Genomic DNA, 57399 nt, shown 5'->3' with positions numbered 1-57399 from the left:
AGCCGTCTTCCGCACCGGCGGCCACCTCGTCCAGTGCGCGAGCCCGGCCGAGCTCCTGGCCCGCCCCGCGGACGACTTCGTCGCGGACTTCCTGGGCGCCGAGCGCGGCCTGAAGCTGCTCTCCCTGACGGGGCTCGCGGACGTCCCGCAGGCCCCGGCCCCCGAGGGCGGCGCCTGGACGCTGCGACTCGACGGGGCGGGAGCGCCGGTCTCGTGGCGGCACAAGGACGGCGACGCGGCGGACGTCCCCGTGCGACCGCTGCGCGACACGGACTCGCTGCTTTCGGCCCTGAACGAGTCGATAGCCGCCCCGAGCGGCCTGGTGGCCCGGGTCGACGCGGAGGGCACCCTCACCGGCGTGACGTCGCGGGACGACATCCATGAGCACGCGGGCACGGCACACGCACAGGGCCGGGAGAGCAGCGCCCCCGAAGGGGCGCGGGGAACTGCGCGAGCAGCCCAGGACGGCGGTCCCGACGGAAAACCCACGGAAACGACCCCTGCCCCCGCTACCGCAAAGCGCACAGCGTGACCGTCGACTGGTCGTGGATAGCCGACCATACCGACGACCTCACCACCCTCACCCTCTCCCACCTCCAGGCCGCCCTCACCGCCGTACTCCTCGGCCTCCTCATCTCGCTCCCCCTGGCCGTCCTCGCCCACCGCGTGCGCCCCTTGCGCGGAATGCTCCTCGGCCTGTCGAACGTCCTGTTCACCATCCCCTCCATCGCGATCTTCGTGCTGCTCCTGCCGGTCAGCGGGCTCACCCGCACCACCACCGTCATCGGCCTGACGATCTACACGCTCGTCGTGCTCCTGCGGAACACCGTCGAGGGTCTGGACTCCGTCCCGGCGAAGACGAAGGAAGCCGCGAAGGCCATGGGCACCCGCCCCCTGCGCACCCTCCTGACCGTCGAACTCCCCCTCGCGCTCCCGGTGATCATGGCGGGCGTACGGATCGCGACGGTCATGGCGATCTCCCTCGTCTCCGTGGCGACCTACATCGGCGACGGCGGCCTCGGCCAGCTCTTCACGGACGGGTTCCAGCGCAACTTCCCCACCCCCGTCATCGTCGGCGTCGTCCTGACCCTGCTCCTCGCGCTGGTCGCGGACGCACTCCTCGTCACCCTCCAGTACGTCCTGACCCCCTGGACCCGCCGCAAGAGGAGCGCGTGACATGTACGAACTCTTCAAGGACCTCGGCGCCTGGCTGGTCAGCGGCGAGCAGTGGGCCGGGCCCGACGGCATCGGACACCGCCTCGCCGAGCACCTCCAGTACTCGCTGCTCGCGACCCTGATCGCCGCCGCGATCGCGCTGCCGATCGGGCTGCTCATCGGGCACACCGGGCGCGGCGCGTTCCTCGCCATCAACCTCTCCAGCTTCGGGCGCGCGCTGCCCACGGTCGGCCTCGTCGTGCTGGTCTTCCTGGCGAGCGGCCTGTCCATGTGGCCCGTCTACATCGCCCTCGTGGCGCTCGCCGTCCCCTCCATCGTCACCAACACCTACGCGGGGATGACCGCCGTCGATCCCGAGGTGCGGGACGCCGCGCGCGGCCAGGGCATGCGCTGGCACCAGGTCCTCTTCCAGGTCGAACTGCCCCTCGCCATGCCCCTGATCATGACCGGCCTCCGGCTCGCGCTGATCCAGGTCGTCGCGACGGCCACCATCGCCGCGTACGTCTCCTTCGGCGGGCTGGGCCGGTACGTCTTCGACGGGCTCGCCCAGCGTGACCTCGTGCAGGTGCTCGGCGGTGCCGTGCTCGTCGCGGTCGTCGCCGTCGTCCTCGACCTCGCGCTCTCCGCACTGCAGCGCGCCCTCTTCCTCCCCCATCGCCTTAAGGGCATGGGTGGTACCCCCACCCGCCCCGCCAAGTCGGCCTAGGAGCACCCCAGATCGCCCCCATGAACCGCAGGACCCTCCTCGGCGGACTCTTCGCCGCCGCGTCCGTCCCCGCGCTCGCCGCGTGCAGCGGCGGCATCACCTCCCTCGACGGGGGAGGCGCCGGCGGCGGAGGCGGTGGCTCCAGCAAGGACGGCGTCACCATCGGCACCGCCAACTTCACCGAGAACCAGGTACTCGGCTACCTCTACGCCGCCGCGCTTCAGGCGGAAGGCATCAAGACGACCGTCCGCCCCAACCTCGGCACCCGCGAGATCCTCATCCCCGCGCTCAAGGGCGGGGACATCGACCTGCTGCCCGAGTACCAGGGCGCCCTCCTGCACTACCTCGACACCAAGGCGAAGGCCACCGAGGAGGGCGAGATGCAGAACGCCCTCGCCATGGTCCTGCCGCGCGGCCTGCAGATCCTGCCCTACGGCAAGGCCGAGGACTCCGACGCCTTCGCCGTCACCCGGGAGACCGCCGACAAGTACGGCCTCAAGACCCTCGCGGACCTCGCGAAGCACAACGGCAAGCTCGTCATCGGCGCCGCGCCCGAGGTCAAGAAGCGCACGGTGGGCTCGGTGGGCCTCAAGGACGTGTACGGCGTCGAGTTCAAGGAGTTCAAGTCGCTGGACTCCTCGGGGCCGCTGGTCAAGGGCGCCCTGAAGAAGGGCGACGTCGACGTGGCGAACCTCTTCACCACCGACACGGACATCGTCGCCGAGAAGTGGGTCGTGCTCACCGACCCCAAGAACCTGATCCCCGGCCAGCACGTCGTCCCGCTCATCGCCGACCGCAAGGCCGACTCGACGGTCCGCAAGGCGCTCGCGCGCCTGGGCAACGCGCTGACGACCAAGGAACTCACCGAGCTCAACCGCCTGGTGGACAAGGACAAGAAGGACCCCGAGGACGTCGCGAACGACTGGGCGGCGCGGCACGGGATCAAGAAGAAGTAGCCCACCAGCAGCGCAACGGCCTACCAGCAGCAGGGAGTTCACCGGATCATGGCAGACACTCTCGTGGAGCGGCGCTCCATCGACGTCGTCCCCGACGACGAACGGCACGGCACCGCGTTCAGCCAGTTCACCCTCTGGCTCGGCGCCAACCTCCAGATCACCGCGGTCGTCACCGGCGCGCTCGCCGTCGTCTTCGGCGGCGACGTGGTGTGGTCGGTGGTCGGCCTGCTGCTCGGCAATCTGCTCGGCGGGGCGGTGATGGCCCTGCACTCGGCGCAGGGCCCGAAGCTGGGCCTGCCGCAGATGATCCAGTCGCGCGCCCAGTTCGGGGTGCGGGGAGCCGTCGTACCGCTCCTCCTGGTCATCCTCATGTACGTCGGCTTCTTCGCGAGCGGCAGCGTCCTGGCCGGACAGGCCACGGCTCAGCTCACGCACACGAACGACACCACCGGCATCATCGTCTTCGCGGTGGTCACGGCCGTGGTGGCGGCGGTCGGCTACCGCGTGATCCACGTCCTCGGCCGGGTGGCGAGCGTGATCTGCGCGCTCGCCTTCGTCTACCTGGGCATCCGCCTCCTGGACCGCGTGGACCTCTCGGCGCTCCTGAACGACGCGCACTTCGACCTGCCGATGTTCCTGCTCGCGGTGTCCCTCTCGGCGTCCTGGCAGCTCGCCTTCGGCCCGTACGTCGCGGACTACTCGCGCTATCTGCCGCGTACGACGTCGGGGCGGGCCACCTTCTGGTGGACGCTTTCGGGGTCGGCGCTCGGCTCGCAGTGGTCGATGACGTTCGGCGTGCTCGTGGCGGCGAGCGCGGGCGAGGCGTTCCTCGCCAACCAGGTCGGATACGTGGTCGGCCTGGGCGGCACGGGCCTGATCGCGTCGTTCCTGTACTTCGTGATCGCGCTGGGCAAGCTGACCATCAACGTGCTCAACACCTACGGCGGCTTCATGTCGATGGTGACCAGCATCAGCGGATTCCGCGGCCAGAAGACGCTGTCACCGCGCGGCAGGACGGCGTACATCGCGCTGATCATGGTCGCGGGCACGGTGGTGGCGCTGCTCGGCAAGGACAGCTTCCTGACGTCCTTCAAAGACTTCCTTCTCTTCCTCCTGACGTTCTTCACGCCGTGGTCCGCGATCAACCTGGTCGACTACTACCTGATCTCCAAGGAGCGCTACGACATCCCGGCGCTCTCGGACCCGCACGGCCGCTACGGTGCGTGGCGCTGGGACGCGCTGACGGTCTACGGAATCGGCCTGCTCGCTCAACTCCCCTTCCTGGTCACGCACTTCTACACGGGCCCCCTGGTGGAGCCGCTGGGCGGCGCGGACATCTCGTGGATCGTGGGCCTCGTGGTCCCGGCGGTCCTGTACTGGCTGCTCGCCCGCCGCGACACGTCGCACATCCCCGCGGAAAGGGGGGATAGCCCCACTGTCAGGGCCTCGTCCGCTGCGTAACGTAAAAGACTATGGAAGCCCGAGACGCCGAACTGAAGAAGGAACTCGACGCCTCTTTGCACGCGCGCAAAGAGCTGGGCGAAGAGTATGAGTCCGCGCTGGTCGACTCGTTCCTCGAGAAGGTCGAGCAGCGCCTGGACGGCACCATCGACCGGCGGATGCGCCGGCACATGGCCGAGCAGCAGATGGTCGTCGCCCGCGGGTCCCGCGCGCCGAACAGCCCCGTGGACTCCTGGGGCGAGCGCTTCGGGTTCGGCATCGTCTCGCTGATCCTCGCGGTCCCCCTCTCGGCGATCGGCGTGGTCAACGCGGACCTGCCGGGCCTGTTCGTCACCTGGGGCGGCATCGTCGGCGTGAACGCGGTGCATTCGATGCGGGGCATGAACTTCGGCCGCGGCAAGAACCGCGACCGGAAGTCGGAGTGGGACGACTGAGAAGCCGGGGCCGCCGGCAGCGTTCCCGTATACGAAGTTCGTGCGCGGGGACCGCCGCACCCCCGGTTTCCCAGGGGGCGGGACGACGGCGGTCCCCGCGAGGGACCTGGGCCGGGTCAGGACCGGGCCCACGTCCGGGCGTTCAGAGGTCCGGGAGCCGCTCCGGAGTTCCTGTACGCCGACAACCACCAATGTGCCGCAGGCGTGTTAAGCGGGTGCTGCGCGGACGTGTCGCGCTCGTACCACTTCCGCGAAGTTCGTCCCACGGCTCCACGGCACGCCGCCGCGGCTACTGGCCCTGCTGCTCCGCGAGGAAGGCCAGCAGGTCCTGACGGCTCACCACACCGGTCGGCTTGCCCTCGACCAGGACGATCGCCGCGTCGGCCCTGCCGAGCACCGACATCAGGTCGGCGACCGGTTCGCCGGAACCGACCTGCGGCAGCGGGTCCGACATGTGCTTCTCCAGCGGGTCGCCGAGCGAGGCGCGCTGCGCGAACAGGGCGTCCAGGAGCTCGCGTTCGACGACGGAACCGATGACCTCCGCGGCCATCACGTCCGGGTGGCCCGCGCCCGGCTTGACGATGGGCATCTGCGAGACGCCGTACTCCCGCAGTACCTCGATGGCCTCGCCGACCGTCTCCTCCGGGTGCATGTGGACGAGTGAGGGCAGCTCGCCACCCTCCTTGCGGCGCAGTACGTCACCGACGCGAGGCGCGTCGCCCGCCTGCTCCAGGAATCCGTAGTCGTTCATCCACTCGTCGCTGAAGATCTTGCTCATGTAGCCGCGCCCGGAGTCGGGCAGCAGCACGACCACGACGTCGTCGGGTCCGAGCCGCTCCGCGACGCGCAGCGCGGCCACGACGGCCATCCCGCAGGAGCCGCCGACGAGCAGCCCCTCCTCCTTCGCGAGCCGCCGCGTCATCTGGAAGGAGTCCTTGTCGGACACGGCGATGATCTCGTCGGTCACGTTCCGGTCGTACGCCGTCGGCCAGAAGTCCTCGCCGACTCCCTCGACGAGGTAGGGGCGCCCGGAGCCCCCGGAGTACACGGACCCCTCGGGGTCGGCGCCGACGATCGTCACGCCCCCCTCGGAGATCTCCTTCAGGTACCCGCCCGTCCCGGAGATGGTGCCGCCGGTCCCGATGCCCGCCACGAAATGGGTGATCTTCCCTTCCGTCTGCTCCCACAGCTCAGGGCCGGTGGAGTGGTAGTGGGAGAGGGGATTGTTCGGGTTGCTGTACTGGTCGGGCTTCCAGGCGCCGGGCGTCTCGCGCACGAGGCGGTCGGAGACGTTGTAGTACGAGTCCGGGTGCTCGGGGTCGACCGCGGTGGGGCAGACGACCACGTCGGCGCCGTACGCCCGCAGGACGTTGATCTTGTCGAGCGACACCTTGTCCGGGCACACGAAGATGCACTTGTAGCCCTTCTGCTGGGCCACGATGGCGAGGCCCACCCCGGTGTTGCCGGAGGTGGGCTCGACGATGGTGCCGCCGGGCTTCAGCTCTCCGCTCTGCTCGGCCGCCTCGATCATGCGCAGCGCGATGCGGTCCTTCACGGAACCGCCGGGATTGAAGTACTCGACCTTGGCCAGGACGGTCGCCTGAATGCCCGTGGTCACGTTGTTGAGCCTCACCAGCGGGGTGTTGCCGACGAGACTGATCATCGAGTCGTGGAATTGCACCGTTGTCTCCGGGCTGCGATGTAGTGCGACGAATGGGTGTCGTCAGCCTAAGGGTCCCGTTCAGTCGTTCACCTCCGCTTGCGATTGGCCGACCGTCCTTACGGGGCAATGAGTTGATGTAGGGCGGTACGAGGAGGTGGCTGCAGGGCATGTCGAGGGCGAGGGTGGCGCGGCGGATCGCGGCGGGCGCGGCTTACGGCGGCGGAGGTATCGGGCTGCTCGGAGCGGCGGCCCTGGGAGTGGTCCTCGCGGAGGTCCAGCTGGCGAAGCGGTCCGTCGGGAACAGCGGGGAGCATCCGGCTCCACCGCGGGCGGACGGGCGGTACGGCTGGGGTTACGCGGACCGGCAGGACGGGGCGGAGCCCCTGCGGTTCGCGATGCTCGGCGATTCGACGGCGGCGGGGCAGGGTGTGTACCGGGCCAGGCAGACTCCCGCCGCGCTGCTCGCGGCGGGGCTCGCCGCGGTGGCGGAGCGGCCGGTGGAGCTGCGGAACGTGGCGCTGCCGGGGGCCCAGTCGGACGACCTCGACCGCCAGGTGACGCTGCTCCTCTCCGACCTCTCGTCCTGGGCGCCGGACGTCTGCGTCGTGATGATCGGCGCGAACGACGTGACGCACCGGATGCCGGCGACGCGGTCCGTACGCCTTCTGTCGGCGGCGGTACGGAGGCTGCGGACGGCGGGCGCGGAGGTGGTGGTCGGGACCTGCCCCGATCTGGGGACGGTGGAGAACGTCTACCAGCCCCTGCGGTGGATGGCCCGCCGGGTCTCGCGCCAGCTTGCCGCCGCGCAGACGATCGGGGTGGTGGAGCAGGGTGGCCGCACGGTCTCGCTCGGGGATCTGCTCGGCCCCGAGTTCCTGGCGAACCCCCGGGAGCTGTTCGGTCCCGACAACTACCACCCCTCCGCGGAGGGGTACGCGACCGCGGCGATGGCGGTGTTGCCGACGCTGTGCGCCGCGCTGGGCCTGTGGCCGGAGGAGGAGCGCCCCGACGTGTCGCGGCGCGAAGGCTTCCTGCCGGTGGCGCGGGCTGCCGCGCAGGCCGCGTCGGAGGGGGGCACGGAGGTGGCGGCCGCGATGCCCACGGGTCCGCGAGGCCCCTGGGCCCTCATCAAACGCCGGCGCCGCCGCCGAATCCACCACACCCCGGACCCGTCTCCGCTGCCGCAGTAGCCCTGCGGGGGTGGCGGGCGGGGCCCCGGCCCGCCACCGGGCCGGTGGGGCGCTGCGGGCCGCCGCACACTGTCCCGCCGCTTCGCGGCGGGCAGGGTGCCCACCCCGCATGGGGACACCCGGCGGCGCACCAGTCCCCCAAGGCGACCCCGCCAGGCTGAGCAAGCGCTTAGAAAAATGCGGTCCGCATCACAGTCCCCGGCCGATGACCTATGGCAATACGTGCAGGTAACTTCCCAAGGAGTCCTGCCCCCTCGCCCCAGGAGTTCCGTGATGCCCGAAGCCGTGATCGTCTCCGCCGCCCGCACCCCGATCGGCCGCGCCTTCAAGGGCTCCCTGAAGGACCTGCGCCCCGACGACCTGACCGCCACCATCATCGAGGCCGCCCTCGCCAAGGTCCCCGAGCTCGACCCGAAGCTCATCGACGACCTGATGCTCGGCTGTGGTCTGCCGGGTGGCGAGCAGGGGCACAACCTCGGCCGCATCGTCGCCGTACAGATGGGCATGGACCACCTGCCGGGCTGCACCATCACCCGGTACTGCTCCTCCTCCCTGCAGACCTCCCGCATGGCCCTGCACGCCATCAAGGCCGGGGAGGGCGACGTCTTCATCTCCGCCGGTGTGGAGATGGTGTCGCGGAGCGTGAAGGGGTCCAGCGACGGGCTGCCGGACACGCACAACCCCCTCTTCGCCGACGCCGAGGCCCGTACCGAGGCCGTGTCCAAGACCGAGGGCTCCACCTGGCACGACCCCCGCGAGGACGGCCTGATCCCGGACGCCTACATCGCGATGGGGCAGACCGCCGAGAACCTGGCCCGCGCCAAGGGCGTCACCCGCAAGGACATGGACGAGTTCGGCGTCCGCTCCCAGAACCTCGCCGAGGAAGCCATCAAGAACGGCTTCTGGGAGCGGGAGATCACCCCGGTGACCACCCCTGACGGCACCGTCGTCAGCAAGGACGACGGCCCCCGCGCCGGCGTCACCCTCGAAGGCGTCGAGGGCCTCAAGCCCGTCTTCCGCCCCGACGGCCTCGTCACCGCGGGCAACTGCTGCCCGCTCAACGACGGCGCCGCCGCCCTCGTGATCATGAGCGACACCAAGGCCCGCGAGCTCGGCCTGACCCCGCTGGCCCGCATCGTCTCCACCGGCGTCACCGGTCTCTCCCCCGAGATCATGGGCCTCGGCCCGGTCGAGGCGTCGAAGCAGGCCCTCAAGCGCGCCGGTCTCACCGTCGACGACATCGACCTCTTCGAGATCAACGAGGCCTTCGCCGCCCAGGTGATCCCCTCCTACCGCGACCTGAACATCCCGCTCGACAAGCTGAACGTGAACGGCGGCGCCATCGCCGTGGGCCACCCCTTCGGCATGACCGGCGCCCGCATCACCGGCACCCTCATCAACAGCCTCCAGTTCCACGACAAGCAGTTCGGTCTGGAGACGATGTGCGTCGGCGGCGGCCAGGGCATGGCCATGGTCATCGAGCGCCTCAGCTGACCCTCTGACCCCCGCGAATCCCTCACGTCTCCATTGATTCGTGACTCAATCTCCCCCAGGATGTGACCTATCTCCTGGGGGAGATGCATATGCCCAGCTCAGAGCCCATCTGTGGATAAACACCGGGCCGAAAGACCTGTCCATTTCGTGACGTAATGCACTGACAGGTGGATCGTGCAGGCTTCAAGCTGATGTAGGAAGTCGGGGGTCGACTTGAAACCGGGAGTACGTCAGTGAGCGCTCTGCCTATTGCCTTGCTGCTCTCCACGGCCGCTGCCACGGCCGTGGGTGCCGCCGCCCTGCACGCCGTGCACGGGCTGCGGAAGCAGCTTGCCGAAATCACCGCCCTGCGCACCGAGCTGGCCCAGAGCCACTCGGCGACCGCGCACGCCACCGTGCCCGCCGCCCGCACCACCGCGGACACCGACGAGATACGCACGGCCGTCGCCGAGGCCCTCGCCGAGGAGCGGGAGCGCGAGCTGGCCGAGGCGCGGGCCTTCTGGGCCGCCCAGGAAGCCCGTGACGCCTCGGACGCGCCCTCCCTGCTGAGCGGCCTGCCCGGCCTCTCCGACATGGCCGACGAGCTGTTCCTGCCCCGCCAGGCGGACCTCGCCGGCCTGGAGTCGGACAGCCTGGAGCCGGTCATCGAGCCGTACGGGGACCCGGTCGACGAGTTCGCGGGCGACTCCCCCGAGCTGGCCGCGGCCCGCCGCCGCCACCCCTCGCACCCGGACTTCGTGCCGGTCCAGTCGCCCGTCAACGGCGACCACGAGCGCACCGTCGCCTGTCTTGAGGAACTGGCCGACGCCCGCACGGCGCTCGCCGACGTCCGCCCGGGCCCGCTCGGCACGCTGGACGTCTACGTCTTCGCCGACGGCACCACGCTCTGCATGACGCCGGGCCACCGCGAGACCGCGGAGCTGCTCGCCGACGCCCTGCGCGACGGCCACACCCCGGTCCTGCTCGGCGGCTCCGGAGTCTCCGGCGCCTACGCGCTGACCTTCGAGTGCGGCACCGAGAACGTCTACATCCTCGCCGACCGCGTCATCGCGTCGGTCTGAGCCCCGGTCCCGCCGAAGCGGCCCCGGCCATCCGCCGGGGTCGGCCCACACCCCGTCACACCCCGGCGCGCTTCTGCGCCTTCTCCACGAGCGTCAGCGCCTCCGCGAGCTGACCCTCGTCGTCGAGCACAAGGGCCAAATCCCGCCCCGCCACCGTGATCTGGTCGGCCGCCGCGAACATCCCGGCGTCCGGCATCTCCCGCGGCTCCGCGTCCGGCACCTCGATCCGCTGCGCCCACGCCGCCAGTTCCCTGGCCAGAGCGAGCGCCTCGGCCGCCGCCCCCCGCTGCAGGCGGCTCTGCGGGGCGGCCCGCAAGCGGTCGGCGAATTGGTCCACTGCGGCCGTCAAAGGCGTCGTATCAAGCACCCGGCGACCTTATGCGCCCGGGCGGGACTGTTGCCAACGCCCGAACGCTCAGGCACGGTGGCGTGAAGGACGGAACACATCGCGACGCGTCCGGAGGCGCCGATGTCACAAGTCTTCTCCGAGGAGACCCACCGCAACCTGATCGCCCGAATCCCCCACTGCACCGGTCGTGAGATCTCCGACTGGATCCGCGCCGTGGACGAAGGCCCTTCTCTCTTCCGCTTCGAGGAGAAGGTCAGCTGGCTCCGCGCGGAGCACAACCTGGCTTATGGGCACGCCAAGGCAATCATTCACGAGTACGACTTGCGCCGGGCCGCGCGCAAGCTGCGCTGACTCCCTCTGTCCCCCTCACACCCAACTCACGCACAACGGCGAAGGGCCCCGCGGAACGTGCGTTCCGCGAGGCCCTCCGTTGAGTCGGGCGCGTCAGTCGTTGCCCTGCAGGATGGCGATCAGACGCAGGAACTCGAGGTAGATCCAGACGAGCGTCATCGTCAGACCGAACGCCGCGAGCCAGGCCTCTTCCTTCGGCGCGCCGTACGCGATGCCGTCCTCGACCTGCTTGAAGTCCAGGGCCAGGAAGCACGCGCCGAGCAGGATGCCGACGATGCCGAAGACGATGCCGAGGCCGCCGCTGCGGAAGCCGAGGCCGTCACCGCCGCCGAAGACCATGAACAGCAGGTTCACGGCGGTAAGCAGCAGGAAGCCCATCGCCGCGGCCATCACGAAGCCGTAGAAGCGACGGTTGACGCGGATCCAGCCCGCCTTGTAGGCGATCAGGACACCGGCGAAGACGGCCATCGTGCCGAGCACGGCCTGCATGGCCGCGCCGTCCGCGATGCGGTTGTCGACGACGCTGGAGACGACACCCAGGAAGACACCCTCCAGGGCGGCGTACGCCAGGATCAGCGCGGGCGAAGCCTTGCGCTTGAAGGCCTGCACCAGGCCGAGCACCATCGCGACGAGGCCTGCGCCGATCGCGATGCCGTACGACTTGCTGATGTTGGCGTCGTCCACCGGCAGCAGGGCCCAGGCGAGCGCCGCCGTGACCAGGAGCGTGCCGAGCGTGGTGGCCGTACGCAGGACGACGTCGTCCATCGTCATGCGGCCTGCGGTGGTTACGGGCGCCTGGGGGGCGCCGTGCTGCAGGTCCTGCTGGGCGTACGGGTTGGTCGCGTACGGATTGGTGGGCGCCTGCTGACCGGCACCCGCGTACGGGTTGCCCTGCTGGGTCTGCGTACCGACGGCGGGTCCCCCGGCCTGCGGCTGCGTGCCGAAGCCCGCGTAGCCGTTGTCGCGGCTGAACCCCCGTCGCGAGAAGACCGGGTTACTGCTCCTCATTTCACTCCTCCATGGCCACCGTGTGTGGCTTTGGCTCAAGAGTAATGCGTAGGCAAAAGGAAGACCCTAGTGCTTGGGGAGGATCTTTCCCTCCTTGTGACCAAGAACGTTCGGCCCAGTGCTCTCTGTTCCCGGTGCGGCGGGCGATACTCCCTCGTCGGCCGGGGTGCGGCGGCTGCGCCGGACGAGTGGCACCAGCGAGATCGCGACGGCTCCGAGTACGGCGGCCACCGCGAAGGTGGTGAATCCGAGGGACGCGTTTCCGCCCGAGACGACGGCGCCTCCCAGCCACGGCCCGACGACCGCGCCGGTGCGCCCGACGCCGGTGATCCAGCCGAGCCCGGTGGCGCGCTGGGCGGGGGTGTAGACGGACGGGGCCGAGGCGTAGACCATCACCTGCGCCGAGAAGAGCCAGATGCCGGTGACGAAGACGATCACGTAAGCGACACCGAGCGGCAGCTCCGCCTTGAGCAGGAACGCGCCGCAGGCGGTGAGCAGGAACCAGATCGCGGAGATCCGCACGGCGCCGAACCTGTCCGCCATCCGCCCCGCGACCAGCATGCCGACGATGCCGCCCGCGTTGATCACCATGAGAAAGGTGACGGAGGAGGAGAGGGAGTAGCCGGAGGCGCGCATCAGCTCGGGGAGCCAGGTGGAGACCCCGTAGACCAGGAGCAGACCGGCGAAGGAAGCCAGCCACAGGAGCGGGGTCGCGAAGCGCTGCCCGGGGGCGAAGAGCGAGGCGACGGCGGCGAAGCGGCCCTTGGCGCCCGCCTCGGGGGCTTCGGCGAGCGTCGGGGACGGCAGCAGGTACCGGGCGGCGACGGCCTCGGCCTCGCTCGTGCGCCCCTTGGCGAGCAGCACGCCGGGCGATTCGGGCAGCCACTTCAGCACGAGGGGGATGGCGACGGCCGCGGGGATGACGCCAGCCCAGAAGACGACGCGCCAGCCGTGGTCGGGCCCGAGCCAGAGCCCGAGGCCCGTGGCCGCCATGCCGCCCGCGTGGTACGAGGTCATCATCAGGCCGGTGGCGAGCGCGGCCCTGCGCGGCGGCGCGAACTCGGCGACGATCGCGAGGCTGATCGGCATCAGACCGCCGAGCCCGAGCCCGGCGATGAACCGGCCGCCTCCGAAGACGGCGGCGGTGGGCGCGAGCGCGCAGACCGCGGAGCCCAGGGAGAACAGCGCGACGCTGCCCGTGACCATCGGCTTGCGGCCGATCCAGTCGGTGAGCGTGCCGCAGCCGAGTGCGCCGATCAGCATGCCGAAGGTGGTCCAGGAGCCGATGGTGCCGGCGGTCGACGTGGTGAAGCCGAAGTCCTTGTCATCGATGAGGTGCGGCATCACGGCGCCGTAGATGTTGACGTCCATGCCGTCGAAGAAGACGACGAGCCAGCACAGGGCTATGACGGGGGCGACGGATCTGAAGGTCCGCTGGGGCGCGGCACCTCGGGGAGCGGTCACGGGGCTCTCACTTCTTTGTGGAGTGGGGACTACCAGGGGGACGGGGGTGCGGGCTCAGTCGAGCGGGAAGCCCGTGTAGCTCTCGGCGAGGTCCGCCTCGGCCGGACGCGCGGTGGTGACGCGGTCGAGGCGGGCGAGCTGGATGCGGTCGTCGAAGGGGGTGGCTTCGGGAGCGCGGTGCAGCATCGTGGTCATGTCGTACGAGAAGCGTTCGGCCTGCCAGACGCGGCGCAGGCAGGTCGCGGAGTACGCCTCCAGGCGGGCGTCGGAGCCGGTCTCGCGGTACTCGACGAGCGCGCGGGCGAAGGTGACGACGTCGCCGACGGCGAGGTTGAGGCCCTTGGCGCCGGTCGGCGGGACGATGTGGGCGGCGTCCCCGGCGAGGAAGACGCGTCCGTGCCGCATGGGCTCGTGGACGTGACTGCGCATGGGCGTGACGGACTTGGCGGTGATGGGCCCGCGCTTGAGGGTCCACTGCGGGTCGTCGGTCTCCAGGCGGCGGTCCAGCTCGTCCCAGATCTCCTCGTCGCCCCAGTCCGCGGCGTCGGTACCTGCCGGGACCTGGAGGTAGGCACGGGTGACGGTGGGCGAGCGCATGGACAGGAGGGCGAAGCCGCGGTCGTGGCGGGCGTAGACCAGTTCGTCGTGCGAGGGCGGTACGTCGGCGAGGATGCCGAGCCAGCCGAAGGGGTACGTCCGCTCGAAGACCCGGGAGACATCGGCGGGTACGGCCTTGCGGGCCACGCCCCAGGAGCCGTCGCAGCCCACCACGTAGTCGCACTCCAGGACGGACTCGCGGCCCTGGTGGCAGAAGCGGACGCGCGGGTTCTCGGTCTCGGCGCCCTCCACGGCGAGTGCCTCCGCCTCGAACAGGAGCGGGTCCCCGGCGGCGAGCTGGAGGGCTATGAGGTCCTTGCAGACCTCGGTCTGGGCGTAGACCATCACGGACCGGCCGCCGGTCAGCGCGGGGAAGTCGACGCGGTGCCTGCGGCGGTCGAAGCGCAGCTCGATGCCGTCGTGCGGGATGCCCTCGCGGTCCATGCGGGCCGCTGCGCCCGCCTCGCGCAGGACGTCGACAGTGCCCTGTTCCAGGATTCCGGCGCGCTGGCGCTGTTCGACGTAGGCGCGGTCCCGGGTCTCCAGGACGACGGAATCGATGCCCGCGTTGTGCAGCAGGCGGGCGAGGAGCAGGCCCGCCGGTCCGGCTCCGATGATTCCGACGGTGGTGCGCATCGGCCGACCCCTCCACGTGTTCGACGATTGGCAGGACAAGAGGCACTTGTTCGCCTGGTGAACTTTCGTTCATAATGTGCTGACGGGAGTCTCCGACCGGACCCAGCGGCTGTCAACGGTTGCGAGGCACCTGATTTCCGCCGTGCGAGGAGCGAGGCCATGCCAGAAGAGTCCGTACGCCCCCTGGAGCGCGGTCTCGCGGTGCTTCGTGCCCTCGCGGTCGCCGAACAGGTCAGGGCGGGCGACCTCGTGCGCGCGACCGGCCTGGCCCGCTCGACGGTCGACCGGGTCGTGGCGACCCTGGCCCGCCTGGGCTACGTACGCGAGCACGGCCAGGAGCTCCACCTCACGCCCCGCCTGATGGAGCTCGGCAACGCCTACCTGGCGGCGAGCGGGCTGAGCGGCGAGGTCGCGGCCCGCACTGCCCGGCTCGCGGACGAGCTGGACGAGTCGGTGTCCCTCGCGGTGCCGGACGGCGACGGCGTCCGCTTCGTCACGCAGGCCGCGCGGCGCCGCGCCATGTCGGTGGCCTTCCGCATCGGCGATCTACTCCCCGCCGAACGGTGCGCGCCGGGCGCGCTGTTCGCCGCCGAGTGGGACGAGACGGCGTGGGCGACGTGGCGGGCACGCGTGGCCGCCGACCCCGGGGGCGACGCCTTCCCCGCGCTGCCGCCCGGCCCCGCGTCCCCGCCCCCGGACCTCGCGGAGCGGGTGGAGCGCTCGCGCGCGGCGGGCTGGGCCCTGGACGACCAGCTGATCGAGCCGGGCCTGATCGCGACGGCGGTCCCGGTGCGCGACGCGGCGGGCCGCGTGCGGTACGCCCTGTCCGCGGTGAGCCACACCAGCAGGCACACGGCGCGGGGCCTCGCGGAGCTCGTGCTGCCACGGCTCCGCGAGGAGGCGGCGTACCTGGAGTCCCTGCCGGCGGCCGCACCGCCGTACACGGAAACGGAGTTGACGGCGGATCAGCCGCTGGACACGGTCGACGCCAAGGCCGAACTCGGCCCCGGTTTCCTCCAGTCGCTCGCCCGCGGTCTCGCCGTGCTGCGCGCCCTCGGCCGGGCGCACGGCGAGGGCCTGCCGCTCACCGCGATCGCCGCCGCCACCGGCCTGCCGCGGGCCACCGCACGCCGCTGCCTGCACACCCTGGAAGTCGAGGGGTACGCGGCACACGACGGCCGCCTCTACCGCCCGCTCCCCCGCATCCTGGAACTCGGCTACGCCCGCCTCTCCCGCCTGGGCTTCGCCGACATCGCCGAGCCGCACCTGCGCCAACTGACCGACCGCGTACACCAGTCGGCGTCGGTCACGGTGCTCGACGGCACGGACATCCTGTACGTGGCCCGCGCGGCGACGGTCCGCGTCATGAGCGTCTACATCACGCTCGGCACCCGCTTCCCCGCCTACCCCACGGCCATGGGCCGGGTCCTGCTCGCCGGGCTCCCCCCGGAGGACCGCGAACGCCTCCTGAAGGCGGACCCGCCCCGCCCCCTCACCCGCCGCACGGTCACCGACCCGGCGGCCCTGCACGGCATCCTGGAACGCGCCGCGGCCGACGGCCACGCCACCGCGGACGAGGAATTGGAGGAGGGCCTGCGCTCGGTGGCCGTACCGGTCAAGGACGCGGAGGGCCGTGTGATCGCCGCCCTGAACGTGGCGCAGCACGCGGGGACGGCGCCGCTGGAGGAGACCGTCGAAGCGCTGCTTCCCGCACTGCGCGAGACGGCGGCGGCGATCGAGGCGGACCTGCACACGGCGGCACGCTTCAACGGCGCGCTGATGCCTTGGCGCGCGTACCCGCCGAGGCCTTGACGGAGGTGCCCGGAGCCGGACTTGAACCGGCACGCCCGCTAGGGGCAGCGAGGTTTAAGCTCGCCGTGTCTGCATTCCACCATCCGGGCAGGCCATGGGCTCCGCATCAAGTGATTCGACCCTATCGGGAGGCGTCCCCCGAACAGCGGAACAACAGCCCGATGTTGTCTTATTTTATTGACGTCTGAGGGTGCATCAGCCACCGGTACGGCCCATCGGTACATGCCGCAGGCCCTTCCACCGCTGTGCGGCCTCCGGGACGGATTGACGGAATTTAGCCGCCTACGCGGCTCATGCGCGTCACTGGCGAGTGCTACCTGCGTCAGGGGCGGGGGTCATCCCCAGGTATGACACGGGCTCCCGGAGTCCGACTGCAGAGGGCCCCCGGAACCGGAACAGCGGCTGACTACACGGCGCGGATCTGCCAGCACGATGGAGTACGTCCCCACTCGTCGTCCCGACAGGAGCACCGCCCCGTGACCACCACCCCCTTCGCCGCCCGCAGCACCGCGGTGGCCGCACGCGCCATGGACCTCTCCAAGGTGTACGGACAGGGCGAGACCCAGGTGGTCGCCCTGGACCATGTCTCCGTCGACTTCCGGCAGGGTGAGTTCACCGCGATCATGGGCCCCTCGGGCTCCGGCAAGTCGACCCTGATGCACTGTGTCGCGGGGCTCGACAGCTTCAGCGGCGGCTCCGTGCGGATCGGTGAGACCGAGCTGTCCACCCTCAAGGACAAGCAGCTCACCAAGCTCCGCCGGGACAAGATCGGCTTCATCTTCCAGGCCTTCAACCTGCTGCCGACGCTGACGGCCCTGGAGAACATCACGCTGCCGATGGACATCGCGGGCCGCAAGCCCGACAAGCAGTGGCTGGAGCAGGTCATCTCGATGGTCGGCCTGGCCGAGCGCCTCTCCCACCGGCCCACCGAGCTCTCCGGCGGCCAGCAGCAGCGCGTCGCCGTGGCCCGCGCGCTCGCCTCGCAGCCCGACATCATCTTCGGCGACGAGCCGACCGGAAACCTGGACTCGCGCTCGGGCGCCGAGGTCCTCGGCTTCCTGCGCAACTCCGTGCGCGAACTGGGCCAGACCGTCGTCATGGTCACCCACGACCCGGTGGCCGCCGCGTACGCGGACCGCGTGATCTTCCTCGCCGACGGCCGGATCGTCGACGAGATGCTCTCGCCGACGGCGGACGGCGTCCTCGACCGGATGAAGGACTTCGACGCCAAGGGGCGAACGAGCTAGCCGCCCACGCGCCTCTCCGCTTCTCGTCCGCCTTCTCCCCCACCAGGACTCACACCCATGTTCCGTACCGCCCTGCGCAACGTGCTCGCGCACAAGGCGAGGCTGCTGATGACGGTGCTCGCCGTCATGCTCGGCGTCGCCTTCGTCTCCGGCACCCTCGTCTTCACCGACACCTTCGGCAACGCCTACAAGAACAAGTCGGCGAAGAGCTTCGACCACGTCTCGGTCGCCGTACAGACCGAGGGCGGCTCCGCCTTCTACGGGTCCGGTGACGACAGCGAGGCCAAGACCCCGCCGCGGCTGACCGACGCCCTGCTGAAGAAGACCCAGGGCCTGCCGGGCGCCGACTCGGCGATCGGCGGCGTCACGGGCTTCACCGCGCTCGCCGACAAGGACGGCAAGCTCGTCGGCGGCGAGTGGGGCACCACGGGTGCCAACTACTACCCCGGCAAGGGCGGCAAGGACCCCCGCTACGACTTCGCCGAGGGCGCGGCGCCCAAGAACGCCGGTGACATCGCCCTGGACTCCAGGACCGCCGAGCGCACCGGCTACAAGGTCGGCGACACGGTCCGCTACTCCACCGACGGACCGGTGAAGACCGCGAAGATCAGCGGCGTCTTCGACACCGACGACGGCAGCGTCCTGGCGGGCGGCAGCCTGGTGGTGTTCGACAACGACACCGCGCTCAAGGTCCTCGGCAAGACCGAGTACGACGAGATCGACGTGAAGGCCGCCGCGGGCACCTCCGAGACGGCGCTGAAGAGCGCGGTCGACAAGATCCTGCCGAAGGACACGGAAGCCGTCACCGGCGCCCAGCTCTCGGACGACCAGGACGCGATGATCGAAGAGCAGACCAAGTCGATGAGCCAGGTCCTGCTGATCTTCGCCGGCATCGCGCTGTTCGTCGGCATCTTCATCATCGCCAACACCTTCACCATGCTGGTCGCCCAGCGCACCAAGGAGCTCGCGCTCATGCGCGCCGTCGGGGCCTCGCGCCGTCAGGTGACGCGCTCCGTGCTCATCGAGGCGTTCCTGGTGGGCCTGGTGGCCGCGGTGACCGGCTTCGCGCTCGGCATCGGCGTGGCCATGGCCCTGGAGTCCCTGATGAACTCCGCGGGCGCCTCGCTGCCCGACGGGCCGATCGTCATCGCCCCGACCACGATCGTCGTCTCCCTGGTCATCGGTGTGGTCGTGACCATGCTGGCCGCCTGGCTGCCGGGCCGCCGCGCGGCGAAGATCCCGCCGGTCGCCGCGATGAACAGCGTGCACGCGACGCCGACCACGCGCGGCCTCGTCGTCCGCAACACCATCGGCTCGATCATCGTCGCCCTCGGCACGGTCATGCTGTTCATGGACGACAACTACGTGATGGCCGGCGGCGCCGGAACGATCCTCGTCGGTGTCATCGTCCTCACGCCGCTCCTGTCGCGCCCGTTCATCGCCGCCTCGGCCCCGCTCCTGAAGCCGTTCGGCGTCACGGGCAAGCTGTCCCGGCTCAACGCGGTGCGCAACCCGCGCCGTACGGCCTCCACCGCCGCGGCCCTGATGATCGGCCTGACCCTCATCACGGCGATGACGGTGGTCGCGACCTCGATGGGCAGCGCCATCAACAAGATGGCCGCGGGCTCCCTGAAGGCCGACTACACCGTCTCCATGGCGAACTACCAGCCGCTGACCCCCGAGGTCCGCGAGAAGCTGGACAAGCTGCCGGAGGTCAAGGCGAGCAGCCCGCTGCGCGCCGCGTACGGCGAGCTGGACGGCTCGTACAGCAAGATCTCGGGCGTCGACGAGAAGGACTTCGGCAAGCTGGCGAGCCTGGACTTCAGCAGCGGCTCCCTCGCGAACCTCACCGGTCAGTCCACGCTGGTCGACAAGGAGACCGCGGACAAGCAGAACCTGCGCACGGGCGACACCGTCCCGGTGAAGTTCGACGACGACAAGACGGTCAAGCTGAAGATCGCCGGTGTCTACGAGCAGAACGAGATGATCAGCGGCATGTTCACGCCGCTCGCCGTGGTCGACCCGCACCTGTCGAAGATCGCCGACGAGCAGGTCCTCGTGAAGATGAAGGGCGGTGTCTCCGACGGGTCCGAGGACGCCATCGTCAAGGCGCTCGGCGACAACCCCGCCATCAAGATCCAGGACAAGGACGCGATCAGCAACGAGATCGCGGGCGCGATCAACCTGATGCTGAACATGCTCTACGGCCTGCTCGCGATGGCCATCCTGATCGCGGTGCTCGGTGTCATCAACACCCTGGCCATGTCGGTCTTCGAGCGGAAGCACGAGATCGGCATGATGCGGGCCATCGGCCTCGACCGCGCGAAGGTCAAGCAGATGGTGCGCCTGGAGGCGGTCCTGATCTCCCTGTTCGGCGCGGTGCTCGGCATCGGTCTGGGCCTCTTCATGGGCTGGGCCGCGGGCAACAGCATCTCCGGCACGGTGAAGACGTACGCCATGGAGATCCCGGTCGGCCGTATCGCGGTCTTCCTCTGCATCGCGGGTCTGGTCGGCGTCCTCGCGGCGATGTGGCCGGCCCGCAGCGCGGCCAAGCTGAACCCGCTGATGGCGATCAAGAGCGAGTAGCACCTGCCAGCGGATACCCAGGGGCCCCGGACGCGCATGCCGTCCGGGGCCCCGCTCGTGTACGTCCTACTGCCAGGCGCGGGCCCGCAGCGGCATCCCGGAGGTGCCCGTCTCCGGGGTCCTCACCGCGAGTACCTGGTTGACGCCGATGCGGTTGCGCTCGAAGGAGAGCGCGGAAGCCGCCATGTAGAGGCGCCAGATGCGGGCGCGGCCCGGCGAGGTGAGCCGCTGGCCCTCCTTCCAGCGGGCCTCCAGGTTGGCCACCCAGCGGCGCAGGGTGAGGGCGTAGTGCTCGCGGATCGCCTCCACGTCACGCACCTCGAACCCGGCGCGCTCCAGCTGCGCGACGGTGGACCCCACGGGGGCGAGCTCGCCGCCGGGGAAGACATAGGCGTCGATGAAGTCGTCGACCTGGTACGTCGACTCGTCGGCCTGCGGGCGGCGCGCGATCTGGTGGTTGAGGAGCCGGCCGCCGGGCTTGAGGAGGGCGTGCAGGTCCTGTGCGTACTCCAAGTACCGCTCGGCGCCGACGTGTTCGGCCATGCCGATGGAGGAGATGGCGTCGTACGGGCCGTCGCGCACGTCACGGTAGTCCTGGACGCGGATCTCGACCCGGTCGGTCAGGCCCTCCTCCGCGATGCGCTTCCTGGCGTACGCGGCCTGCTCCTGGGAGAGCGTGACGCCGACGACGGTGACGCCGTGCTCGCGGGCCGCGTGGATCGCCATGGAGCCCCAGCCGCAGCCGACGTCGAGCAGGCGCATGCCGGGCTTCAGGGCGAGCTTGCGGGAGATGAGTTCGAGCTTGTCGCGCTGGGCGTCCTCCAGGGTGCCGTCGGGCGACTCCCAGTAGGCGCACGAGTAGACCATCGAGGGGCCGAGCACCAGCTCGTAGAAGTCGTTGCCCACGTCGTAGTGGTGGCTGATGGCCTGCCGGTCGCTGCGCTTGGTGTGCAGGTGGAGACGGCCGCGTCCGCGCATCTCCTCCGGCGGCGGGGCGGGCGGCAGGAAGGGCGCGGCGAGTCCGATCAGGCTGCGTGCGGCGGCGCGGAACTGCGGGTCGCGCAGCGACTCCCTGAGGCTCTTGGCGTCCTCGTCGCGCTCCCAGATGAACCCGGCGAGCCGTTCGAGCGCGGCGTACAGATCGCCCTCGACGTCCAGGTCACCGGCCACCCAGGCGCGGGCCAGGCCCAGCTCGCCCGGCTTCCACATCAGGCGGCGCAGGGCGCGGCGGCTGCGTACGACGAGGACAGGGGCACCCGGCGGGCCTGCTTCCGAACCGTCCCAGGCACGAATGCGCACGGGGAGCGGGGCTCCCAGCAGTTGTTCGGCGAGGCTCTCAAGCCGCGGTGCGGCGTGTGGCATGGTGCACACCTCCGTGATGGGGAATCCCGGACAGCTCAACACCACGTAAACACCAACAGGGCGCTTGCGCAGTCCCGTTGCCGCGTCACGGATCGGCAAAATAAGTGTAAGCACCATGTATACGGCGCCGGAAAAGCCCGAAGGGGCCGCCCGCACCACGGATGGCGGACGGCCCCTTCGGGGTGGATCAGTGACCGGAGGTCAGGAGGCCTTGGCCTTCTCCTCGGCCTTGACGGCCGGGGCCTCCGCCTTGGCCGCGGCGGGCTTCGGCGCGGGCTTGGCGGCCTCGTAGAACTCCTCGCGCGGCGTCTCCATGGCGCCCAGCGAGACGACCTCACGCTTGAGGAAGACCGCGAGCGTCCAGTCCGCGAAGACGCGGATCTTGCGGTTGAACGTCGGCATCGCCATGCCGTGGTACGCGCGGTGCATGTACCAGGCGAGACGGCCCTTGAGCTTGATCTTCATCTTGCCCATGACGATCATCGCGACGCCCTTGTGCAGGCCGAGACCGGCGACCGCACCCTTGTTGGCGTGGCTGTACTCCTTCTGCGGGAAGCCCCGCATGCCGGAGATCACGTTGTCGCCGAGGACCTTGGCCTGACGCAGCGCGTGCTGGGCGTTCGGCGGGCACCAGGCGTTCTCGTTGCCCGCCTTGCGGCCGACGAGGTCCGGCACCTGGGCGTTGTCGCCCGCGGCCCAGATGTAGTCGGTGCCCTGGACCTGGAGGGTCGTCTGGGTGTCGACGTGGCCACGGGGGCCGAGCGGCAGACCGAAGCGGGCGAGCGCCGGGTTCGGCTTGACGCCGGCGGTCCACACGATGGTGCTGGAGTCGACCTCGAGGCCGTTGTTCAGCACCACGTGGCCGTCCACGCAGGAGTCCATGCCGGTCTTGAGGTAGACCTCGACACCGCGGCCCTCGAGGTGCTCCTTGCCGTACTGGCCGAGCTTCGGGCCGACCTCGGGGAGGATCTTGTCCGCGACGTCGACGAGCACGAAGCGCATGTCCTCGCGCTTCACGTTCTTGTAGTACTTGGCCGCGTCGCGGGCCATGTCCTCGACCTCACCGATGGTCTCCGCACCCGCGAAGCCACCGCCGACGAAGACGAAGGTCAGCGCCTTGCGGCGGACGTCCTCGTCCGTCGTGGAGTCAGCCTTGTCCAGCTGCTCGAGGACGTGGTTGCGCAGGCCGATGGCCTCCTCGATGCCCTTCATGCCGATGCCCTGCTCGGCGAGGCCGGGGATCGGGAAGGTGCGGGAGACCGCGCCCATCGCGATGACCAGGTAGTCGAAAGGCAGCTCGTACGCCTCGCCCACGAGGGGGGCGATCGTGGCGACCTTGCGGTCCTGATCGATGGTGGTGACCCGGCCGGTCAGAACTTCCGCCTTGGGCAGCACGCGTCGCAGCGGGACGACGACGTGCCGAGGCGAAATGCTGCCGGCGGCGGCTTCGGGGAGGAAGGGCTGGTAGGTCATGTACGACCGGGGGTCGACGACCGTGACGGTCGCCTCTCCGTAGCGCATCTTCTTGAGAATGCGCCGAGCTGCGTACAGGCCTACGTACCCACCGCCTACTACGAGGATCCTGGGACGCTCCGTGGTGCTCATGCCATCGAGTATCCACCTGCCCGGCGGGGGTCGCTCGTGCGCCCCTTCACAAGCATGGGTGGACCCTCTGCTATAGTTCGCCGCCCACGTGACGCAGGCCATAGAGCCCCAGGGGAACCACGGGATGACCCGGGACGTTGTGCACCCCTTGTGAGCTGCCGCTCTGGCCTCTCGGAGGCAGTGGACCACTCGACGGGCCCACCCTCCGGACGCACTCCCGAACCTTCACTGTCGTGGGTCGCAGGGCCTTCTCGGGTCACTTTCAGGGGTCCAGAACCCCTGAACATCGTCCAACCGAGCCGATTTCCTTGTGAAGAACTTCACGAACTTTCCCGACGGCATGTCGTCGGGGGCCCTTCCGGGCCCCCGAACAGCCGCTCAGACGCCGCCTGGGGCGCTCAGGCGATCGACCAGCCGATGCCGTCGAGGATGTCGTGTTCGCTGACGACGACCTCCCCCGCACCGGTCCTTTCCATGATCGAAAGGAGGACGAGGGCGCCCGACACGATCACGTCCACGCGCCCCGGATGCATCACCGGGATCGCGGCCCGCTCGTCGTGCGTGGCCCCGGCCAGCCGGCCGACGATCTCGCTCACCTGCTCGTAGGAGACACGGGAGTGGTGGATCGCCGCGGAGTCGTACGCGTCGAGGCCGAGCGCGATGGCGGACACCGTCGTCACCGAGCCCGCGAGGCCGACCAGGGTGCGGGCCTCGCGGATCGGCACCGTCTGTTCGGCGAGGTCGAGCGCGGCCGCGATGTCGGCGCGGACAGCGGCCAGTTCGGCGAGCGCGGGCGGGTCGCTGCGGATGTGCCGCTCCGTGAGGCGCACGCAGCCGATGTCGACGGAGCGGGCGGCGCGGACGGTGTCGTCGCCGACGACGAACTCCGTGGAGCCGCCGCCGATGTCGACGACGAGGTAGGGCTTGGCGAGGTGGTCGCTGCCCGTCAGCTCCTTCGTCGCCCCCGTGAAGGAGAACTCGGCCTCCTGGTCACCGCTGATGACCTCCGGCTCGACACCGAGGATGTCCAGGACCCCGCGTACGAAGTCGTCGCGGTTCTCGGCGTCGCGGGAGGCGGAGGTCGCCACGAAACGGACGCGCTCGGCGCCGTGGGCCTTGATGACCTCGGCGTACTCGCGGCACGCCGCGAAGGTCCGCTCCAGGGCCTCCGGGGCCAGGCGGCCCGTCTTGTCCACGCCCTGGCCGAGGCGGACGATCGTCATCCTGCGGTCCAGGTCGACGAGTTCACCGGTCAGCGGGTCGGCGTCCGCCACAAGGAGGCGGATGGAGTTGGTGCCGCAGTCGATCGCGGCGACGCGGGTCATGCGCTCTCCCCCGCGGGCTCGCCCTCCGCGAGGGACACGCACGCCCCCTTGCGCCACCACTCCGGGAGCATCGCGATCGCCTCGTCGCCCAGCGGGTTCACGCCGGGGCCCGCGGCCAGGGAGTGGCCGACCAGGACGTGCAGGCACTTCACGCGGTCCGGCATGCCGCCCGCGCTCGGGAAGCCCTCCAGGACCTCGATGGCGTCACGGCGCGCGATGTAGTCCTCGTGCGCCTTGCGGTAGGCGGCAGCGAGGTCGGGGTCCGTCTTCAGCCGCTCCGACATCTCCTTCATGACGCCGTTGGCCTCAAGGGTGCCGATCGCGGACGCGGCCCGCGGGCACGTCAGGTAGTACGTCGTCGGGAACGGCGTCCCGTCGGGCAGGCGCGGCGCCGTCTCGACGACGTCCGGCTGTCCGCAGGGGCAGCGGTGGGCGATGGCCCGCAGGCCGCGCGGCGGGCGGCCGAGCTGCTGCTTGAATGCCTCGACGTCGGCGTCGGTGGGCTCGGTGCGCGGGGTGGTCGGCGGGGGCGTTTCCATGCCTGTCTTTCGATCGGTTCCGTAGAGGTTCTGTTGAGCCGGACGACGGGTGCGTCGGGCTCAGTCGTCGTCGGCCGGGCGGTCCGCCTTGTCGACGCCGTCCCAGACGTTCGAGTACCAGGGCCTGGCGGCGGCGCCCTGGTCGGTGCGCTGCTTCTTCGCCGCCTCGGGGTCGATCACCGTGTACCCGGTCTCGCCCGGCATCACATAGTGCAGCCGGTCCCGGATGCGCTGCTCCGCGTACGCGTCGTCACGCCAGCGGGCCTTCTCGTCCTTCAGCCTCTCGACGTGCTCGCGGCGCTCGGCCTGCTCCTTGCGCTGGTCGGCGATCTCCGCGCGCTGGGAGACGTACTGCCTTATCGGGTAGGCGAGGGCGACGACCAGCGAGCACAGCACGAGCGCGAGGAGCGCGGCGCGTCCCGTGAGCCGGGAACGGCGCGCCTGGCGCTTGGTCTGGGAGCGGTAGACACGCTCCGCGGTCTGCTCGCCGAGCAGCCGCAGCCTGGTCGCGGTGGAGAACCGGTCGCGGTCCTTCACGGCCATGTGTGCCGCCTCCCCGATACGTACGAACGTCCCCGCACACGGTACGGGACCGAGTACGGGGACGTACGTATCTACTCAGCGGAGCCGGAGCTTGCCGTTGTTCAGCCCTTGAAGCGGGGGAACGCCGAACGACCGGCGTACACCGCGGCGTCGTCCAGGATCTCCTCGATGCGCAGGAGCTGGTTGTACTTGGCGACGCGCTCGGAGCGGGCCGGGGCGCCGGTCTTGATCTGGCCGCAGTTGGTGGCGACGGCGAGGTCGGCGATGGTGACGTCCTCGGTCTCGCCGGAGCGGTGCGACATCATGCACTTGAAGCCGCTGCGCTGCGCCATCTCGACGGCGTCCAGGGTCTCGGTCAGCGAGCCGATCTGGTTGACCTTCACCAGGAGGGCGTTGGCCGACTTCTCCTCGATGCCGCGGGCGAGGCGCTCGGGGTTGGTGACGAACAGGTCGTCGCCGACGAGCTGGACCTTGTCGCCGAGCTTCTCGGTGATGACGTTCCAGCCGGCCCAGTCGTCCTCGAACAGCGGGTCCTCGATGGAGACGAGCGGGTACGAGGCGACGAGCTCCTCGTAGTACTCGGTCATCTCGGCGGCCGAGCGGGACTTGCCCTCGAAGTCGTACGAGCCGTCCTTGTAGAACTCGGACGCGGCGACGTCGAGCGCGAGCGCGATCTGCTCGCCGGGGACGTAGCCGGCCTGCTTGATGGCCTCAAGGATGAGGTCGAGCGCGGCGCGGTTGGAGTCCAGGTTCGGGGCGAAGCCGCCCTCGTCGCCCAGGCCGGTGGACAGGCCCTTGTCCTTCAGGACCTTCTTCAGCGTGTGGTAGACCTCGGTGCCCCAGCGCAGGGCCTCGGAGAACGACTCGGCGCCGATCGGCGCGATCATGAACTCCTGGATGTCGACGTTCGAGTCGGCGTGCGACCCGCCGTTCAGGATGTTCATCATCGGAACGGGCAGCAGGTGCGCGTTCGGGCCGCCGAGGTAGCGGAAGAGCGGGAGGTCGGAGGCCTCCGACGCGGCGTGCGCGACGGCGAGCGAGACGCCGAGGATGGCGTTGGCGCCGAGCGAGCCCTTGTTGTCGGTGGCGTCGAGGTCGAACATCGCCTGGTCGATCAGGCGCTGCTCGGTGGCGTCGTACCCGACGAGCTCCGGGCCGATCTGCTCGATGACGGCGAGGACGGCCTTCTCGACGCCCTTGCCCTGGTAACGGTTGGGGTCACCGTCACGGAGTTCGATGGCCTCGAAAGCACCGGTGGACGCACCGGACGGAACGGCGGCACGACCCGTGCTGCCGTCGTCGAGGCCGACCTCGACCTCGACCGTGGGGTTGCCTCGGGAGTCCAGGATTTCCCGGGCTACGACGACGTCGATGGACGGCACGAGCATCTCCTTCTGGGATGTGACGCGGGTACGCGAGGCGTTGGCCTCGCGGACACGAGCCTAACCGGCTCCCGGACAAGAGCCAGCCGAGCGCCCGTCCTGTGGACAAACCGAGAGCAAAAAGTTTCCGAACGGAACAAACATACCCCGCCCCGGTGCGTACGGGGGATACGCGCACCGGGGCGGGGTGGACCCGAGGGGACGGGGGTGGGGAGGCAGCTACCGCTTAGCTGAGGTGGAGCTGCTGGCCCGGGAAGATCATGTCGGCGTTCTCGATGATGTCGCCGTTGAGCTTGTACACCTTGTGCCAGCCGCCCTTGACGTCCTCCGCCTTGGCGATCTTGGAGAGGGTGTCACCCTTCTTGACCTTGTACTCGCCGTCGCCCTTCTTGACCGTCTGGCCGGTCGGGGTCTCGACGGTCTTCTTGGACTCGGCCTTCGGGGCGGCCTCCGCCTTCGGAGCGGCTTGCTGCGGCTGCTCGGTCTGCGGCGTGGGCTGGCTCTTGGGCTGCTCCTGGGTCTGCTGCGGGGCGCTCTCCTGCGCACCGCCACCCTCGTTGGAGGCGCTCGAGAGGCCGACGCCGCAGCTCGGCCAGGCACCCTTGCCCTGACCCGCGAGGACCTTCTCGCCGATCTCTATCTGCTGGGCCTTGGAGGCCTTGTCGGCGGTGGGCGCGTACTTCGTGCCGCCGTACGCGGCCCAGGTGGACGCCGAGAACTGCAGGCCGCCCGTGTAGCCGTTGCCGGTGTTGATCGACCAGTTGCCGCCCGACTCGCACTGGGCGACGGCGTCCCACTCGGAGTTCGTGGCGGCGGAGGCCTGGCCGGCCGCCATCAGCGGGGCCGCGACCGCGACACCGGTGACGCCGGCGAGCGTGGCGACACGGGTGGCCTTGGACGGGCGGCGGTGCTTGCCCTTGCTGGAAAACAGCATGAGTGATCCCCTCACCGACGCCTGCGAGGTGAGCTGTCGGGTTCGGGCCGATGAAGTTGCCCGGCCGCACTTCCTGAGTGCGACTTAACCCCTAGCCGTTCCCGTCCGTCTCCCCGCCTCGCTCTCGCGAGACGTTCAACGGCCGGGCCCGGCGCAAACCTTGGGTCCCCCGCTCCTGCCTACGGCGCTTACGCGACGACTGTTCCCGAACGGCCGTTGGCAGGACTCGGCGTACCGACCGGCGGGGCCCGCTGTGGCGAGCGGTCACGACCGTAGACATGCGATCGCCCGAATTTCAAAGACGATCAGGGCTTCTGAGACCCATGTCTCACTTGCGCCAATTGGGACATCAAGCGCAAAGCGACTCGCCAACTACCCCTACTTTTCGCCCAAATCGAGGCTCTGACCGGGAAGGATGAGGTCGGGGTCGGAGCCGACCGACTTCTCGTTCTCGGCGTACAGCTCGGTCCACCCGCCCTTCACGTCCAAGTCGTCGGCGATGAGCGAGAGACTGTCCCCGGAACGGACCGTGTACGTCCCGTCGGAGACGTCGTGCTCGCGCTCGTCGCCGCGCGAGGCGTGCCGGCCCGAACCCTCGCGGGCGGAGCCCTCGGACGCCTCGTCGTCGGCGCTGCCGCCGCGGTGACGGCCCTCGCCCTCGCCCGTGGAGGGCGAGGGGGCGGGCGAAGTGGCCTCGTCGCGCCCGGACTTGTCCGGGTCGCCGGACTTGGTCGAGTCACCGGGCCCGGCCGACTCGTCCGAGTCACCCGAGCCGTCCGAGTCACCCGACTTGCCCGACTCGTCGTGATTCTTGTCTCGTGACGCGTCGTCGGCGTCCGGCTTCCCGGACGGCTCGGCGCTGCCCGAGGGGTCGGCCGACTCGCTCGGCGACGCGTCCGGCTCGCCCGACCCGCCGGGCTTCGACGACTCGCCGGAACCGGTCGATTCCGACGGCTCGTCAGAAGGAATGGTCGTGATCGGCGCGCCCGGGTCGACGTCGGCGGCGGCACCGCCCTCGGTGAGACCGGCGATCGGCGCGCAGCTCGGCCAGGCGTCGGGCCCCTGGTCGTCGAGGACCTTCTCGGCCACGGAGATCTGCTGGGACCGGCTCGCCTGGTCGGCGCTCGGCGCGAAGTCGAGGCCGCCGTACTCCTCCCAGGTCTGCTGCGAGAGCTGGAGCCCGCCGTAGTAGCCGTTGCCCGCGTCCGCGCTCCAGGAACCGCCGCTCTCGCACTCCGCGAGCTTGTCCCATGTGGCGGTGTCCGCCGCGCTCGCGCTGGTGGCGCCGAGCAGCGGGATCGCGATGGCCGATCCCGCCACTCCTGCCGCGACGATCAGGGCCGGGGCCTGGCGGGGGCGTCGGTGACGACCATTGCCGGAGAGCATGCGGTTGCCTTTCGCGTGACTGGAGCGACGACTGCGGCACGGGATGCCGAGTCGTCGGTGAACGTAGCGGCAGTCGAACGCTTGTCACAAGTCGATGCAGCGGAGATCACGTGAAAGTCACAGTCTTGACGGTCCGTCAGCTAAACATCGTTTCAGGGGTCGATTATTTGCTCTTCTGTGCGGGTGTGAACTCCACGGGAAGCGTGCGCAGTCCCCGCATGATGAGCCCGCCACGCCATCTCAAATCACCAGGTTCCGCCGCCAGGCGCAGGTCAGGGAGGCGCCGCAGGAGGGTCGCGAGGGCGGCCTGTCCTTCGAGCCTGGCCAGCGGTGCGCCGAGACAGTAATGAATGCCATGGCCGTAGCCGAGGTGCTGGTTGTCGCGGCGGGACAGGTCGAGCGTGTCCGGCCGGTCGAATCGCGCGGGGTCGCGATCGGCGGCGGCGAGGACCACGAGGACGGGGTCGCCGGCGGCGATGTCCTCCCCTCCGACGGTCAGCGGCTCGGTGGCGTACCGCCAGGTGGCGAGTTCGACGGGACCGTCGAAGCGGAGGAGTTCCTCGAGCCCTGTCTCCAGGAGCCCGGTGTCGCCGTTCCCGAGCGATTCCTGGAGCCGCTCACGCTGCTCGGAGTGGGTGAGGAGGGCGTACGTGCCGTTGCCGATGAGATTGACGGTGGTCTCGAACCCGGCGAAGAGAAGGATGAACGCCATCGCGGCGGCCTCGTTCTCGGTGAGGTGCTCGCCGTGGTCGGAGGCGCGGATGAGCCCGGAGATGAGGTCGTCGCCGGGTTCGAGGCGCTTGCGGTGGATCAGCTCGGCGAGGTAGCCGCGCATCTTCTTCACGGACCGGGCGACTCCGCCCCTCGGCCCGCCCCCGTGCCGGATCATCATCCCCGCCCAGTCGCGGAAGTCGTCCTGGTCCTCGCGGGGCACCCCGAGCAGGTCGCAGATCGCGTAGATGGGGAGCGGGAAGGCGAAGTCGTGGATGAGGTCGGCCTCCCCCTTCTCCGCGAACTGGTCGATGAGGTGGTCGGTCAGTTCCTGGACGCGGGGCGCGAACTCGGCGACGCGGCGGGGAGTGAAGGCCTTCGAGACGAGGCGGCGCAGGCGGGTGTGGTCCGGCGGGTCGATGTTGAGCAGATGCGTCATGAGGTTCGCGCTGCGCTCGCCGGGGATGCCGGTCTTGCCCTTCGCGTGCGCGGGCTCGCCGTGATGGGCCGGGTTCTTGCTGAGCCGCTGGTCGGCGAGTGCCTGCTTGGCGTCGCCGTACCGGGTCACCAGCCACGCGTCCACACCACTGGGCAGCCGCGTCTTGCGCACGGGCGCGTGCTCGCGGAGCCAGGCGTAGGCGGGGTAGGGGTCGGTGGCGAACTCCCATGTGAAGAGTTCAGGCCCCTGGGCCTCGGGCACGGGGGTGTGCGCCCCTGCGGGGCAGGCTGCGGGGGTGTCCCCGGCGGGGGCGGGCGGCTGGTCTTGCATGGGACGACGTTATCCGCCGCCGTCATCACCGGCTCCGCCGAGCTCGTCCTCAATCGCCGGACGGGCTGATCAGTCCCTCGCCTCGCTCGGTGGGCGGCCTCTACATCACTCGCCGGACAGGCTGGAACTCCCCTGTGTCCCGGGCCCGCCCTCCGCCGCAAGCACCGCGTCCCGGTAAGCCCGTGCCGCCGCTCGCAGGGCCGCCTCCGGGTCGATTCCCTCCCTCTCCGCGCGCAGCGCCAGCGCCAGGAGTTCGTAGCCGATGCCCTCGCCCGCCGGGACCGGGACCTCCAGGCCCGCCGTCCGTGCCCGGGAGGCCAGCTTGGCCGTGAGGGCCAGGCCCGGCTGGCCGAGGGGGATGCCCTCCGTCAGCGATGAGCGCTGCTTCTCCTCCGCCTTCGTGCGGAGCCAGTGCGCCTTGACGTCCTCGGGGGTGTCCGCCGCGTCGTCGCCGAAGACGTGCGGGTGGCGGTGGATGAGCTTCTCGACGATCGTGCCCGCCACGTCGTCCACGGAGAAGGGGGATTCCTCGTCCTCCTCCGCGATACGGGAGTGGAAGACCACCTGGAGCAGGACGTCGCCGAGTTCCTCGCGCAGCTCGTCCCTGTCGCCCTCCTCGATCGCCTCGACCAGTTCGTACGCCTCCTCGATCGCGTACTTCGCCAGGCCCTTGTGCGTCTGCTGCGACGACCACGGGCACTCGACCCGGATCTGGTCCATGACCTGGACGAGGTCGAGGAGCCGCGCGCCCGGCAGGTCGTACGACGCCGGGAGCAGTTCGAGGTCCGGCATCGCGACGCGGCCCGAGCCCGCGAGCCGCGCGAGGCCGTCCGTCAGGGCGCTGTCGCCCTCGGCCGTGGCGACCACGAGGACCGTACGGCCGCCGGCGCAGGCGTCCACCAGTTCCTGGGCGGTGGGCGCCGCCTGCTCCACGCGCACGCCCGCCTCACGCAGGTACGGCAGTTGGGGGTGCGTGGCGTCGGCGCACAGGACCTCGTCGGCCCCGTGCAGGGCCTGCCACGCCGGCCAGGAGAGCAGGCCGGGGGCCACGCGGTGGCTGGTGGTGAGGAGGATGACGCGGCCGGGGGCGTCGGCCGGAGGCGTGGTTGCGTTCACCCGTCGAACGTAACCCACGCCGTCGGCGGCCCCCGACCGGCGTCCTTACGCCTGCTTGGGGGCCGCGGCGCCGTCCTCGGACACCTCGCGCACCCACGGCGTCTTGCTGTCGGCGCGCTTGCTCTTCTCCACGTCCCACGTGCCGTAGCGCGGGTTCAGGTTCACGTCCAGCTTCTTGGAGGCCTTGGAGAGCTCCTTCCAGAAGATCGCCTGGCCCTCCGGGGCGTTCATGTCCACGCCCAGTTTCCTGGCGAGCTTCTGGGCCTCGATCTCCGTGCGGAGGCTGTTCTCCAGCTGGGACGGGGCGACGCTGTACTGCTGGAGCCAGCCCTGTTCGAGCTGCTTCTTGCCGCCCGCCTGCTGTTCGAGGCCCGCTCTCATCGTCTGGATGTCGCGGCGCGACACGTCCACCCCGGCGTCGACGGCCGCGCGGTGCAGCACCTTGTCGAGGACCATCGTGTGCAGCGTGCTGCGGGTGAGGCCGCCGGACTTGGCGATGGCCTGCTCGTACTGCTGCTCGTCCGGGATCGCGGCGCGCTGTGCGGCGCGCACCTCGTTCACCCGGCCCTCCAGCTGCGAGACCGTGATCCGGTCGTTGCCCACGACGGCCGCGGCGCCCGGATGGGCTTCGGCGCCGCAGGCGGTAAGGAGGGGGGCCGCGGCGATCGCGGCGGCGGAGAGGGTGAGCGCGGTGCGACGGCGGCGGTGCAAGGGAGCCTCCCGGTCGGAGATTGTGCATAAACCTGCGGCGCGCAAGCGCCTCCACCTGGGGTGGTGGTCGGGCGACGGGCGGGCGCACAAAGTCTTGCGGTGATCGATGTTAGGGAAGGGCCGGTCTCTCGGCCACCCATTCGACCAACGATTCGACGCGAGTTGGGGTACGTTCCCGCCTTCAGCCCCGTACTTGTCCCAGCCACTGCAACGTCCGCCGGATCTCCGCCGGGAAGGGGTGGCCCACGCCGTGCATGCGCTCGGCGTCCATGAGCAGCCGGGCCAGCGTGTCGTGGGCCGCCGCGCGGTCGCCGAGGGCGAGGAGCAGGTGGCCGATGCGGCGGCGGATCTCCAGGGGGCGGTCGCGGTCGTCGGAGGCGTAGCGGTTCTCGTAGTAAGGGAGGAGCGCCCTGTACTCCGCGAGGGCCGCCGCCGGTTCGCCCAGTTGCTCCAGGCACTGCGCGGCCTCGTAGCGGAACTGGAGGGAGTGCGGGTCGGCCTGGCCGGACTCGGCGGCGCGCTCGTCGGCGAGGCGGCGCAGTTCGGGCAGGGCGCGGCGGTACTGGCCGTCGTCCATGAGCGTCGCCGCGTACTGCTTGCGCAGGGAGCGGACCACCGGGGAGTGCTCGCCGTGCTTGGCGGCGGCCGCGGGCAGGATCGAACCGAGGATGTCCACGGCCTGGGTGATGCGGCCCTCGCCGAGGAGCCGCTTGACCTCGTCGACCGCGTGCACCACGTCGGTGTGGCTGCCGGGGGTCTGCCGGTGGTCGGTCCGGTCCGGCTGGATGGCGGGGGCGGGCGCCGGTGTCGTCGCGCGGTCGGGCCACGGGGCGTGCGGGCGCAGGAAGGGGCGGGTGGGGTCGAGCGGACCGCCGGTCGGTATGCCGCGCGCGGGGAGCAGCGGGACCAGTTCCTCGTAGACCTCCTGGGCGCTGGCGTGCCGGTGCTGGGGGTCCTTGGCGAGGAGCCGGAGCACCAGGGCTTCGAGGGCCTCGGGGACCTCGGCGCGCAGGCGGCGGACCGGGAGCGGTGGTTCGTAGAGGTGGCGGTGCAGGACGCCGAGCGCGGTGGAACCGGAGAACGGCACGTCCCCGCTGAGGAGTTCGTGCAGCAGGACACCCAGGGCGTACAGATCGGTGTACGGGCCGACCGCGCCTCCCATCGCCTGCTCGGGGGCCATGTACGCGGGGCTGCCGATGGGCGAACCGGTGTGGGTGAGGCGGGTGGTGTCGGTGTCCATGACCGAGGCGATGCCCAGGTCGAGGATGCTGATCGTGCCGTCCTGCTTGACCATCACGTTCCGCGGCTTGAGGTCGCGGTGCACGATCGGCACGGCGTGCACCGCGGAGAGCACGGCGCACACCTGCGCGGCGATGGCGACGGCCCACTGCCACGGGTAGGGGTCGTGCTCGGCGAGGTGGTCGCCGAGGTCCGCCCCGTCCACGTACTGCATGACGAGGTAGAGGTCCTCGCCCTCGGTGCCCGCGTCGTGGACGGTGACGAGGCCCGGGTGGTCGACCTGCGCGGTGACGCGGCACTCGCGCACGAAGCGGCGGCGCAGCTCGTCGGCCTCGGCGCCCGCGACGCGGTCGGGGCGGAGCAGCTTGACCGCGACCCGGCGGTCGAGGCGTTGGTCGTACGCCGTCCAGACCTGGCCCATGCCGCCCTGGCCGATGAGCGTGGAGAGTTCGTAGCGTTCTGCGATGACACGGCCGCCGCGGCCGCCGCGGCCGCCCGCCCCCGGTGACGTCCCCGATGACACGTTCAGTTGCCGCCTTCCTGCTTGCGCAGGTAGTCACTGAGCTCGTCGAGCTCGGCCTGTACTTGGTGGATGCGGGCCGGTGCGGGGCGCGTGGGCGGGGGCGGCGTCTGCTGGACCGGCGGCTGGTGCAGTTGCGTGGGCTGGAGGTGGACGGGGGCGGGTCCCTGCTGCTGCGGGTAGCCGTACGCGGGCTGCGGTCCCGCGTAGCCCGGGTACTGCTGCCGGTAGCGGCTGAAGTGCCTGATGTCCGCGAACAGGTAGTAGGCGACCACGGCGAGGAGCGTGGTCAGGAGGATCACCATGCCCGCGTTGCCCGGTCCCTGGAACTCCTCGTCGCCCGGGTCGACGCCGACGAGCACGAGGGCCGTCACGTCGAGCGCGGTCACGAGACCGAAGAGCACCCAGTCGTACGACTTGCGGGTCACGATCGCGAGCCGCAGCATCGGCGCCCAGGCGAGCAGGCCACAGGTCACGACGGCGAGGACCACGAACAGCACGCGCAGCGTCACGTGGGTGCCGCCGGAGTTCGGCTGCGGTTGCTGCGGCGCATAGCCGTGGCCGTGCATGGCTGCTCCTGGTGCCTGATGCGGCCGTACGTTCCCGAGGGGGAACGCACGGCCGAAAGTCGAAATACGAACTGATGCTGATTCGAGCGTATAGGCCGACACGTGGAAGCGGCCCGGGGTTGTACCGAACCGTTGCGGTACTGGTCACGTCCTGATCGCGGCCCGATCCCGCGCCCGCCCGGAACCCGGTCGACTCATTCCGGCGGAAGCGTGCCGTCCGTCAGTCCGTCGTGCAGTCCCCGCACCAACTGCTCGCCCAGCCTGCCCGCGAGACGCAGGGCGTCCTCGAAGGCGGCGAGTGCGCGGAACCGCTCGCCGTAGCCGCGCTGCCCCTCCAGCGGCAGGCGCGGCAGCCGCAGCCTGCGGACGTCGAGCCTGGCCGCGGTGGAGGCGAAGCTGCTCGCCTGGCGGTTGTTGGCGGTGCCGCGCAGGAAGCCGGCGAGGAACCACGGGTCGAGGGCGGCCGGATCGGGGCGCAGGAGGGTGAGCCCGCGGCCGAGCGCGGCGCCCGCGGTGTTCTCGTCGATGACGCGGGCCGCGGTGCCGCCGCCGGAGACGGGGATGACGACGTCGCCGGGCCGGGTCACCACGGAGTCGGCCGTCGCGTCCACGGCACTCTCCCGTGCCGGATGGGCCTCCGGGTCGAGGGTGCCGGAGGGCTGCGTCCCGGCCAGCACGTCGTGCTCGGTGAGGACGCGCGTGACGCCGGGTGCGGCGGCCCCGGGCCCCGGCCCCATTCCCGTGCGCAGCAACAGGGCGCCCGCGCGCGCCAGTTCGCCCACGGTGGTCACCGGCCAGTGTTCCGTGTCGCCCGGCTTCGGGGGCGGCGGCATGAGGTCTGCCGTGCGCCGCACGGCTTCCCCGAGCCGCTCGCGTACGGCCGTCAGCTCCTCGGTGCCGCCGCCCGCTGCCGGTGGCGGCAGACGGCGGGCCGGGGCCAGGTCGACCTCGTCGTCGAGGAGTTCGAGCACCGGCACGCAGCGGGCGAGGCCGGGCCGCTCGTCGACGGTGCCGTGCCGGTCGAAGCCGCGCCAGACATCCACCACGGCGTCCTGCACCGGACGCCACGCCTGCCGGTCCCTGCCGTCGGCGACGGAGAGCCCCGCCGTCTCGACGAGGAGCAGCTCGGGCGGGGTCTTCGCGCCGGGCACCGGCCTCTTCAGGACCCAGACGTGCAGCGGGATGTTGTACGGGGGCGCGGCGCCCGCGGGCAGCGCGATCACGGCCCGCAGGGCGCCACGGCGCAGGAGGTCGGCGCGCACCCGGCGCCCGGAGCGGCGGGACGCGGCGGCCGGCGGCATCAGGAGCACGGCGGTGCCGCCGTCCCGGAGCCGGGCCACCGCGTGCTGGACCCAGGCGAGTTCGGACTCCGTACGCGCGGGGAAGCCGTACTCCCAGCGGGGGTCGTAGGCGAGTTCGTCGTGCCCCCAGTTGCGTTCGTTGAACGGCGGGTGGCAGAGCACGGCGTCGGCCCGCTCCTCGCCGAAGGCGTCCGCGCGCAGGGTGTCGGCGGTCGCGGCGCGCACGGTGGCGTCGGAGTGCAGGGCGAGGCGCAGCGCGGTGAGGGCGGCGAGTTCGGGGGCGCTGTCCTGTCCGTAGAGGCGCTGGTCCGGGCGGGGGGCGACGGCTCGCAGCAGGGCGCCGGTCCCGCAGGCGGGGTCGAGCACGGTCGGGGCGGGGCCCGCGAGCGCGGCCATCAGGTCGGCGGGACCGGCCGGAGTGAGCGTGTACTGCCGGGGGTTGGCGTCGATGTACCGCCCGATCAGGAACTCGTACGTCTGCCGGGCCCCCAGTTCGGAGGCGAGTTCGGCCGCGCCGCGCAGCAGCGGGACGGAGGGCAGGAGCTGTCCGGCGTCCGGGACGCGCACCGCTGTCCGCCGCGGGCCTGTTCCGGCGGCCGGGGGTTCGCCGAACCGCGGGGTGACGACGCGTTCGAGGGCCGCGGGGAGCAGCCGCGCCATGCGCTCGTCCGACACCGCGCTCACCTTGAGCCAGTCCGGGTGGCGGTCGTGCACGAGGAGCAGGGCGCAGCCCGCGTGGAGGAGTGCGGTGACGGGGCCCGCGGGGTGTCCCGCGAGGTGCTGCCAGACGCGTTCCTTCAGCGGGACCTCGCCGAGTTCGCCGAGCTTGCCCTGGGCGCGCAGCCACGCCTCGACCTCCGCGAGCGCGAAGGAGGGGCTGGTGTCGGTGCCTCCGATGGGCCTGGGGAAGTCGGGGTGGCGGCGGCGCCAGTTGCTGACGGCCGCCCGGCCGACACCGGCGAGCCGGGCGATCCCGGCGGCGGTCACCTCTGTCGCGTTGTCCCGCGCCGATCTGTCCCGCGCCGACTTCTCCCCCACCGACTGGCTCCCCTCGGTCCCGCTGACCCCGCCGCACAGGTGCCCCGGCGCGGCGCTGTGGCGCCGAGCATACCCACCGCACGCCGCACGCCCGCATTCACGCCCGTTAACGAACTGTCCATGTGAACGCGTGTTGACTCGGTTCACAACCTCTGCTGAGATGGCGACAGCAGACAGCACCTCAAGCTCCGAGCTCCAAAGTTCCAAGTTCCTGTGGGGGGATCTTCATGCGACGTACCACTCTTGCCGCTGTATGCCTGGCCACCGCCGCGGCCGTCGGCCTCACGGCCTGCGGCACCGAGACAGGCGGCTCCAAGAAGAACGAGGGGAAGGTCAAGGAAGCCAAGAAGGAAGCCGGCCCCTTCCCCGGCATGTCCGGGCCCGACATCGTCGACAAGGCGGTGAAGGCGACGACCGACGCCTCGTCCCTCAAGGTCAAGGGCAGCGTCCCCGACGAGACCGGCACCATCGAGCTGGACATGGCCTTCGACACCAAGGGGCAGTGCGCGGGCACGATGGGGATGGGCGGGCAGGGTTCGCTCGACCTGATCACGACCGCGCGCACGGTCTACATGAAGTACGACGAGGAGTTCCTGCGCGCCCAGGGCAAGGGCCAGCCCGCGGCGGAGACCGAGGCCGCCGTGGACATGCTCGCGGGCCGGTGGGTGAAGACCTCCGCGACCGGCGCCGAGGCGAAGGACATCGCCTCGTTCTGCGACCTGGACGTGCTGCTCGCCGAGTTCAAGGACGTCAACTCCGCGGCCCGCAGGGGAAAGACGACCACGGTCGACGGCACGCCCGCCCTCACGCTCACCGAGAGCGACGGCAAGGACCGGTACACCCTCTACGTCGCGACGGAGGGCAAGCCGTACCTGCTGAAGGTCGTGAACGAGACCGCCAAGACGCCGGAGACCCTGACGTTCGGCGAGTTCGACAAGCCGGTCGACGCGCAGCCGCCCGCCGGTGACGTCATGGACATCGACAAGCTCGCGGGCTGACCCGCCCGCCCGAAGTCGACCGCCGTGCGGCCGGGCTCACAGCACGTGCCGCACCCATACGTTCGGCTCCACGTACACCGCGTACCCGCGTTCCGGCTCGCAGAGCACCGGCACCAGCGCGCCCGGCACCTCGACGGGACCGGCGGTGTCGAACGGCAGCCCGGTCCACGCCCGCCACTGCGCGAGCGAACCGGACACGGTCATCGACGCGTGCGCCACCTTCTCGATGGTGCCGCCCGCCCGCACGTGCACCCGCAGCCACGGGTCGGCGGGCAGCCCGTCGTCCCGCGTACGGACCGCGTACGCGTCGATCAGTTCGGCCGGTTCGAGGTGCTTGGCGTTCGGACGGACCGGGGCGACGACCTCCGCGAAGCCACGCGCGCGGGCGTTCTCGCGCATCGCGGCGAGCATCCGCCCGGAGACACCCTGCCCGAGGAACTCCGTCGCCACGGTGATCTCGATCGCGCTCACCGTGTCCGGCTTCCTGCCGTGCCGCAGGTCCGAGAACGCCCAGAGCATGACCTGGTCCCAGCCGCCGTCCGGCAGCTCCCCGCGCCCGTCCGCGTCCAGCGCGAACGGCACGCTGAACGCCTTGGCCGCGACCGTTCCCCGCTCGTCGGTGGCCACCAGGACGTACTCGGGGAAGTCCTTGACGATGCGCCCGATCATCGACCACGCGATGGGATCGTTGCCGATGAACTCCGGCCAGGTGTCGTCCATCGCCCAGAGCGGCCCGGCGAGTTCGGGCCGCTCGGCCAGCGTCGTGATCTTCAGGTCCATGCCGCGGACGCTAGCGGGCACGGGCCCGCCTGTTAAGTCGTTTTCCGGCGTACGAAGCCGCTCAGCGCGCGTGGAACCGTCCGGGCGCGGCCGTCGGCCCCTCACCCACCGGCAGCTTCTCCCGGGGACAGTTCGACAGGACCCGCTTCATCGCGTCCCGTTCGGCGCCCGTCACCCACACCTCGTACTTCTTCTTGACCGCCACCTGCCGCGCCACATAGGCGCACCGGTAGCCCTTGTCCGGCGGCAGCCACGTGGCCGTGTCGCCGTCCCCCTTGCCGCGGTTGGGGCCCGCGTCGACCGCAAGGAGGTTGAGCGGGTCGTTGGCGAAGGCGATGCGCTTGCTCGGCTCCCACGTGCCGGCGCCCTTCTGCCAGGCGTCGGAGAGGGCCACGAGATGATCGATGTCGACCTGGCTGCGCCCGCGCACGAACGTTACGTCTTTGCCGGTGTACGGGTCGGGCGAGAGCTTCCCGGAGACCACCTCGCAGTCGCCGTCGCGGTACTTCACGTCCTTGAGATCGCGCTTGAGTATGTCGTCGCGGGTGCCGCAGGAATTGGAGTCCGTGTCGGCCCAGGGGCTGCCGAAGCGGTCGCGGTCGTACCCCGTCCTGGGCGCGCGGCCCTTGACGGTGAGCGTGTCCACCGCGGCGAGCGCGGGGCCCGCCTTGGCGTCGGGCCCGGAGGAGCCCCCGGGCGTCTCCTCCAGGGAGCAGCCGGTGACGGTTCCGGCGACGGCGAGCGCGAGCAGCAGTGCGGCCCGAACTCCCTTGCCGTGCACGCTCATCGGAGGGTCACCTCCGCCCCGAGCGCGAGCGTGCCGGGTGTCACGACATCCGCGTACACACCGATGCACATGCCGCGCGACGCGGTGAGCGTCTTGAGGATGCGATTGTCGGCCGGGAGGCCGCGCTGGGCCTGGGTGGTCATGACGCAGCGCTCGATGCGTTCGACGACGCGCAGGCGCAGGCCGCCGTCGAAGGAGATCTCCCGTCCCACCCAGTCCTCCTCGATCCACGGCTCCTCGGTGCCGACCACGATGTTCTTGCGCAGTCTGCGTACGTCGACGGGGTCGGAGTCACCGAGCAGCTCGCCGAGCGCGCGCAGCGAGGCGGTGCCGACGAGGGAGACGGCGCCCGCGTCCTGATGGCTCACCTCGCCCTCGCGCGCCAACTCCACGCCCGCGCCGAAGAGTTCGCCGACGCGCGGATCGCCGGGCCGCAGGGTCTCGCCGTCCGGGGTGGTGACGACGGGGTCGCCGCCGCCCTTTCCGTCACCCTCGCCGCCCGCGTCACTCTCGTACACGGCGGTGTACTCCAGCATCCCGGGCGTCCGCCGGAACCGGCGGCTGTTCTTGCCGCTCCCCAGCTTCCCGTCCTCGTGCCGCAGGGCCCACAGCCGGTCACCGGCCACGCCCCGCTCGTCGAGGACGAGCCGCTCGCGCTCCTCCCCCAGCATCGACTTCACCGGAAACCGGACGAGTCCCACAACGGCCCCAAGCCCCACGGCACTTCCCCTCCCCTGGCTCACGCGCTCGCGTCTCTCACCGTCACCGTACCGAGTGACTGGTTTAGACCATAACGTCCCCGCCGGGCGGTGAGGCGGACGTGGCACCGCCGGACGGCATTACCTCCGGCGTAATCGACCTCCGCGCGGCCCCGCGGAAGGATCGGACGCGTCCACAGGGAGACCGACCGAGGAGCAGCAGATGACCGTCACCCCCTCCACCGAGGACGCCACCCGCGCCGCCGTCCAGACCTTCCTCCAGTGCAGGATGGCGGGAGACGCCGAGGGTCTTGCCGCGCTCTTCGCCGACGACGTCGACTGGATGCTCGCCGAGAACCCGGGCGTGCCGTGGATCCGGCCGCGGTCCACCGCCGCCGAGTGCGCCGCCCAGGCCGCCGAACTCGCCGCGCACACGGTGCCGGAGAAGGCCGGGGCCACGGTCGACACCCTGCTCGTCGACGGCACCGATGCCGTGATCTTCGGCCGGCTGTGGGGCACCGTGCGCGCCACCGGCAAGTCCTTCGAGGGCCCCTTCGCCCTGCGCCTGACCGTCGAGGACGGCCGGGTCACGCGCCACCACCTCTACGAGAACAGCCGCTCGATCGCCGACGCCTGCGCCCCCTGAGCCACCGCGCCACCCGTACGGCCGAAATCGGTTCACATGACTTGGTCAAACGAACAAGTGCCATCTATCGTCACAACAGGGAGCCAATAGACCCCCACCAGGACATGGGCAGCCAGAGCTGCGGAAACAGGTGGTCATCGTGCAGAACCCCCAGAGCACACAGAGCGCCCGCAACTCCCGTACCTCCCGCACCTCCCGTACCTCCCGGCCGTATCCGGACCTCGCCGTCACGGTCCGCCCCGCCGTCACCGCCGATCTCGACTTCCTCGTCCAGGTCATGGAGACCGCCGCCACCTCCCACCTGGACCGCTGCTGCTGGGAGCCGCTTCTCGGCGAGGGGACCGGGGTCACCCGGCAGATCCTGCGCACGCTCGCGCTCTCACCCCGCGCCCACTGGTGTCATCTGTCCCGCTTCTGGGTGGCGGAAGCCTCGCCCACGACGGAGCGCGGCACGAGGCCCCGCCCGGTGGGCGCCCTCACCGCCTACGACCCCGCGACCGAGGGGCACGCCGCGATCGGCGAGCAGTGCGCCGTCCTCGCCGCCACCGCCGACTGGCCCGGCACGGCCGCCTTCGAGGACGTGTACGAGCGCCAGCGGATCTTCCGGTCCTGTCTGCCCACGGACTACGCCGGCGCCTGGGGGATCGAGAACGTCGCCGTCGTCCCCGAGTTCCGGGGCACCGGCGTGGTGCAGGCCCTGCTCGACCACGCCCTGGACCTGGGGCGCGAGCAGGGCTACGCGTGCGCGCAGGTGCTCTGCCTCAACGGCAACACGCGGGCCCAGCGCACGTGGGAGCGCGCCGGGTTCGAGGTGCGTGCCGACTACCGGGGGCGGGAGTTCGACGCGCTGATGGGCGCGCCCGGTCTCAAGCTCCTGGTGCGGGAGTACGCGTAGTCCCGCCCCATGACCGCGTCGGCCACGCCTACTTGGCGCGCGTGAGGTTCAGCGTCGCCTCCAGGAGGCGCTCCAGGTCGGCCGCGGAGTCCGCGTCCGCCGCCGAATCCCCCTTGCCGTCGCCCATCACCAGGTGCCGCAGCGAGAGGCCGTCGAAGCCCTGGAGGAAGAAGCGGGCGACGACAAGGGGTTCGGCCGCGTGGGCGCCGTCCGTCAGGGCGAGCACGCCCGCAATGAGCTCCGCCGCCGTCTCCTCCAGGTCGCGCTGGTGGCGGCGGAGCAGTTCGTGCAGGTCGGGGTTGCGCACGGCGTACGTGGTGAGCTCGATGAACAGCCGGAAGCGGCCGGGCTGTTCGCGCAGCGCCTGCCACAGCGCCTCGGCCATCCGCCGCATGGCGCGCTCGAAGTCGGCGGGACCCTCCTGCCCCTCGGGGGCGGCGCCGCGCACCAGCTCGACCAGCTCGACGGTCATCTGCTCGATGACGGCGCGGTAGAGATCACGCTTGGTGCCGAAGGTGTAGTGCACCGTCGCCTGCGCCACGCCCAGCTCGGCGGCGATGGCGCGGGTGGATCCGGCGTCGACTCCCTCGCGGGCCATCAGCTCGATGGCGGCTTGGACGAGTTGCGGACGCCGCTCGGCGGCGGGGATGTGTGCCATGGCCCCAGAGTATCGGTGGGAGCGACTCAATCAGTCGACCCTGACGTATGACTTCGTCACTCGACTTTGTCAGGTGACCAAGTTGCGCGTATGGTGGTCGGCGTAGGCAGGCGAAGGGCTGTTCCGCGGCCCCGCGCCACGTACGCATCCCGCGATGGAGGCACCTCCCATGGCCCTGCTCCTCTACCGACTGGCCGGGCTCTGCTATCGGCGCCGACATGCCGTGGTGGCCGTCTGGCTCGTCCTGCTGCTCGCCGTCGGCGGACTCGCGGCGGCGTTCTCCGGAAAGACCACCGACGAGTTCCGGGTGCCGGGCACCGAGGCGCAGACCACCATCGACCGCATCTCGGACCGCCTTCCCGAGTACGCGAACGCCTCCGCGCAGGTCGTCTTCGCCGCCCCCGAGGGGCAGTCGCTCACCACGCCCGAGCGGCGCGAGGCGGTCTCGGCCGCGGCGGCGGCCATCGGCAAGGCGGACGGCGTCGCCCAGGTCATCGAGCCGTTCTCCGCGCAGGCGGTGTCCAAGGACGGGCGGATCGCCCTCACGCAGGTGGTGTTCGACGCCCGTCTGCACGACCTCGGCGACGGAGCGCGCGACGCGGTGCGCGAGGCCACCGAGAGCGCCGAGAAGGCCGGTGTCCAGGTCGAGTTCGGTGGCGACGCCTACACGCCGACGGTGACCGTGGAGGGCGGCGAGGCCATCGGTGTCGGCGTCGCGGTGCTCGTCCTGCTCATCACCTTCGGCTCGATGCTCGCCGCCGGTCTCCCGCTGCTCAGCGCGCTGGTCGGCGTGGGCCTCGGCATGGCGGGGCTGCTCGCGCTGACCGGCTCGTACGACATCATCTCGACCGCGCCGGTCCTCGCCCTGATGATCGGCATGGCGGTCGGCATCGACTACGCGCTGTTCATCGTCTCCCGCCACCGGCAGAACCTCGCCGAGGGCATGGAGCCCCGGGAAGCGGCGTCCCGGGCGGGCGGCACGGCGGGCAGCGCCGTGGTCTTCGCCGGGGCGACCGTAGTGGTGGCGCTGGCCGGGCTCGCGGTGGCCGGGGTGCCGTTCCTGACCGTGATGGGTCTGTCGGCGGCCGGGGCCGTGATCATCGCCATGCTGATCGCGGTCACCCTGCTGCCCGCCCTCTTCGGGTACGCGGGCCGCTCGGTCGACCGGCTGCGCCTGCCGGGGCTCGGCGGCGGCAAGAAGAAGCCGGGCGAGGGGAAGCCGGGCGAGGCGAAGCCCGGCAGTGGGAAGCTCTCGGCGGGCGAGCGCTGGGTGCGCGGGGTCGCGCGGCGGCCCGTCCTCGTGCTCGTCGCCTGCCTGGTGGGCATCGGCGCGGTGGCCATCCCCGCCAAGGACCTGCGGCTCGGGCTCCCCGGCAACGGCTCGTACCCCGAGAGCACTTCGGCACGTCAGGCGTACGACCTGGTCAGCGAGGGGTTCGGGCAGGGGTTCAACGGACCGCTCATCGCGGTCGCCGAGGCCAAGGGTGCGGCCCCGCTCTCCGAGGGCGGCGTCAAGCAACTCGCGCAGAAGCTGGGCCAGTTGCCCGGTGTGGCGACACCGCTTCCGCCCTCCGTCGACAAGACGGGGAAGCTCGCCGCGATCCCCGTGATCCCCAAGGGCGGCCCCGATTCGCGGGCCACCGAGGACCTGGTCGCGGACATCAGGGACGAGGGTGAGCGCGCGGCGGCGGACGCCGGGATGAAGCTCACGGTCACCGGCACCACCGCGGCCAACATCGACGTGTCGAAGAAGCTGAGCGATGCCCTGCCGCCGTTCCTCGCGGTGATCGTCGGCATCTCGCTGATCCTGCTCGCGCTGGCGTTCCGCTCGCTGCTCGTCCCGCTCAAGGCCGTCGTCGGCTTCCTTCTGAGCATCGCGGGGTCCGCCGGCGCCGTGGTGGCCGTCTACCAGTGGGGCTGGCTCTCGGACTTCATCGCGGTGCCGAAGGTCGGTCCCGTGGTGAGCTTCCTGCCGATCCTGCTGATCGGGGTGCTCTTCGGTCTCGCCATGGACTACGAGTTGTTCCTCGTCTCCCGCATGAAGGAGGAGAGTTCGCGCGGGGCCGCTCCGAAGGACGCGGTGATCGCCGGGTTCCGGGACGGCTCACGGGTCGTGGTGGCCGCCGCGCTGATCATGATCTCGGTCTTCGCCGGGTTCGTCATCGGCCACGACCCGATCGTGCAGCCGATCGGATTCGCGCTCGCCGTCGGCGTGTTCATCGACGCCTTCGTGGTGCGGATGGCGCTGGTCCCCGCCGTCATGATCCTGCTCGGCAAGGCCGCCTGGTGGTTCCCGCGCTTCCTGGAGCGGACCGTGCCGCACGTGGACATGGAGGGCGAGCGGCTCTCCGCGCAACTGGCGGGCGGCGCGCCGGCCGGGGCGAAGCAGGACGCCGCGTCCGCCGAGGGAGCCGGTGACGACGACGGCGACGGCGGCGACCTGGTCGACAGCCACGCGGGTGGCGTCGACGGCCACGCGGGCGGCATCGACCGCTCTCCCGCAGATCGGCGTGGGGCCGGCAAGTGACCCGTCCTCACGCACCGCGTCCGGTTCCGGGCAACTCCATTCCCCCGTCGCCCCGGAACCGGTCGGGCTTGGGCCGGCTACGCGCCCGCGTCGCCGGCCCAAGCCGTCAGGCCGTGCGCGGCCAGCGCCTCGGGCACCCCCGCGAGGCCCGCCGCCTCCTCGATGTGCCGGACGCCGGAGGGCACTTCACCCTCGTACACCCGCGCGGCGACCTCCGCCGCGGTGAGCCCGGTGAAGCGGGACTGCGACGTGGCGGTCAGGGCCCGCGTCACCCGGCGCCCGCCCCGGTGCGCGTCGACCCGCACCGCGAACCGGTCGCCGCCCAGGTGGACGCGGGTCAGCGAGGCGGTGAGCAGCCCGTCGAGGCGGGCCCTGCGCGCGGCACGGAAGACGCCCGCCCTGCGCAGCCCGAACAGCAGGCCCGTGAGCGCGCCGGAGTCGAGGCCGAGCCGGGTGGTGACGTCCGGGACGCCGAGGGTGCGGCGCAGGGTGTGCTGGTCGGAGAAGGGGAACGGATGGTGGGTGCGCTGCCGGCCCGGCGGCCAGGTCGCCACCCGCAGCGGACGCGCCCGGCCGCCGTTCCCGTCCATGAGCTGGGCGACGGTCCAGCGCACCGCGTCCTTGCCGTGGGCCTCGCCCGCCCCGAGCACGACGGAGATGTCGAGGCGTTCGGCGCCGCCGACGGCCTCGGCCGCCCGGCGGGCCAGCAGGTTGGTCAGGCCGGGGGCGACCCCGACGCTGAGCACGGCGGTCGCGCCCCGCTCGCGGGCGAGCGCGTCGTGCCGCTCGACCTCGGTGATCAGCGAATGCGTCGCGGTGACGTCGACCAGACCGATGCCCCGCTCGAAGAGAAGCCGCGCGGGATGGGCGGCCGGGGTGCGGGGCTCCACGGAGAGCACCACGAGGGAGACCCCCTCCAGCGCCTGTTCCAGTGAGGCGGGGTCGGCGAGGTCGACGCGCGCGGGAAGCAGGGTGCCGCCGCTGCCGGCGGCGAGTTCCACGGCGCGGGCCCGGTCGCGGCCGGCGACGATCACCCGGCCCGGCAGCCGCCCCGCGAGGTCGAGTGCGGTGACGCGGCCCACGGCGCCATAACCGCCGAGCACCAGGATATTCCCGTCCCGCTTCTTCGATTTCGTTAAATTCTGCATGACCCAATGAAATCAATTGGACCGGTGCCGAAGCAAGCGAAGACATCAATTCCGGGTTACCGGACACCGAACAGATTTCAACTTCCACCCCCCTGCGGGTATTACGTGACCCGCATCACGCGACGCGTCCATTGATCTGCTTGACCCGAAGAACTTCGCTGCTGAATGATGACACTTGAACCAGAAAACCGGGCAACGACGCCCGGCTACGTTCGACAACGGGGGCCCCACATGTGTCACTTCATCGACGAGTCGTAGGCCAACGACCGACCACGTCGGACCGCGACTTCTCCAATTCCCTCAAGGTGTCTGCATAAGTGCAGGTCAAGCGTGCCTCAAGCGTGCGCTGACCTCGTTTGCGACGCCTTGATCCCAGGCTGCCCGTTCCGGGCTGCACGCCTTCCTCACGATACCCTCGCACGAGGTCTTCACGTGTGCGACCGAAGGCCTTTGCGATGCCCTTTTCCGTTTACCCGCATGGGAGCAGCAAAGGTGTCATCGAGCTCATCGAAAGAATCGGCACACCAATTAAGCAACCGCTTTTTCGTCCTCTCCATCAGTAAAAGAGCGGACTTCCACGAGCGGATCGCCACCGGCTTGCACGACCTTATGGAAGAGTCCGCCGACCCCTCCATAAGCACTCCTGTATACCGCGAGACCTTGGCCAGATCCCGACGTTTCCTCGACCGTGCCGTACCCGGTCTCGACATACGGATCGTCACCGCGGACAGCACATCGGCCGCCGCCCGCGCTGTCCGGGAATCGCCCCTCGGGGCCGCGCTCTCACTGGTCCTGATCGACGCCGACGGGGCGGGCCTGAGCGCCGACCCCTTCGACGGCTCGCTTCCCCAGGCCCTCGGTGAACTGGCCGAGGCACTGCCCGAGCCGTTGCGCACCACGCTCTCCGCACACAGCACCTATGTCTACGGGGTCGGCGCATCGCCGGAGAGCCTCGCTGCCGCGCAGGTCGCCCGCCCCTATGTACTGCGCGCCCTGCCCGCCGACGCCTGGGTCCTCGCGGCCGACGTCATCTGCGCGTTCACCGACCACGTGCAGCTGCGGCACACCGGCTCCGCCCTGCGCGCGGCCACCAAGAAGGGCCCCTCCGCCCTCGCCGCCGCACTGCACGACTTCCTCGGCCGGCAGCCCGGCGCCGAGGGCGACGGACCCTGGGGCCTGCACTACTACACGGGCTCCGTGGTCTCCGGCACCATCTCCGACCTGGACCGCCTCGCCACCGCCACCGGCAACCCGGTCCTGCGCGGGCCGAGCGAACACAGCCTGGCCAGTGGGGCGTTGGCGCGCTGGCAGCTCGACCGGGCGCCGTTCGTGATCGTCGTGACCAGCGGCATGGTCGACGAGTTCCGCGGCACCCTGGCCAATCTGCGCGACGCCCGCGCCCGCGGCTTCGTCATCTGCGCCGACACCCCGCCCGACGCGTGGTTCCCCTTCCAGGGCACGGTCCACGCGGCCGAGGACTCCCGCGCCGTACTGGCCGCCAAGGGCGTTCCGTACGTCTATCTCGACGACCCGGAGCGCATCGCGGACGACCTCGCCGAGGCCTACGCCGCCTATCACGCGCACCGCGGCCCGGTATTCCTGCTCGCCACGCCCGCCGTGCTCGACGCGACGGGCACCGCCGCCGAACTGAACCGGCCAGAAGCCGTCGAGCCGCCAGCGACCGCCGCCCTCCAGGTCAAGGAGAGCGACCTCGGACCGGTGCTCCGCATCGTCAACTCCGAGCCCAGCAGGCTCCTTTGGCAGTGCGGCTCGCTGGACACGGAGGAGTCCTGGCTGGTCCACGACATCGCGTCGCGGGCGGGCGTCGGTCTCGCCGACTCCCTCACCCGGCCCGGCAGCGTGGGCCGCCACCGCGACGGGTCGGTGGTCGAGGAGTATCTGGGCACCCTCGGCCTGTACGCCTTCTCCTCACGCGTCCACGCCTATCTGCACGAGGACGGCAGGCTGCGCCCGCGCGGCGAACAGGCCCTGTTCTTCCTCAAGAGCCGCCTGGGCGAGGCCGCCACACCCTTCTCGCCCCGCACGCTCTCCCGGCAGCTGCGCATCGTCCAGGTCACCGACGAGAAGGCGCACCTCGCTCCGTACGCCGACCACCCCGTGCACGCCGAGGCGCGCGCCTTCCTCAAGGCCGTACGAGAGGGGCTCGACGTCACGCCCAGCGTCCTCGACGTACGCAAGGAGGCCATCGCCCGCACTCGCGACAGCGCCTCCGACGTGATCCACGGGCTCCCCGTGCTCCCGATGAGCGCCAACTACTTCTTCCAGCACCTTCGCACCGTGCTGGAAGAACTGATCACCCGGCACGGCTACACCTACACGGGCGTCTTCGACGTGGGCCGCGGCGGCATCTCCGCCGTCCGCAACCTGCCGCGCACGGGCCCCGGCTTCTCCGGCTGGTACGGCAGGGCACTGATGGGCGACGCGCTGCAGGCCGTGCCCACCGTCGCCCTGACCCGCGACGACAACGTCCTCGCGTTCATCGGCGACGGCGCCGCATCGCTCGTACCGGACATCACACCGACGCTCGTGCAGCAATCCGCGCTCTACGGACAGCGGTTGCGGCAGAACGTCACCGTCTTCCGCCTCGTCGACGGCGGCCACTCCGTCATCCGCACCTACCACGAGGGCCGCACCGGCGCCGAGTCCAGCCGCCAGACACAGGTGCTCTCCCTCCTGGAACCCGAGTGGACCCGCCGCTACGGCGACCTCACCGTCCGCCACCGGCACATCACGGACGCGGCCCGTACCGACCTGCGCGGCCTGCTCCAGCAGCGCGCCGCCGTCACCTTCGCCTCGGTGCTGCTCTCCCACAACAACGAGGGCGACGGTCTGAGCCTGCTCTCCTCGCTCGGCTGGCAGCGCGACGAGCTGCCCGAGCTGACCTTCGCCATGGCACGCGCGGCCCGCTGACCGCCCGCGCCCGCCGTACGCACAGACGTCTCCTGACACCCACGAATCGGAGTCATCTCCCCATGCCGGCCACCTTCGGCTTCCTCGCGCATCCCATCAGTTCAGGCCACCGCAACCAGGTCCGCGCCCTCGACCTACTCGGCCGCCTCTTCGACGACCACCGCGGCACACCCGAACCGCCCGGCACCCGCCGCCACCACGTGCCCGTGCCGCTCCTCACCTCCGTGACCTCCGCCACCGGCGCCACCGCGACCGGCGAGGTCCGCCATCTCCCTTACACCGCGCAGCAGTTGCTGGCCCGCCCGACCACCGCACGGGACCTCGTCGTCGCCGAGGTCAGCGCGCTGCGCGAGGAGGCGGGCGCGCAGCTCGTCGGCCTCGGCGGCGCCACCTCCATCGTCGGCGACCGCGGCCTGTGGACCGCCGAACAGGTCGGCGTCCCGGTCACCAGCGGCAACTCGCTGACCGTATACGCGGCCCACGCCGAAATCGGCCACGTCGTACGGCTGTTGGGGCTCAGCCCCGAGAGCACGCGGGTCGCCGTCGTCGGCTACCCCGGCTCCATCGGCCTGGCCATCGCGAAGCTGCTGCTCGGCGACGGCCACCCGCTGGACCTGGTGGCCCGCATCGGCACCCAGTCGCCCGAGCGGCTCCTGCGCCACCTCGACCCCGTGCACCACGACCGGGTGCGGATCGTCGGGGACGTCGCCCAGTGCACCGCCGAGACCCTCCTCTACGTCACCGCTTCCTCGGTCGGCGGCCTGGTCGACCCCGCCGCGCTGCGGCCGGGGTCGATCGTGGTCGACGTGGCGCTGCCCCGCGACGTGGCCGAGCCGCCCGCGCCGGGCAGCGACGTCCTGGTCATCGACGGCGGCCTGGTCAGCGCGTCGGACGAGGTGACGGTCGGCGACGGTTCGCTGCCCGCGCCCGCGCAGCAGCTCAACGGCTGCCTCGCGGAGACCATCGTGCTCGCCCTCGAAGGCCGCGCCGAGTCCTTCTCGCTGGGCCGCGAGCTCGACCTGGAGCGGGTGCGCACCATCGGCGTTCTGGCCGCCCGGCACGGCTTCAGCCCGACACCGCTCGCCTCCTTCGGGCGCACCGTCCACGACGACGACGTGGAGCGCCTGGCCCGCCACCACCGCCCCGCCAAGTCCACGTCCCCGGCGCCCGCGCCCGACACGGCCGCCGAGACGCCGCGCCGCTTCGAGCAGCACGTCAACCCGCCCATGGCGCGCCTCTTCGCCGCCCACGGACTCGACCGGGTCTTCACCGGCGGCAGCGGCGCCACCCTGACGACCGCCGACGGCACCGACTACCTCGACTTCATCGCCGGGTACGGCTGCCTCAACCTCGGCCACAACCACCCCGAAGTGACCGGCAGGCTGCGGCAGTTCCTCGACGCGTCCGCGCCGACCTTCGTGCAGTACGTCTCCATGCCCACGCACTCCGCCGAGCTCGCCGAGCGGCTCAGCGCCGTCTCCCCCGGCCGCCTGGAGCGGGTCTTCTTCAGCAACTCCGGCACCGAGGCCGTCGAGGCGGCGCTCAAGCTGGCGCGGGCCGGCACCGGCCGCAGCCGCCTCGTCTACACGGAGAACAGCTACCACGGCAAGACGCTCGGCGCGCTCTCCGTCACCGGCCGCGCTGGGCACCGCGCCCCCTTCGGCCCGCTGCTCCCCGAGACCGCCGAGGTGCCCTACGGAGACCTCGAAGCCCTGGAGCGGGCCATCGAAGGGGCGGCCGGATTCATCGTCGAGCCGGTGCAGGGCGAGGGCGGTGTCGTCCTGCCGCCGCCCGGATATCTGCGCGCCGCACGGGAGTTGTGCCGCAAGGCCGGGGCCGCGTTCATCCTCGACGAGATCCAGACGGGCCTCGGGCGCACCGGGGCACTGTTCGCCGCCGACCACGACGACCTCCAGCCGGACATCCTGTGCCTGGCCAAGTCCCTCTCCGGCGGCCTCGTCCCGATCGGCGCGACCCTGTGCGACGCCGACCTGTGGGACGCCGCGTACGGCACCACCAACCGCTCCATGCTGCACTCCTCGACGTTCGGCGGCGGCAACTTCGCGGCGGCGGCAGGCCTCGCCACCCTCGACGTCCTGACCGGCGACGACCTGCCCGCCCACGCCCGCAAGGTCGGCGAGCACCTGCGCGGCAGGCTCACCGAGGTGACCGCCCCGTACGGCTTCGTCAAGGACGTGCGCGGCGTCGGCATGATGACCGCCATCGAGTTCGACGGGGACTTCTCCGGCGCCGTACGAGCGCTCACCGACGAGGCGCTCACCCGCTTCCCCGGCGATCTGCACACCCTCGTGGACTGGCTGCCCGACGAGCTGCGCAGCGCGCTCTCCGGCGTCGGACGCGCCATGGAGTCGACGCTCGGCGACCTGATGTGCCTGCGGTTCGTCGGGACCCTGGCCCGCGACCACAAGATGCTGACCTTCGTCACCGCCAACCGGACCGGCGTCATGCGCATCCAGCCGCCGCTCGTCCTGGACACGGCGCAGGCCGACCGCTTCGTCGACGCGTTCGCCGAGGTGTGCCAGGGCCTCGCGCTCCACGCCGACCTGGGCGCCTACCGGCAGCCCGCCGCCTGAACTCCGCCCCGTACACACCTTCTTGGACCTGTGAAAGGAACAGCCACCATGAGCAACACCCTTCAGCAGCAGATGACGGACTACCTCGTCGACCGGCTCGGCCTGCTCCCCGAGGAGATCGGCCCGAAGGCGCGGTTCAAGGAGGACATGGGCCTGGACTCCCTCGACATGGTCGAGCTCGTCTCCCTCCTCGAGTCCCACCTGGGCGCCGCGGTCGCCGACACCGCCCTGGAGCACCTCACGACCCTCCAGGACGTCGTCACGTACCTGGAGGAGCACGGCACCACCTCCACGTCCGAGGCCGCCGCGTGAGCGCCCGCCGCGTCGTCGTCACCGGCATCGGCCCGGTCACGCCGCTGGCCATCGGCGCCAAGCACTTCCAGGTGGCCCAGATGGAGGGCCGCAGCGCGATACGGCCCATAACCCGCTTCGACGCCTCCGCCATGCCCGTCCGGATCGCCGGCGAGGTGGACCTGCCCGAGGATCTCGCCCCGGACCGGCGCACCGAAAGGATCACCGACCGGGCGACCCAGCTCGCGGCCGCCGCGGCCGAACTGGCCCTGCGCGACAGCGCGCTCGACCTGCCCGCCGAGGACACCGACCGGATCGGCGTGGTCATCGGCTCCGGCGTGGGCGGCGGCGGAAGCACGGAGGAGAACCTCCGTGCCGCCTACGAGAAGGGCGGTTACCGCGGCCTGTCCGCACGGTTCATCCCGGCCACGATGGTGAACAGTTCGGCAGCCTGGATCGGCATCAAGTACGGCCTGACGGGACCCAGCAGCGCGTCGGTCACCGCCTGCGCCTCCGCGGCCGACTCCCTGGTCGCCGCCCACCAGATGATCACCAGCGGCGAGGCCGACGTCGTCATCGCCGGGGGCACCGACGCCCCGGTGATCGAGTCGGTGCTCGGCGGCTTCGCCAAGATGCGGGCGCTGTCGACGCGCAACGACGAGCCGGAGCGGGCAAGCCGCCCCTTCAGCGCCGACCGGGACGGTTTCGTCCTCGGCGAGGGCGCCGCCGTCCTCGTCCTGGAGGAGGCCGGTCACGCGGCGGCGCGCGGCGCCGTGCCGCTCGCGGAGTTCAGCGGCTACGGACGCTCCTCCGACGCGTACCACATCACCGCCCCGCGGCCCGACGGCTCGGGGGCCGCGAAGGCGGTGATCGCGGCCCTTCGCTCCAGCGGGCTGACCCCTGAGGACGTCGACCTCGTCAACGCCCATGGGACGGCCACGTCCTTCAACGACGCCGGGGAGGCCGCGGCGCTGCACCTCGCGTTGGGCGAGGCGGCGGGGCGGATTCCGGTGACGGCCACGAAGTCGCTCACCGGGCACACGCTGGGTGCCTCCGGGGCCATCGAGGCGGTGTCCGCCGTGCAGAGCATCGTGCACCGGGTGGTGCCGCCGACCGCCAATCTCGATGAGCCTGACGCGGCGCTCGGCCTTGATGTCGTGGGGGCGGGGGGTCGGGAGGCGGCCGTCGACACCGTGCTGTCGAACTCGTTCGCCTTCGGCGGGCATAACGTTGCACTGGTCTTCCGGCGGCTGGGGTAACGCTGGACCGGCCGGTTCTCGTCTGCCGGTCTGATGTGGCTGGTCGCGCAGTTCCCCGCGCCCCTTACGGGGCGCGGGGAAGCTTCGCTCCTACGAACCCAGGATCGACGTGAGGAACTCCCCGACCCAGCCCAGCAGTTCGCGGCCGACCAACGGCTTTCCGCCGACCTTGGCCGTCTTCGGGCGCGGGACCAGGAGCTGGTGGACGTTGGCCTTGATGACCGTGCCGGGGTAGAGGCGCTTGAGCCGCAGTTCCTGCGACTCCCGCAGTTCCGCCGGGGCGAACCGGATGTTGTTGCCCTGCAGCACGATCTCGCCGACCCCGCAGGCACGGGCCAGCATGCGCAGGCCCGCCACCAGGAGCAGGTTCTCCACGGGCTCCGGCAACTTGCCGTAGCGGTCGGTGAGTTCCTCCCGTACGGCCTTGACGTCCTCTTCGCTGCTCGCGGAGGCGATCGAGCGGTAGGCCGCCAGACGCAGCCGCTCGCCGGGGGCGTAGTCGTGCGGGACGTGCGCGTCGACCGGCAGCTCGACCTTGACCTCCAGCGGCGGCTCCTCCTCCACGCCGCCCTCCAGGGACGCGCGGTAGTCGGCCACCGCCTCGCCCACCATGCGTACGTAGAGGTCGAAGCCGACGCCCGCGATGTGTCCGGACTGTTCGCCGCCCAGGAGGTTGCCCGCGCCGCGGATCTCCAGGTCCTTCATCGCCACGTACATGCCCGCGCCCATCTCCGTGTGCTGGGCGATCGTGGCGAGGCGCTCGTGGGCGGTCTCGGTCAGCGGCTTCTCCGGCGGGTAGAGGAAGTAGGCGTAACCGCGCTCGCGGCCTCGGCCCACGCGGCCTCGCAGCTGGTGGAGCTGGGAGAGGCCGAAGTTGTCGCCGCGTTCGACGATCAGCGTGTTGGCGTTGGAGATGTCGATGCCCGACTCGACGATCGTCGTCGAGACGAGCACGTCGAACTTCTTCTCCCAGAAGTCCACCACCACTTGTTCCAGGGCCTGTTCGGACATCTGGCCGTGGGCGGTGGCGATGCGGGCCTCGGGGACGATGTCCCGCAGGCGGGCCGCCGCGCGGTCGATAGACTCGACGCGGTTGTGGATGTAGAAGACCTGGCCCTCGCGCAGCAGTTCGCGGCGGACGGCCGCGCCGATCTGCTTCTCCTCGTAGGGCCCGACGAAGGTCAGGACCGGGTGGCGTTCCTCGGGCGGCGTGGTGATCGTCGACATCTCACGGATGCCGGTCACGGCCATTTCGAGCGTACGGGGAATGGGAGTGGCCGACATGGTCAGCACGTCGACGTTGGCGCGCAGCTTCTTCAGCTGCTCCTTGTGCTCGACACCGAAGCGCTGCTCCTCGTCGACGATGACCAGGCCGAGGTCCTTGAATTTCGTCTCGGAGGAGAAGAGGCGGTGCGTGCCGATGACGATGTCGACCGAGCCGTCCCGCAGGCCCTCCAGGGTGGCCTTGGACTCGGTCTCCGTCTGGAAGCGGCTGAGCGCCCGCACCTTCACCGGGAACTGGGAGTAGCGCTCGGAGAACGTGCCGAAGTGCTGCTGCACGAGCAGCGTCGTCGGCACCAGGACCGCGACCTGCTTGCCGTCCTGCACCGCCTTGAAGGCGGCACGGACCGCGATCTCCGTCTTGCCGTAGCCGACGTCGCCGCAGATCAGGCGGTCCATCGGGACCGTCTTCTCCATGTCCTCCTTGACCTCGGCGATGGTGGTGAGCTGGTCGGGCGTCTCCACGTACGGGAAGGCGTCCTCCAGCTCGCGCTGCCAGGGGGTGTCGGGGGCGAAGGAGTGGCCGGGGGCCGCCATGCGGGCGCTGTAGAGCTTGATGAGGTCGGCGGCGATCTCCTTGACCGCCTTCTTCGCGCGCGCCTTCGTCTTGGTCCAGTCGGCGCCGCCCAGGCGGTGCAGCGTGGGGGCCTCGCCGCCGACGTACTTGGTGATCTGCTCCAGCTGGTCGGTGGGGATGTAGAGCCGGTCGCCGGGCTGGCCGCGCTTGGCGGGTGCGTACTCCACGACCAGATACTCGCGGGTGGCGCCCTGGACGGTGCGCTGCACCATCTCGATGTAGCGGCCGACGCCGTGCTGCTCGTGGACGATGTAGTCGCCGGCCTCCAGGGTCAGCGGGTCGATCGTCTTCCTGCGGCGGGCGGGCATCCGCTGGCCGTCCTTGCCGGCCGCCTTCTGGCCGGAGAGGTCGGTCTCGGTGAGGACGGCGAGCTTGAGCACGGGGTCGATGAAGCCGTAGTCGATGGAGCCGCAGGAGACGTGCACGACGGAGGGCGTCAGCTCGGTGAGCTCGCCGTCCAGGCGGGCCGCGATGCCCTCGCCGCCCAGGACCTCGACGGTGCGGGCCGCCGGGCCGTGCCCCTCGGTCACATAGACGGTGCGCCAGCCGTCGGCGAGCCAGCCCTTGGTGTCGGCGAGCGCCTTCGCGGTGTCGCCGCGGTAGGTCTCGGTGGCGTGCATGCCGAGCTTGAGGGTGTCGTCGCCAAGCTCCTCGTCGGCGGCGAAGGGGGACACGGACCACCACATCATGCCGAGGTCGCTCGCGTGGTCGCGGACGTCGGCGATGCCCCACAGGGAGGCCGCGCCCACGTCGATGGGCGCCTCTCCGCCCCCGGCGGTCGCGGCCCAGCTCGCCTGGAGGAACTCCTGCGAGGTCGCCACCAGGTCGGCGGCGCGGGTGCGCACGCGCTCGGGGTCGCAGACCACGGCCATGCTGCCTTGCGGCATGACGTCGAGCAGCAGCTCCATGTCGTCGACGAGGACCGGCGCGAGGGACTCCATGCCCTCGACGGCGATGCCCTCGGCGATCTTGCCGAGCAGCTCGCCCAGCTCGGGGTGCTGTTCGGCGAGGGCGGCGGCCCGCTCCCGCACCTCGCCGGTGAGGAGCAGCTCCCGGCAGGGCGGCGCCCACAGGCCGTGCTCGGCGACTTCGAGGGACCGCTGGTCGGCGACCTTGAAGTAGCGGATCTCCTCGACGTCGTCGCCCCAGAACTCGACGCGGAGCGGGTGCTCCTCGGTCGGCGGGAAGACGTCGAGGATGCCGCCGCGCACGGCGAACTCGCCGCGCTTCTCGACCAGCTCCACCCGGGAGTACGCGGCTGCCGCGAGGGCCTCCACGGTCGCGTTCAGGTCCGTGCTCTCGCCGCTGCGCAGGGCCACGGGCTCCAGGTCGCCCAGGCCCTTGACCTGCGGCTGGAGGACGGAACGCACGGGGGCGACGATGACGGAGACGGGACCGGTCTCGGGGTCGTCGGGGCGCGGGTGGGCGAGGCGGCGCAGGACGGCGAGGCGGCGGCCGACGGTGTCGGAGCGCGGCGAGAGGCGCTCGTGCGGCAGTGTCTCCCAGGAGGGGTACTCGGCGACGCCGTCCGGCGGGATGATCGTGCGCAGCGCTGCCGCCAGGTCCTCGGCCTCACGCCCGGTCGCCGTCACGGCGAGGACGGTGCGCCCGGTCTCGCGGGCGAGGGCCGCGATCGCGAAGGGGCGCGCGGCGGGCGGGCCGACCAGGTCCACGTGCATGCGGTTGCCGTCGGCCGCGGCCTTGACCGCTTCGGCGAGTGCGGAGTCCTTGACGACAGCATCGAGCAGACCGTGCAGGCTCATGTGGGCTTTCGCTTTCCGTCCAGGTTCCAGGGCGCGCGGGGCAACGCGAAGGGCCCGGCAACGTCATACGGGCCGGGGGTCTCCAGCGTACGACCACGGACTGACCGCCGCTGGCCGTCGGGGCCCGCCCGGAAAGATCCGGCGCGCGGTTTTGGCCCGTCCGGCGCGTAGATCCAGCCCGTCCGGCGTCTGAGGACCCGGGTCCGGGGCGGAGCCCCGGGGACGGCGGGCGGCCACACGAAGAGCCGGACCGGCACACACGAGTCGGGCCCCCGCCGGGCCCGCCAGGCCGGGGGCGCGTCCCCCCCCCCCCCCCGGCGGGGGC

General features: G+C 71.1%; 46 protein-coding genes, 1 tRNA gene and 1 riboswitch (1 of these 48 only partly in view). Of the genes, 21 read left to right on the top strand and 26 right to left on the bottom strand.

All coding sequences use genetic code 11. The annotated features are described in order from the left end of the window. The 6 genes in view from ACWFRU_RS35385 to ACWFRU_RS35360 are tightly spaced (at most 48 nt apart) and all read left to right on the top strand, a layout consistent with a single transcriptional unit that may run on beyond the window. Positions 1 to 532: the final stretch of an ABC transporter ATP-binding protein gene (locus ACWFRU_RS35385; RefSeq protein ID WP_453692194.1), read on the top strand. The gene continues 617 nt to the left of window position 1, outside the view; only the last 532 of its 1149 coding nucleotides appear in the window; the start codon falls outside the window, past its left edge; the stop codon is at positions 530 to 532. Next, a complete protein-coding gene (locus ACWFRU_RS35380; protein WP_453692193.1) occupies positions 529 to 1176 on the top strand; it encodes an ABC transporter permease in 648 nt (215 codons plus the stop codon). Before ACWFRU_RS35385 ends, ACWFRU_RS35380 begins: the two co-directional genes overlap by 4 nt. Before the next feature lies 1 nt (position 1177). Next, positions 1178 to 1882, top strand: coding sequence for an ABC transporter permease (locus ACWFRU_RS35375; RefSeq protein ID WP_453692192.1), 705 nt, complete (start codon positions 1178 to 1180; stop codon positions 1880 to 1882). A 20-nt stretch (positions 1883 to 1902) separates the two neighbouring features. Continuing rightward, positions 1903 to 2838 carry an ABC transporter substrate-binding protein gene (locus ACWFRU_RS35370; RefSeq protein ID WP_453692191.1) on the top strand — a complete coding sequence of 312 codons (936 nt, stop codon included), beginning with the start codon at positions 1903 to 1905 and terminating at the stop codon, positions 2836 to 2838. Positions 2839 to 2886: 48 nt separating this feature from the next. Beyond that, positions 2887 to 4299, top strand: coding sequence for a purine-cytosine permease family protein (locus ACWFRU_RS35365; protein WP_453692190.1), 1413 nt, complete (start codon positions 2887 to 2889; stop codon positions 4297 to 4299). Between the two features lie 11 nt (positions 4300 to 4310). Further along, positions 4311 to 4733 carry a hypothetical protein gene (locus tag ACWFRU_RS35360; RefSeq protein ID WP_453692189.1) on the top strand — a complete coding sequence of 141 codons (423 nt, stop codon included), beginning with the start codon at positions 4311 to 4313 and terminating at the stop codon, positions 4731 to 4733. 289 nt (positions 4734 to 5022) lie between these two features. On the opposite strand, the gene ACWFRU_RS35355 is transcribed toward ACWFRU_RS35360, so the two are convergent. Then, positions 5023 to 6414 (bottom strand): cystathionine beta-synthase, encoded by a 1392-nt coding sequence (locus ACWFRU_RS35355; protein WP_453692188.1) that lies wholly within the window; start codon positions 6412 to 6414, stop codon positions 5023 to 5025. Between the two features lie 164 nt (positions 6415 to 6578). On the opposite strand from ACWFRU_RS35355, the gene ACWFRU_RS35350 reads away from it, so the two are divergent. The 3 genes from ACWFRU_RS35350 (at position 6579) to ACWFRU_RS35340 (ending at position 10141) form a co-directional block, all read left to right on the top strand. Further along, positions 6579 to 7586 (top strand): SGNH/GDSL hydrolase family protein, encoded by a 1008-nt coding sequence (locus ACWFRU_RS35350; protein ID WP_453692255.1) that lies wholly within the window; start codon positions 6579 to 6581, stop codon positions 7584 to 7586. A 273-nt stretch (positions 7587 to 7859) separates the two neighbouring features. Next, the gene (locus ACWFRU_RS35345) at positions 7860 to 9080 is read left to right on the top strand and encodes an acetyl-CoA C-acetyltransferase (RefSeq protein WP_453692187.1); all 1221 of its coding nucleotides are present in this window, start codon (positions 7860 to 7862) and stop codon (positions 9078 to 9080) included. A 233-nt stretch (positions 9081 to 9313) separates the two neighbouring features. After that, the gene (locus ACWFRU_RS35340) at positions 9314 to 10141 is read left to right on the top strand and encodes a hypothetical protein (protein ID WP_453692186.1); all 828 of its coding nucleotides are present in this window, start codon (positions 9314 to 9316) and stop codon (positions 10139 to 10141) included. 55 nt (positions 10142 to 10196) lie between these two features. Here the strand turns inward: ACWFRU_RS35340 and ACWFRU_RS35335 are convergent, their stop codons facing one another. Further along, positions 10197 to 10478, bottom strand: a complete 282-nt coding sequence (locus tag ACWFRU_RS35335) for a hypothetical protein (protein WP_453692254.1) — start codon at positions 10476 to 10478, stop codon at positions 10197 to 10199. A gap of 132 nt (positions 10479 to 10610) precedes the next feature. Between ACWFRU_RS35335 and ACWFRU_RS35330 the strand changes: the two genes are divergently transcribed. Further along, positions 10611 to 10841 carry a DUF4287 domain-containing protein gene (locus tag ACWFRU_RS35330; protein WP_453449067.1) on the top strand — a complete coding sequence of 77 codons (231 nt, stop codon included), beginning with the start codon at positions 10611 to 10613 and terminating at the stop codon, positions 10839 to 10841. A gap of 93 nt (positions 10842 to 10934) precedes the next feature. Here the strand turns inward: ACWFRU_RS35330 and ACWFRU_RS35325 are convergent, their stop codons facing one another. The 3 genes from ACWFRU_RS35325 to ACWFRU_RS35315 all read right to left on the bottom strand — a co-directional run bounded on the left by ACWFRU_RS35325 (position 10935) and on the right by ACWFRU_RS35315 (position 14546). Further along, positions 10935 to 11849, bottom strand: coding sequence for a Bax inhibitor-1/YccA family protein (locus ACWFRU_RS35325; protein ID WP_365821220.1), 915 nt, complete (start codon positions 11847 to 11849; stop codon positions 10935 to 10937). 66 nt (positions 11850 to 11915) lie between these two features. After that, positions 11916 to 13313 carry an MFS transporter gene (locus ACWFRU_RS35320; RefSeq protein ID WP_453692185.1) on the bottom strand — a complete coding sequence of 466 codons (1398 nt, stop codon included), beginning with the start codon at positions 13311 to 13313 and terminating at the stop codon, positions 11916 to 11918. Between the two features lie 54 nt (positions 13314 to 13367). Continuing rightward, complete coding sequence (locus ACWFRU_RS35315) at positions 13368 to 14546, bottom strand: 4-hydroxybenzoate 3-monooxygenase (protein ID WP_453692184.1); 1179 nt, start codon at positions 14544 to 14546, stop codon at positions 13368 to 13370. A gap of 159 nt (positions 14547 to 14705) precedes the next feature. Between ACWFRU_RS35315 and ACWFRU_RS35310 the strand changes: the two genes are divergently transcribed. Beyond that, entirely contained in the window at positions 14706 to 16358 is a 1653-nt protein-coding gene (locus ACWFRU_RS35310) for an IclR family transcriptional regulator domain-containing protein (protein ID WP_453692183.1), read from the top strand. 6 nt (positions 16359 to 16364) lie between these two features. On the opposite strand, the gene ACWFRU_RS35305 is transcribed toward ACWFRU_RS35310, so the two are convergent. Next, positions 16365 to 16447: transfer RNA gene (locus tag ACWFRU_RS35305), tRNA-Leu, on the bottom strand. Positions 16448 to 16834: 387 nt separating this feature from the next. On the opposite strand from ACWFRU_RS35305, the gene ACWFRU_RS35300 reads away from it, so the two are divergent. Together ACWFRU_RS35300 and ACWFRU_RS35295 are read left to right on the top strand one after the other, a co-directional pair. Continuing rightward, positions 16835 to 17605, top strand: a complete 771-nt coding sequence (locus tag ACWFRU_RS35300; RefSeq protein ID WP_453692182.1) for an ABC transporter ATP-binding protein — start codon at positions 16835 to 16837, stop codon at positions 17603 to 17605. 57 nt (positions 17606 to 17662) lie between these two features. Continuing rightward, on the top strand, positions 17663 to 20191 hold the full coding sequence (locus ACWFRU_RS35295) for an ABC transporter permease (protein ID WP_453692181.1): 2529 nt from the start codon (positions 17663 to 17665) through the stop codon (positions 20189 to 20191). Between the two features lie 66 nt (positions 20192 to 20257). On the opposite strand, the gene ACWFRU_RS35290 is transcribed toward ACWFRU_RS35295, so the two are convergent. The 14 genes from ACWFRU_RS35290 to ACWFRU_RS35225 form a co-directional block, all read right to left on the bottom strand. Next, a complete protein-coding gene (locus tag ACWFRU_RS35290) occupies positions 20258 to 21553 on the bottom strand; it encodes a class I SAM-dependent methyltransferase (protein ID WP_453692180.1) in 1296 nt (431 codons plus the stop codon). A 201-nt stretch (positions 21554 to 21754) separates the two neighbouring features. Then, complete coding sequence (locus tag ACWFRU_RS35285; RefSeq protein ID WP_453692179.1) at positions 21755 to 23158, bottom strand: NAD(P)/FAD-dependent oxidoreductase; 1404 nt, start codon at positions 23156 to 23158, stop codon at positions 21755 to 21757. Between the two features lie 398 nt (positions 23159 to 23556). Then, positions 23557 to 24483, bottom strand: coding sequence for a Ppx/GppA phosphatase family protein (locus tag ACWFRU_RS35280; RefSeq protein ID WP_453692178.1), 927 nt, complete (start codon positions 24481 to 24483; stop codon positions 23557 to 23559). After that, positions 24480 to 25022, bottom strand: a complete 543-nt coding sequence (locus ACWFRU_RS35275; RefSeq protein WP_453692177.1) for a DUF501 domain-containing protein — start codon at positions 25020 to 25022, stop codon at positions 24480 to 24482. Before ACWFRU_RS35275 ends, ACWFRU_RS35280 begins: the two co-directional genes overlap by 4 nt. 60 nt (positions 25023 to 25082) lie before the next feature. Continuing rightward, entirely contained in the window at positions 25083 to 25565 is a 483-nt protein-coding gene (locus ACWFRU_RS35270) for an FtsB family cell division protein (protein ID WP_453692176.1), read from the bottom strand. Positions 25566 to 25666: 101 nt separating this feature from the next. Next, positions 25667 to 26947 (bottom strand): phosphopyruvate hydratase, encoded by a 1281-nt coding sequence (gene eno / locus ACWFRU_RS35265; protein WP_453692175.1) that lies wholly within the window; start codon positions 26945 to 26947, stop codon positions 25667 to 25669. 226 nt (positions 26948 to 27173) lie between these two features. Continuing rightward, a complete protein-coding gene (locus tag ACWFRU_RS35260; RefSeq protein ID WP_453692174.1) occupies positions 27174 to 27881 on the bottom strand; it encodes a transglycosylase family protein in 708 nt (235 codons plus the stop codon). Between the two features lie 3 nt (positions 27882 to 27884). Beyond that, a riboswitch (cyclic di-AMP (ydaO/yuaA leader) is annotated at positions 27885 to 28078 on the bottom strand. Between the two features lie 181 nt (positions 28079 to 28259). After that, complete coding sequence (locus ACWFRU_RS35255) at positions 28260 to 29267, bottom strand: transglycosylase family protein (RefSeq protein WP_453692173.1); 1008 nt, start codon at positions 29265 to 29267, stop codon at positions 28260 to 28262. Positions 29268 to 29430: 163 nt separating this feature from the next. Continuing rightward, positions 29431 to 30747 carry a cytochrome P450 family protein gene (locus ACWFRU_RS35250; RefSeq protein WP_453692172.1) on the bottom strand — a complete coding sequence of 439 codons (1317 nt, stop codon included), beginning with the start codon at positions 30745 to 30747 and terminating at the stop codon, positions 29431 to 29433. A 105-nt stretch (positions 30748 to 30852) separates the two neighbouring features. Further along, entirely contained in the window at positions 30853 to 31863 is a 1011-nt protein-coding gene (locus ACWFRU_RS35245) for a nucleoside triphosphate pyrophosphohydrolase (protein WP_453692171.1), read from the bottom strand. Between the two features lie 45 nt (positions 31864 to 31908). Further along, positions 31909 to 32574, bottom strand: coding sequence for a SurA N-terminal domain-containing protein (locus ACWFRU_RS35240; RefSeq protein WP_453692170.1), 666 nt, complete (start codon positions 32572 to 32574; stop codon positions 31909 to 31911). Positions 32575 to 32755: 181 nt separating this feature from the next. Beyond that, positions 32756 to 34279, bottom strand: coding sequence for a protein kinase domain-containing protein (locus ACWFRU_RS35235; RefSeq protein ID WP_453692253.1), 1524 nt, complete (start codon positions 34277 to 34279; stop codon positions 32756 to 32758). A gap of 59 nt (positions 34280 to 34338) precedes the next feature. Further along, positions 34339 to 34902, bottom strand: a complete 564-nt coding sequence (locus ACWFRU_RS35230) for a hypothetical protein (RefSeq protein WP_453692169.1) — start codon at positions 34900 to 34902, stop codon at positions 34339 to 34341. A 194-nt stretch (positions 34903 to 35096) separates the two neighbouring features. Next, positions 35097 to 37241: an N-6 DNA methylase gene (locus ACWFRU_RS35225; protein WP_453692168.1), complete on the bottom strand. Its 2145-nt coding sequence runs from the start codon at positions 37239 to 37241 to the stop codon at positions 35097 to 35099. A 227-nt stretch (positions 37242 to 37468) separates the two neighbouring features. Between ACWFRU_RS35225 and ACWFRU_RS35220 the strand changes: the two genes are divergently transcribed. Then, positions 37469 to 38239 (top strand): hypothetical protein, encoded by a 771-nt coding sequence (locus tag ACWFRU_RS35220; protein ID WP_453692167.1) that lies wholly within the window; start codon positions 37469 to 37471, stop codon positions 38237 to 38239. A gap of 36 nt (positions 38240 to 38275) precedes the next feature. Here the strand turns inward: ACWFRU_RS35220 and ACWFRU_RS35215 are convergent, their stop codons facing one another. From ACWFRU_RS35215 to ACWFRU_RS35205, 3 genes are all read right to left on the bottom strand, one after another. Next, positions 38276 to 39019, bottom strand: a complete 744-nt coding sequence (locus ACWFRU_RS35215) for an N-acetyltransferase (protein WP_453692166.1) — start codon at positions 39017 to 39019, stop codon at positions 38276 to 38278. A gap of 61 nt (positions 39020 to 39080) precedes the next feature. Next, complete coding sequence (locus ACWFRU_RS35210) at positions 39081 to 39806, bottom strand: HNH endonuclease family protein (protein WP_453692165.1); 726 nt, start codon at positions 39804 to 39806, stop codon at positions 39081 to 39083. Continuing rightward, the gene (locus tag ACWFRU_RS35205; protein ID WP_453692164.1) at positions 39803 to 40507 is read right to left on the bottom strand and encodes an MOSC domain-containing protein; all 705 of its coding nucleotides are present in this window, start codon (positions 40505 to 40507) and stop codon (positions 39803 to 39805) included. Before ACWFRU_RS35205 ends, ACWFRU_RS35210 begins: the two co-directional genes overlap by 4 nt. A 220-nt stretch (positions 40508 to 40727) precedes the next feature. Here ACWFRU_RS35205 and ACWFRU_RS35200 point away from each other — a divergent pair, with 220 nt between their 5' ends. Both ACWFRU_RS35200 and ACWFRU_RS35195 read left to right on the top strand, forming a co-directional pair. Next, positions 40728 to 41150: a nuclear transport factor 2 family protein gene (locus ACWFRU_RS35200; RefSeq protein WP_453692163.1), complete on the top strand. Its 423-nt coding sequence runs from the start codon at positions 40728 to 40730 to the stop codon at positions 41148 to 41150. A 139-nt stretch (positions 41151 to 41289) separates the two neighbouring features. Then, positions 41290 to 42045 (top strand): GNAT family N-acetyltransferase, encoded by a 756-nt coding sequence (locus ACWFRU_RS35195; protein WP_453692162.1) that lies wholly within the window; start codon positions 41290 to 41292, stop codon positions 42043 to 42045. Between the two features lie 28 nt (positions 42046 to 42073). On the opposite strand, the gene ACWFRU_RS35190 is transcribed toward ACWFRU_RS35195, so the two are convergent. Next, complete coding sequence (locus ACWFRU_RS35190; RefSeq protein WP_453692161.1) at positions 42074 to 42703, bottom strand: TetR/AcrR family transcriptional regulator; 630 nt, start codon at positions 42701 to 42703, stop codon at positions 42074 to 42076. Positions 42704 to 42872: 169 nt separating this feature from the next. Here ACWFRU_RS35190 and ACWFRU_RS35185 point away from each other — a divergent pair, with 169 nt between their 5' ends. Beyond that, positions 42873 to 45230, top strand: a complete 2358-nt coding sequence (locus ACWFRU_RS35185) for an MMPL family transporter (RefSeq protein WP_453692252.1) — start codon at positions 42873 to 42875, stop codon at positions 45228 to 45230. 77 nt (positions 45231 to 45307) lie between these two features. On the opposite strand, the gene ACWFRU_RS35180 is transcribed toward ACWFRU_RS35185, so the two are convergent. Further along, positions 45308 to 46378 carry a saccharopine dehydrogenase family protein gene (locus tag ACWFRU_RS35180; RefSeq protein ID WP_453692160.1) on the bottom strand — a complete coding sequence of 357 codons (1071 nt, stop codon included), beginning with the start codon at positions 46376 to 46378 and terminating at the stop codon, positions 45308 to 45310. A 660-nt stretch (positions 46379 to 47038) separates the two neighbouring features. Here ACWFRU_RS35180 and ACWFRU_RS35175 point away from each other — a divergent pair. From ACWFRU_RS35175 to ACWFRU_RS35160, 4 genes are all read left to right on the top strand, one after another. Next, on the top strand, positions 47039 to 49309 hold the full coding sequence (locus tag ACWFRU_RS35175; protein ID WP_453692159.1) for a hypothetical protein: 2271 nt from the start codon (positions 47039 to 47041) through the stop codon (positions 49307 to 49309). 62 nt (positions 49310 to 49371) lie between these two features. Beyond that, positions 49372 to 51903 carry an aminotransferase class III-fold pyridoxal phosphate-dependent enzyme gene (locus tag ACWFRU_RS35170; RefSeq protein WP_453692158.1) on the top strand — a complete coding sequence of 844 codons (2532 nt, stop codon included), beginning with the start codon at positions 49372 to 49374 and terminating at the stop codon, positions 51901 to 51903. A 48-nt stretch (positions 51904 to 51951) separates the two neighbouring features. Next, positions 51952 to 52215: an acyl carrier protein gene (locus ACWFRU_RS35165; RefSeq protein WP_453692157.1), complete on the top strand. Its 264-nt coding sequence runs from the start codon at positions 51952 to 51954 to the stop codon at positions 52213 to 52215. Then, complete coding sequence (locus tag ACWFRU_RS35160) at positions 52212 to 53453, top strand: beta-ketoacyl-[acyl-carrier-protein] synthase family protein (protein ID WP_453692156.1); 1242 nt, start codon at positions 52212 to 52214, stop codon at positions 53451 to 53453. Before ACWFRU_RS35165 ends, ACWFRU_RS35160 begins: the two co-directional genes overlap by 4 nt. Positions 53454 to 53543: 90 nt before the next feature. Here the strand turns inward: ACWFRU_RS35160 and mfd are convergent, their stop codons facing one another. Next, positions 53544 to 57074, bottom strand: a complete 3531-nt coding sequence (gene mfd, locus ACWFRU_RS35155) for a transcription-repair coupling factor (protein ID WP_453692155.1) — start codon at positions 57072 to 57074, stop codon at positions 53544 to 53546. Positions 57075 to 57399 lie beyond the last annotated feature (325 nt).

It is taken from the genome of Streptomyces sp. NPDC055099, assembly GCF_053607685.1.
Note: the sequence above shows the minus strand (reverse complement) of the source record. Positions and strands in the feature narration are given on the sequence as shown.

Excerpts from the sequence above, each read along its gene's own strand:
- ACWFRU_RS35315 (WP_453692184.1), bottom strand. The coding sequence starts at position 14,546 with ATGCGCACCACCGTCGGAATCATCGGAGCCGGACCGGCGGGCCTGCTC.
- ACWFRU_RS35375 (WP_453692192.1), top strand. The coding sequence starts at position 1,178 with ATGTACGAACTCTTCAAGGACCTCGGCGCCTGGCTGGTCAGCGGCGAG.
- ACWFRU_RS35290 (WP_453692180.1), bottom strand. The coding sequence starts at position 21,553 with ATGCCACACGCCGCACCGCGGCTTGAGAGCCTCGCCGAACAACTGCTG.
- ACWFRU_RS35230 (WP_453692169.1), bottom strand. The coding sequence starts at position 34,902 with ATGCACGGCCACGGCTATGCGCCGCAGCAACCGCAGCCGAACTCCGGC.
- ACWFRU_RS35200 (WP_453692163.1), top strand. The coding sequence starts at position 40,728 with ATGACCGTCACCCCCTCCACCGAGGACGCCACCCGCGCCGCCGTCCAG.
- ACWFRU_RS35250 (WP_453692172.1), bottom strand. The coding sequence starts at position 30,747 with ATGCAAGACCAGCCGCCCGCCCCCGCCGGGGACACCCCCGCAGCCTGC.
- ACWFRU_RS35345 (WP_453692187.1), top strand. The coding sequence starts at position 7,860 with ATGCCCGAAGCCGTGATCGTCTCCGCCGCCCGCACCCCGATCGGCCGC.
- ACWFRU_RS35260 (WP_453692174.1), bottom strand. The coding sequence starts at position 27,881 with ATGCTGTTTTCCAGCAAGGGCAAGCACCGCCGCCCGTCCAAGGCCACC.
- ACWFRU_RS35365 (WP_453692190.1), top strand. The coding sequence starts at position 2,887 with ATGGCAGACACTCTCGTGGAGCGGCGCTCCATCGACGTCGTCCCCGAC.
- ACWFRU_RS35370 (WP_453692191.1), top strand. The coding sequence starts at position 1,903 with ATGAACCGCAGGACCCTCCTCGGCGGACTCTTCGCCGCCGCGTCCGTC.
- ACWFRU_RS35360 (WP_453692189.1), top strand. The coding sequence starts at position 4,311 with ATGGAAGCCCGAGACGCCGAACTGAAGAAGGAACTCGACGCCTCTTTG.
- ACWFRU_RS35255 (WP_453692173.1), bottom strand. The coding sequence starts at position 29,267 with ATGCTCTCCGGCAATGGTCGTCACCGACGCCCCCGCCAGGCCCCGGCC.
- ACWFRU_RS35280 (WP_453692178.1), bottom strand. The coding sequence starts at position 24,483 with ATGACCCGCGTCGCCGCGATCGACTGCGGCACCAACTCCATCCGCCTC.
- ACWFRU_RS35185 (WP_453692252.1), top strand. The coding sequence starts at position 42,873 with ATGGCCCTGCTCCTCTACCGACTGGCCGGGCTCTGCTATCGGCGCCGA.
- ACWFRU_RS35220 (WP_453692167.1), top strand. The coding sequence starts at position 37,469 with ATGCGACGTACCACTCTTGCCGCTGTATGCCTGGCCACCGCCGCGGCC.
- ACWFRU_RS35165 (WP_453692157.1), top strand. The coding sequence starts at position 51,952 with ATGAGCAACACCCTTCAGCAGCAGATGACGGACTACCTCGTCGACCGG.
- ACWFRU_RS35170 (WP_453692158.1), top strand. The coding sequence starts at position 49,372 with ATGCCGGCCACCTTCGGCTTCCTCGCGCATCCCATCAGTTCAGGCCAC.
- mfd (WP_453692155.1), bottom strand. The coding sequence starts at position 57,074 with ATGAGCCTGCACGGTCTGCTCGATGCTGTCGTCAAGGACTCCGCACTC.
- ACWFRU_RS35275 (WP_453692177.1), bottom strand. The coding sequence starts at position 25,022 with ATGGAAACGCCCCCGCCGACCACCCCGCGCACCGAGCCCACCGACGCC.
- ACWFRU_RS35285 (WP_453692179.1), bottom strand. The coding sequence starts at position 23,158 with ATGAGCACCACGGAGCGTCCCAGGATCCTCGTAGTAGGCGGTGGGTAC.
- ACWFRU_RS35270 (WP_453692176.1), bottom strand. The coding sequence starts at position 25,565 with ATGGCCGTGAAGGACCGCGACCGGTTCTCCACCGCGACCAGGCTGCGG.
- ACWFRU_RS35330 (WP_453449067.1), top strand. The coding sequence starts at position 10,611 with ATGTCACAAGTCTTCTCCGAGGAGACCCACCGCAACCTGATCGCCCGA.
- ACWFRU_RS35180 (WP_453692160.1), bottom strand. The coding sequence starts at position 46,378 with ATGCAGAATTTAACGAAATCGAAGAAGCGGGACGGGAATATCCTGGTG.
- ACWFRU_RS35310 (WP_453692183.1), top strand. The coding sequence starts at position 14,706 with ATGCCAGAAGAGTCCGTACGCCCCCTGGAGCGCGGTCTCGCGGTGCTT.
- ACWFRU_RS35210 (WP_453692165.1), bottom strand. The coding sequence starts at position 39,806 with ATGAGCGTGCACGGCAAGGGAGTTCGGGCCGCACTGCTGCTCGCGCTC.
- ACWFRU_RS35190 (WP_453692161.1), bottom strand. The coding sequence starts at position 42,703 with ATGGCACACATCCCCGCCGCCGAGCGGCGTCCGCAACTCGTCCAAGCC.
- ACWFRU_RS35295 (WP_453692181.1), top strand. The coding sequence starts at position 17,663 with ATGTTCCGTACCGCCCTGCGCAACGTGCTCGCGCACAAGGCGAGGCTG.
- ACWFRU_RS35215 (WP_453692166.1), bottom strand. The coding sequence starts at position 39,019 with ATGGACCTGAAGATCACGACGCTGGCCGAGCGGCCCGAACTCGCCGGG.
- ACWFRU_RS35325 (WP_365821220.1), bottom strand. The coding sequence starts at position 11,849 with ATGAGGAGCAGTAACCCGGTCTTCTCGCGACGGGGGTTCAGCCGCGAC.